General features: G+C 42.2%; 43 protein-coding genes and 1 pseudogene (1 of these 44 cut by a window edge). 33 read left to right on the forward strand and 11 right to left on the reverse strand.

The features are described 5' to 3' along the window. Positions 1–296: 296 nt before the first annotated feature. The 10 genes from serC (at position 297) to kdsB (ending at position 12395) form a co-directional block, all read left to right on the forward strand. Positions 297–1385, forward strand: coding sequence for a 3-phosphoserine/phosphohydroxythreonine transaminase (gene serC / locus Xhom_RS09235; protein ID WP_069316387.1), 1089 nt, complete (start codon positions 297–299; stop codon positions 1383–1385). Between the two features lie 176 nt (positions 1386–1561). Then, a complete protein-coding gene (gene aroA, locus Xhom_RS09240) occupies positions 1562–2848 on the forward strand; it encodes a 3-phosphoshikimate 1-carboxyvinyltransferase (RefSeq protein WP_069316386.1) in 1287 nt (428 codons plus the stop codon). Positions 2849–3052: 204 nt separating this feature from the next. After that, entirely contained in the window at positions 3053–3739 is a 687-nt protein-coding gene (cmk, locus tag Xhom_RS09245) for a (d)CMP kinase (protein WP_069316385.1), read from the forward strand. A 192-nt stretch (positions 3740–3931) separates the two neighbouring features. After that, the gene (gene rpsA, locus Xhom_RS09250) at positions 3932–5605 is read left to right on the forward strand and encodes a 30S ribosomal protein S1 (RefSeq protein ID WP_069316384.1); all 1674 of its coding nucleotides are present in this window, start codon (positions 3932–3934) and stop codon (positions 5603–5605) included. 75 nt (positions 5606–5680) lie between these two features. Further along, positions 5681–5971: an integration host factor subunit beta gene (ihfB, locus tag Xhom_RS09255; protein ID WP_038237207.1), complete on the forward strand. Its 291-nt coding sequence runs from the start codon at positions 5681–5683 to the stop codon at positions 5969–5971. 244 nt (positions 5972–6215) lie between these two features. Beyond that, positions 6216–8579 carry a ComEC family protein gene (locus tag Xhom_RS09260; protein WP_069316383.1) on the forward strand — a complete coding sequence of 788 codons (2364 nt, stop codon included), beginning with the start codon at positions 6216–6218 and terminating at the stop codon, positions 8577–8579. A gap of 35 nt (positions 8580–8614) precedes the next feature. After that, positions 8615–10363, forward strand: a complete 1749-nt coding sequence (gene msbA / locus Xhom_RS09265) for a lipid A ABC transporter ATP-binding protein/permease MsbA (RefSeq protein WP_069316382.1) — start codon at positions 8615–8617, stop codon at positions 10361–10363. Then, entirely contained in the window at positions 10360–11352 is a 993-nt protein-coding gene (gene lpxK / locus Xhom_RS09270; RefSeq protein WP_069316381.1) for a tetraacyldisaccharide 4'-kinase, read from the forward strand. The genes msbA and lpxK overlap by 4 nt, the downstream gene beginning before the upstream one ends. A 110-nt stretch (positions 11353–11462) precedes the next feature. Then, a complete protein-coding gene (locus Xhom_RS09275; RefSeq protein WP_069316380.1) occupies positions 11463–11642 on the forward strand; it encodes a Trm112 family protein in 180 nt (59 codons plus the stop codon). Positions 11643–11645: 3 nt separating this feature from the next. Then, the gene (gene kdsB / locus Xhom_RS09280) at positions 11646–12395 is read left to right on the forward strand and encodes a 3-deoxy-manno-octulosonate cytidylyltransferase (protein WP_069316379.1); all 750 of its coding nucleotides are present in this window, start codon (positions 11646–11648) and stop codon (positions 12393–12395) included. A 120-nt stretch (positions 12396–12515) separates the two neighbouring features. On the opposite strand, the gene elyC is transcribed toward kdsB, so the two are convergent. Continuing rightward, the gene (elyC, locus tag Xhom_RS09285) at positions 12516–13352 is read right to left on the reverse strand and encodes an envelope biogenesis factor ElyC (protein WP_069316378.1); all 837 of its coding nucleotides are present in this window, start codon (positions 13350–13352) and stop codon (positions 12516–12518) included. A gap of 180 nt (positions 13353–13532) precedes the next feature. Between elyC and cmoM the strand changes: the two genes are divergently transcribed. The 10 genes from cmoM to Xhom_RS09335 all read left to right on the forward strand — a co-directional run bounded on the left by cmoM (position 13533) and on the right by Xhom_RS09335 (position 26840). Then, a complete protein-coding gene (cmoM, locus tag Xhom_RS09290; protein WP_069316377.1) occupies positions 13533–14303 on the forward strand; it encodes a tRNA uridine 5-oxyacetic acid(34) methyltransferase CmoM in 771 nt (256 codons plus the stop codon). 10 nt (positions 14304–14313) lie between these two features. After that, the gene (gene mukF, locus Xhom_RS09295) at positions 14314–15636 is read left to right on the forward strand and encodes a chromosome partition protein MukF (protein ID WP_069316376.1); all 1323 of its coding nucleotides are present in this window, start codon (positions 14314–14316) and stop codon (positions 15634–15636) included. Beyond that, positions 15617–16339, forward strand: a complete 723-nt coding sequence (gene mukE, locus Xhom_RS09300) for a chromosome partition protein MukE (RefSeq protein ID WP_069316375.1) — start codon at positions 15617–15619, stop codon at positions 16337–16339. The genes mukF and mukE overlap by 20 nt, the downstream gene beginning before the upstream one ends. Then, complete coding sequence (gene mukB, locus Xhom_RS09305; RefSeq protein WP_069316374.1) at positions 16336–20799, forward strand: chromosome partition protein MukB; 4464 nt, start codon at positions 16336–16338, stop codon at positions 20797–20799. The genes mukE and mukB overlap by 4 nt, the downstream gene beginning before the upstream one ends. Before the next feature lie 189 nt (positions 20800–20988). Then, positions 20989–21579: a GrpB family protein gene (locus tag Xhom_RS09310; RefSeq protein ID WP_069316373.1), complete on the forward strand. Its 591-nt coding sequence runs from the start codon at positions 20989–20991 to the stop codon at positions 21577–21579. A gap of 54 nt (positions 21580–21633) precedes the next feature. Next, entirely contained in the window at positions 21634–22269 is a 636-nt protein-coding gene (locus Xhom_RS09315; RefSeq protein ID WP_069316372.1) for a CatB-related O-acetyltransferase, read from the forward strand. 258 nt (positions 22270–22527) lie between these two features. Next, positions 22528–23265: an acid phosphatase AphA gene (gene aphA / locus Xhom_RS09320; RefSeq protein ID WP_069316371.1), complete on the forward strand. Its 738-nt coding sequence runs from the start codon at positions 22528–22530 to the stop codon at positions 23263–23265. Between the two features lie 247 nt (positions 23266–23512). Beyond that, positions 23513–25231 (forward strand): L,D-transpeptidase, encoded by a 1719-nt coding sequence (ldtD, locus tag Xhom_RS09325; RefSeq protein ID WP_071933866.1) that lies wholly within the window; start codon positions 23513–23515, stop codon positions 25229–25231. 382 nt (positions 25232–25613) lie between these two features. Next, positions 25614–26162, forward strand: a complete 549-nt coding sequence (mepK, locus tag Xhom_RS09330; RefSeq protein ID WP_069316370.1) for a peptidoglycan L,D-endopeptidase MepK — start codon at positions 25614–25616, stop codon at positions 26160–26162. A gap of 45 nt (positions 26163–26207) precedes the next feature. Then, the gene (locus tag Xhom_RS09335) at positions 26208–26840 is read left to right on the forward strand and encodes an MBL fold metallo-hydrolase (protein ID WP_069316369.1); all 633 of its coding nucleotides are present in this window, start codon (positions 26208–26210) and stop codon (positions 26838–26840) included. Between the two features lie 149 nt (positions 26841–26989). On the opposite strand, the gene Xhom_RS09340 is transcribed toward Xhom_RS09335, so the two are convergent. The 4 genes from Xhom_RS09340 to pncB form a co-directional block, all read right to left on the reverse strand. Continuing rightward, on the reverse strand, positions 26990–28180 hold the full coding sequence (locus Xhom_RS09340) for an amino acid aminotransferase (protein WP_069316368.1): 1191 nt from the start codon (positions 28178–28180) through the stop codon (positions 26990–26992). Positions 28181–28423: 243 nt separating this feature from the next. Next, positions 28424–29524, reverse strand: coding sequence for a porin (locus Xhom_RS09345; protein WP_069316367.1), 1101 nt, complete (start codon positions 29522–29524; stop codon positions 28424–28426). A 307-nt stretch (positions 29525–29831) separates the two neighbouring features. Further along, positions 29832–31232 carry an asparagine--tRNA ligase gene (asnS, locus tag Xhom_RS09350; protein ID WP_069316366.1) on the reverse strand — a complete coding sequence of 467 codons (1401 nt, stop codon included), beginning with the start codon at positions 31230–31232 and terminating at the stop codon, positions 29832–29834. 206 nt (positions 31233–31438) lie between these two features. Continuing rightward, on the reverse strand, positions 31439–32653 hold the full coding sequence (gene pncB, locus Xhom_RS09355; RefSeq protein ID WP_069316365.1) for a nicotinate phosphoribosyltransferase: 1215 nt from the start codon (positions 32651–32653) through the stop codon (positions 31439–31441). A gap of 447 nt (positions 32654–33100) precedes the next feature. Between pncB and pepN the strand changes: the two genes are divergently transcribed. From pepN to Xhom_RS09370, 3 genes are all read left to right on the forward strand, one after another. Further along, on the forward strand, positions 33101–35719 hold the full coding sequence (gene pepN / locus Xhom_RS09360; protein ID WP_069316364.1) for an aminopeptidase N: 2619 nt from the start codon (positions 33101–33103) through the stop codon (positions 35717–35719). Positions 35720–36024: 305 nt separating this feature from the next. Continuing rightward, positions 36025–37035 (forward strand): quinone-dependent dihydroorotate dehydrogenase, encoded by a 1011-nt coding sequence (gene pyrD / locus Xhom_RS09365; RefSeq protein ID WP_069316363.1) that lies wholly within the window; start codon positions 36025–36027, stop codon positions 37033–37035. Between the two features lie 157 nt (positions 37036–37192). Further along, the gene (locus Xhom_RS09370) at positions 37193–37744 is read left to right on the forward strand and encodes a cell division protein ZapC (protein ID WP_069316362.1); all 552 of its coding nucleotides are present in this window, start codon (positions 37193–37195) and stop codon (positions 37742–37744) included. Positions 37745–37958: 214 nt separating this feature from the next. On the opposite strand, the gene Xhom_RS09375 is transcribed toward Xhom_RS09370, so the two are convergent. Further along, complete coding sequence (locus Xhom_RS09375; protein WP_069316361.1) at positions 37959–39071, reverse strand: YcbX family protein; 1113 nt, start codon at positions 39069–39071, stop codon at positions 37959–37961. 122 nt (positions 39072–39193) lie between these two features. Here Xhom_RS09375 and rlmKL point away from each other — a divergent pair, with 122 nt between their 5' ends. The 6 genes from rlmKL (at position 39194) to rmf (ending at position 47211) form a co-directional block, all read left to right on the forward strand. Then, positions 39194–41311, forward strand: coding sequence for a bifunctional 23S rRNA (guanine(2069)-N(7))-methyltransferase RlmK/23S rRNA (guanine(2445)-N(2))-methyltransferase RlmL (rlmKL, locus tag Xhom_RS09380; protein WP_069318451.1), 2118 nt, complete (start codon positions 39194–39196; stop codon positions 41309–41311). 4 nt (positions 41312–41315) lie between these two features. Next, positions 41316–43244, forward strand: coding sequence for an ABC transporter ATP-binding protein (locus Xhom_RS09385; RefSeq protein WP_069316360.1), 1929 nt, complete (start codon positions 41316–41318; stop codon positions 43242–43244). A 103-nt stretch (positions 43245–43347) separates the two neighbouring features. Beyond that, a complete protein-coding gene (gene pqiA, locus Xhom_RS09390) occupies positions 43348–44562 on the forward strand; it encodes a membrane integrity-associated transporter subunit PqiA (RefSeq protein ID WP_232326360.1) in 1215 nt (404 codons plus the stop codon). A 1-nt stretch (position 44563) separates the two neighbouring features. Further along, positions 44564–46213: an intermembrane transport protein PqiB gene (gene pqiB / locus Xhom_RS09395; protein ID WP_069316358.1), complete on the forward strand. Its 1650-nt coding sequence runs from the start codon at positions 44564–44566 to the stop codon at positions 46211–46213. Then, complete coding sequence (gene pqiC, locus Xhom_RS09400; protein WP_069316357.1) at positions 46213–46833, forward strand: membrane integrity-associated transporter subunit PqiC; 621 nt, start codon at positions 46213–46215, stop codon at positions 46831–46833. Before pqiB ends, pqiC begins: the two co-directional genes overlap by 1 nt. A 219-nt stretch (positions 46834–47052) precedes the next feature. Beyond that, complete coding sequence (gene rmf / locus Xhom_RS09405) at positions 47053–47211, forward strand: ribosome modulation factor (protein ID WP_069316356.1); 159 nt, start codon at positions 47053–47055, stop codon at positions 47209–47211. Positions 47212–47355: 144 nt separating this feature from the next. Here the strand turns inward: rmf and fabA are convergent, their stop codons facing one another. Beyond that, positions 47356–47874 carry a bifunctional 3-hydroxydecanoyl-ACP dehydratase/trans-2-decenoyl-ACP isomerase gene (gene fabA / locus Xhom_RS09410; protein ID WP_069316355.1) on the reverse strand — a complete coding sequence of 173 codons (519 nt, stop codon included), beginning with the start codon at positions 47872–47874 and terminating at the stop codon, positions 47356–47358. A gap of 85 nt (positions 47875–47959) precedes the next feature. Beyond that, positions 47960–49690, reverse strand: a complete 1731-nt coding sequence (locus Xhom_RS09415) for an AAA family ATPase (RefSeq protein ID WP_069318450.1) — start codon at positions 49688–49690, stop codon at positions 47960–47962. 205 nt (positions 49691–49895) lie between these two features. Here Xhom_RS09415 and matP point away from each other — a divergent pair, with 205 nt between their 5' ends. Then, positions 49896–50345, forward strand: coding sequence for a macrodomain Ter protein MatP (matP, locus tag Xhom_RS09420; RefSeq protein ID WP_069316354.1), 450 nt, complete (start codon positions 49896–49898; stop codon positions 50343–50345). Positions 50346–50431: 86 nt separating this feature from the next. On the opposite strand, the gene ompA is transcribed toward matP, so the two are convergent. Next, the gene (gene ompA, locus Xhom_RS09425) at positions 50432–51544 is read right to left on the reverse strand and encodes a porin OmpA (protein WP_099139728.1); all 1113 of its coding nucleotides are present in this window, start codon (positions 51542–51544) and stop codon (positions 50432–50434) included. 355 nt (positions 51545–51899) lie between these two features. Beyond that, positions 51900–52385 (reverse strand): SOS-induced cell division inhibitor SulA, encoded by a 486-nt coding sequence (gene sulA / locus Xhom_RS09430; protein WP_418384915.1) that lies wholly within the window; start codon positions 52383–52385, stop codon positions 51900–51902. Between the two features lie 329 nt (positions 52386–52714). On the opposite strand from sulA, the pseudogene Xhom_RS45815 reads away from it, so the two are divergent. Both Xhom_RS45815 and Xhom_RS45820 read left to right on the forward strand, forming a co-directional pair. Further along, positions 52715–53011, forward strand: a pseudogene (locus tag Xhom_RS45815) (TfoX/Sxy family protein); the annotation flags it as partial. 45 nt (positions 53012–53056) lie between these two features. Further along, positions 53057–53338, forward strand: a complete 282-nt coding sequence (locus Xhom_RS45820; RefSeq protein WP_420855261.1) for a TfoX/Sxy family protein — start codon at positions 53057–53059, stop codon at positions 53336–53338. 114 nt (positions 53339–53452) lie between these two features. On the opposite strand, the gene yccS is transcribed toward Xhom_RS45820, so the two are convergent. Further along, positions 53453–55606: a YccS family putative transporter gene (gene yccS, locus Xhom_RS09440; RefSeq protein ID WP_069316351.1), complete on the reverse strand. Its 2154-nt coding sequence runs from the start codon at positions 55604–55606 to the stop codon at positions 53453–53455. A 66-nt stretch (positions 55607–55672) separates the two neighbouring features. Between yccS and helD the strand changes: the two genes are divergently transcribed. Next, a protein-coding gene (gene helD, locus Xhom_RS09445) for a DNA helicase IV (protein WP_069316350.1) crosses the window boundary here: on the forward strand, positions 55673–57671 show its 5' portion. The gene runs 56 nt beyond the window's last position; only the first 1999 of its 2055 coding nucleotides appear in the window; it begins with the start codon at positions 55673–55675; its stop codon lies off the right edge, out of view.

Raw genomic sequence — 57671 nt, forward strand, 5'->3', positions numbered from 1 at the left:
GATTTGTGACAATAACGGCAATAGACGTCAGCTTTGGCCATGCTTTACCCTTAAAAGGCGGGAAGCATATCACAACAACTAACTATTTAATACATGACCTTTTTTATCCCCTATATGAATAGCAACTAATATCACTCTGACTCTCTTATTATTTTTTATGTTCAGATTTTCAGTGGTGAGAGTTGTCATTCACACCTTCGTTTACAACAATCTTTTAATAACCATTGCAGCGGTAGAGCGGGAGTGATAAAACCAATGCATCCGGTTTTATTGTATCCATTGATAGGGTGAAATTAATGAATCAGGTATATAATTTTAGCGCTGGTCCAGCTATGTTGCCAGCAGAAGTATTACGTCGTGCAGAACAGGAACTTTGCAACTGGCAGGGGCTGGGAACATCGGTGATGGAAATCAGTCATCGTAGCAAAGAGTTCATAGCGGTTGCGACTGAAGCAGAAAAAGACCTTCGAGATTTATTAGCGATACCTGAGAATTATAAAGTGCTGTTTTGTCATGGTGGTGCTCGTGGGCAATTCTCTGCATTGCCACAGAACTTACTGGGTGATAAATCGACAGCAGATTATATCGTAAGTGGTTATTGGTCTGAATGTGCAGCGAAAGAAGCAAAAAAATATTGTACCCCAAACATTATTGATATCAGGACAGAAACAAATGGTATCAAAAGTGTGAAACCAATAAGTGAATGGGGTTTGAGCAGTGATGCTGCCTATGTTCATTATTGCCCTAATGAAACCATTGAAGGCACGGCTATTTTTGAGGAACCTGATTTTGGCGATGATAAAATCGTGATTGCCGATTATTCCTCAGCGATTCTTTCCACACCTATTGATGTTAGCCGTTATGGCGTTATTTACGCCGGAGCACAAAAAAACATTGGGCCTGCGGGAATTACAGTTGTCATTATCCGTGAGGATTTACTGGGTAAAGCGCACCCGCATACACCATCGATTTTAGATTATACCGTGGAAGCTCAACACGACTCTATGTATAACACACCGCCGACTTTTGCATGGTATTTGTCAGGCATGGTATTTAAGTGGCTGAAAGAGCAGGGTGGATTACAGGAAATCAGCAAGCGGAACCATGCGAAAGCAGAATACCTCTACCGTGCCATTGATAACAGCAAGCTGTATATCAACCTTGTTGCTCCTCAAAACCGTTCTCTCATGAACATTCCATTCCAACTAGCGAATCCGAAGCTGGATAGTCAATTTCTGGAAGAAGCCTATACTCATGGACTGCATGCGTTGAAAGGGCATAAAGTTGCGGGTGGTGCCCGTGCTTCAATTTATAACGCCATGCCTTATGAGGGTGTAAAAGTATTGGTTGAGTTTATGGCGGATTTTGAGCGTCGCAACGCATAAAATAATTTTATTATTATCGGGAGGCTGAACCCTTCCGATGTCAAAATGTTCGATTTATTCTAAAAATTCAAATCAGAAACCTACCCGATCTATTCCGAGTTACAGTGTGGACAATCGTGCTGAAATTTGAGATATGAAGGGCATAAATTTGTTAAAGACCGGAGACTTCTCTGTTTATGCAATCCCTGACGTTACAACCTATTTCCCGTGTTAATGGAACAATTAATCTGCCCGGCTCCAAGAGTGTTTCCAATCGTGCTTTGCTGCTCGCTGCTTTTGCTAAAGGAACAACTCGCCTGACCAATTTGTTAGACAGTGACGATATTCGCTATATGCTGAATGCCCTGACTGCGTTAGATATTCCTTATCGCCTTTCCGCTGATCGTACCATCTGTGAAGTCGATGGCAGAGGTGGGTGTATCACGGGCAAAAGTGGACTCGAACTGTTTCTGGGGAATGCAGGCACGGCAATGCGACCATTGGCGGCAGCATTATGTTTAGGAGACAACAATCTGGTGCTGACCGGAGAGCCTCGAATGAAAGAGCGCCCAATTGGTCACTTGGTGGATGCACTGCGTCAAGGGGGAGCTAAAATTGACTATCTTGAACAGGAAAATTACCCACCACTGCATATCAACGGGGGATTTTCAGGAGGAACAATTACCGTTGATGGTAGTGTTTCCAGCCAATTTCTGACCGCCTTGCTGATGGCTGCACCATTGGCAGTCAACGATACGGAAATTCATATTCAGGGTGATTTGGTTTCTAAACCGTATATTGATATTACATTGGCACTGCTGAAGAGTTTTGGCGTAACGGTAAGTCATCAGCAATATCAGGTTTTTTACATTAAAGGTCAGCAACAATATGTGTCTCCGGGGCAATATTTAGTAGAGGGCGATGCTTCATCGGCATCTTATTTTCTGGCTGCAGCAGCGATTAAAGGCGGAACGGTTCGTGTTACGGGTATTGGCAGAAATAGCCTGCAAGGGGATACCAAATTCGCCAATGTCTTGGAACAGATGGGAGCAACAATTCGTTGGGGTGATAATTTTGTCGAGTGCGAGCGGGGAACATTAACGGGCATTGATATGGACATGAATGCTATTCCTGATGCGGCAATGACTATTGCGACAACCGCGTTGTTTGCTCAGGGAGAAACCGTTATTCGCAATATTTACAATTGGCGGGTCAAGGAAACAGATCGGCTCCATGCAATGGCGACTGAATTACGCAAAATAGGTGCTGAGGTAGAAGAAGGGGATGATTATATTCGTGTGATTCCGCACGAAAAACTTAATCATGCTGAAATAGAAACTTATAATGATCATCGAATTGCGATGTGTTTTTCGCTGGTGGCATTGTCCAATATACCTGTAACGATTCTTGATCCAGGTTGTACAGCAAAAACATTTCCAGATTACTTCAACCAACTTGAAACGCTCAGTCAATATATAAAGTAAAACGGGAATAAAATGAGGTTTTTAAGAATCATTCATGGTAGAAACTATTCCGGCATGAAAATTTAGGATATTTATTCCAAGCCTGTTTCACTCATCCGCTAAGCGCGTATAATAAGGCAAACTTTTATTGCTTGTTAATTGAGCGGTTTTTGCATTCGGTCGATGACCCGTCTGTTATGCGAATATGCGAAAAGGAGGAAAACAATGGTGGTGATAGCCCCGGTAATAACCGTTGATGGACCAAGTGGTGCTGGCAAGGGAACATTATGTCAGGCATTGGCTGAAGCGTTAGATTGGCAATTACTTGATTCAGGTGCCATTTATCGTGTATTGGCACTGGCTGCCATCCACCATCAAGTGGGTATCCAGTCTGAAGATGCACTGGTTCCTCTAGCTGCAAATCTGGATGTTCGTTTTGTGCCTGCAAATGGTAAACTTCGGGTCATTCTGGAAGGCGAAGATGTCAGTAATCAAATTCGTACTGAAACCGTAGGGAATACGGCTTCACAGGCAGCGACATTCCCGCGTGTCAGGGAAGCACTTCTGCGTCGGCAACGGGCTTTTCGCATAGCACCTGGATTGATTGCTGATGGCCGTGACATGGGTACTGTGGTGTTTCCTGACGCACCAGTGAAAATATTTCTTGATGCGAGTGCAGAAGAACGCGCCCACAGACGTATGTTACAGTTGCAGGAGAAGGGTTTTAGTGTTAACTTTGACGCCCTTTTGTCCGAAATACAAGAGCGGGATTTCCGTGACCGTAATCGGACTGTTGCGCCATTAGTGCCCGCACAAGATGCATTGATCTTAGATTCGACCAGCATGTCTATTGAAGAAGTGGTTGATAAAGCACTAATTTACGCAAAAAACGCGCTGGAAATACCTGCATAATTGTTAATTTTATCAAATATGCTATTGCAGTAGCGTATCAAGAAGATGTACATAGAATTCGGTTTTGTTAGCAGTGAAATATGCTGGCATACCAAAACACCTTGTAACAGGGAAAGTTGCGAGGTATGTAAAACAACCCCATTCGGCTGGAAGCTAGATGGACGTTAATTTAAAACCTTGAAGATCATTAAAATGACAGAATCTTTTGCTCAACTCTTTGAAGAATCCCTACAGGTTATCGAAACTCGTCCAGGTGCAATCGTACGTGGTGTTGTAGTTGCTATCGATAAAGACGTTGTATTGGTAGATGCGGGTCTGAAATCAGAATCTGCAATTCCTGTAGAACAATTCAAAAATGCTCAAGGCGAGCTGGAAATCCAAGTTGGCGATGAAATCGACGTAGCTCTGGATGCGGTAGAAGATGGTTTCGGTGAAACTATCCTGTCCCGTGAAAAAGCAAAACGTCACGAAGCATGGCTGATGCTGGAAAAAGCATACGAAGAAGCTGAAACTGTCACTGGTATTATCAATGGCAAAGTAAAAGGCGGCTTCACTGTAGAACTGAACGGTATCCGTGCGTTCCTGCCTGGTTCACTGGTTGACGTTCGTCCAGTTCGTGACACAGCTCACCTTGAAGGCAAAGAGCTTGAGTTCAAAGTCATCAAGCTGGATCAGAAACGTAACAACGTAGTTGTTTCCCGTCGTGCTGTTATCGAATCTGAAAACAGTGCAGAGCGTGATCAGCTGCTGGAAAACCTGCAAGAAGGCATGGAAGTTAAAGGTATCGTTAAGAACCTGACTGACTACGGTGCATTCGTTGATCTGGGCGGCGTCGATGGCCTGCTGCACATTACTGATATGGCTTGGAAACGTGTTAAACACCCAAGCGAAATCGTCAATGTGGGCGATGAAATCACAGTTAAAGTACTGAAATTCGACCGTGAGCGTACTCGCGTATCTCTGGGTCTGAAACAATTGGGTGAAGATCCATGGGTAGCAATCGCTAAACGTTATCCAGAAAGTACTAAACTGACTGGTCGCGTGACTAACCTGACTGACTACGGCTGTTTCGTTGAAATCGAAGAAGGCGTTGAAGGTCTGGTACACGTTTCAGAAATGGATTGGACCAACAAAAACATCCACCCATCCAAAGTTGTTAACGTTGGTGATGTTGTGGAAGTTATGGTTCTGGATATCGACGAAGAACGTCGTCGTATCTCCCTGGGTCTGAAGCAGTGTAAAGCTAACCCTTGGCAGCAATTTGCTGAGACTCACAACAAAAACGACCGCGTTGAAGGTAAGATCAAGTCTATCACTGACTTTGGTATCTTCATCGGTCTGGACGGCGGCATCGATGGTCTGGTTCATCTGTCTGACATCTCCTGGAACGTTACAGGCGAAGAAGCAGTTCGTGAATACAAGAAAGGCGACGAAATTGCTGCTGTAGTTCTGCAAGTTGATGCAGAACGTGAGCGTATCTCTCTGGGCATCAAACAACTGGCAGAAGATCCATTTAACAACTACCTGTCTGTAAACAAGAAAGGTGTAATTGTTACTGGTAAAGTCACTGCAGTTGACACAAAAGGTGCTACAGTTGAATTAGCTGACGGCGTTGAAGGTTACCTGCGTGCATCAGAAGCTTCTCGTGACCGCGTTGAAGATGCAACTCAAGTTCTGAACGTTGGCGATGAAGTTGAAGCTAAATATGTTGGCGTTGACCGCAAAAACCGCGTAATCAACCTGTCTGTTCGCGCGAAAGACGAAGCTGATGAAAAAGACGCTATCGCTTCTGTGAACAAACAAGAAGACGTGAACTTCGCTAACAACGCAATGGCTGAAGCTTTCAAAGCAGCTAAAGGCGAATAATCTAAGTCAATAACGGCGGGTAATATTCTCAGAACATGAAAATATTACCCGAAAACGGTAGTTTAGGGAGGTACCATGACCAAGTCTGAATTAATCGAAAGGCTTGCAGAGCAACAATCTCACATGCCGGCTAAAGCCGTTGAAGATGCAGTGAAAGAAATGCTTGATCATATGGCAGAAACATTAGCCGCAGGTGAACGCATTGAAGTTCGCGGATTCGGCAGTTTTTCTCTTCACTACCGCGCTCCGCGTGTGGGCCGTAACCCTAAAACGGGTGATAAAGTGGAATTGGACGGTAAATACGTACCTCACTTTAAACCAGGTAAAGAGTTACGTGACCGCGTGAATATCTATGGCGAGAGCTAACAGATATAAGTTATTACTTAATTAAACTAACGGCACCTCAGGGTGCCGTTTTTTGTATTTGTTTAAGTAATGTTTGAGTACTCGTTTTTGTGATAATTACCGAAAGATCTTGTGAATCGTTTCTTCTACTTGAAGATTAATTTGTGAGGTTATTCCACAATAGTATTTATTTGACTGGTAGCGATGTTGATGATGTAATAGGCTCCTCTATGTGAATGGAATATCAGCATAGAGGCATAAATGGATGCAGCTTATAATCTTCTCCCCCTTTATTTACTTATTTACTCTGTGGCAAAGGCCACCACCTCTTATTAGTTTAAATTTGGCTGCATTAGCTATTGTGTTGGGAGTTTTTCCTTTATTGTTCCTTGCAGAATTGCCACAACAAAAAGTAATTAATTCACTGATTTTAATTTCATTTTCATTATTATATTTTCCGTTTAAATTCATTCGGATAATATCATTGGGATTGTGGGCATTTATTTTCGGGTGCTGGCATGGCCATCAAATATTGGAGCAAATAACTTATTTCAGTGAATTCTCTCGTTCTGCAATTGTCGTGATTGATAGCGCATTATTAGAAGATAAAACGAAAGAAAATGAGCAAAAACCACGCTATCGTATTCAATTGATTGAAAGTGAGGGGAAATACATTTTTCCCCGTTTATACGCATCGGTGTTATGGAATTCTAAAGCATTGTTGTGTGCGGGGCAGAAATGGCACGTCACAATGAAATTAAGACCCGTTCATGCACAATTAAATCAGGGTAGCTATGACAACCAGCGATATTCACTTTCTATTCGTCAGCCGTTGAGTGGAAAAATCCTTCAGGCAAAATTACTCAATGAAACTTGCAGTGTCAGGCAAGATTTCATTAGTAAATTGGCACCAGAAATTCAGACACTAAAACATGCTGGTGTTGCGTTGGCACTCACGTTTGGTGAAAGAAAATGGCTGGATAAACAGACTCGTTTGCTCTTGCAGCAGACAGGTATCGCGCATTTGATGGCAATCTCAGGGCTGCATATCGCAATGGCCAGCTTATTTGGCTGGAGTCTTGCGAGAATAGCGCAATTCTTTTTTCCTACAAGATGGATTGGATTTCGTTTCCCATTAATCATGGGCTGGCTAACTGCAATGCTTTATGGATGGTTATCGGGTTGGGGAATTCCTGCCGTTCGGGCAATATTGGGATTGACATTGTGGATATATCTGCGATGTAAAAGCCGGTTTTGTTTTTCATGGCACTGGGCGTTATGGAGTGCTGCGCTGATTTTACTTTTTGACCCTTTAGCGATACTTTCTGACAGTTTTTGGCTTTCATTTACTGCGGTAATGGCACTGTTATTCTGGTTTCACTGGATGCCTTTACCAGAGAAAATTCGTCATGGCTGGCAGTGGGTTTTATTGCGTGGATTACATATGCAATTGGGAATGATGTTAATGTTATTGCCGTTGCAAATTTTGTTATTTCAGGGAATTAATATTGCATCATTGGTTGCGAACCTCTGGGCTGTGCCGATAGTTTCTTTTTTATCTGTGCCATTAGTAATGTTGGGATTGGTTTGTCTCTTATTTCCTTCTATTCAGTTCTTTCTCACTATTCAATCATGGTTATGGCAACTCGTTGATTATAGCGTTTCGCTTGCTTTAGCGCCTTTATCTGTCTTAACGCATTCATGGATTGAAATCGGATATTATCCTATTGTTATTACACTTGCTGGCTGGTTTGGGGTTGTAGTTTGGCGTTTAGGTTGGTGGAAATCGCATAAGTGGCTGTTGAGTGTCTCAATTGCCATTATCGCTTGTTATTCGAAATGCTCTAATGAGCACCAATGGCGCTTTTCAATGCTGGATGTTGGTCATGGGTTGGCTGTGGTGATTGATAAGGGCGGGCAGGCGATCATTTTTGATACGGGAAATCGTTGGGAAACGGGCAGTATGGCAGAAAAAGTCATTGTGCCTTATTTGCGTTGGCATCGATTAACGCCAGAACAGATAATCCTTAGCCATGATCATTTAGATCATACAGGAGGAGTTGCATATCTTAATGACAAATATCCTGATATCCAAATTAGAAGCTCTTTCATTAATCAGGCTCATTTACCTTGTATTCGTGGTGAAAAATGGATATGGCAAGGGTTGAATTTTGAAATTTTATGGCCGCCAGAGAAAACAGCTATTGTTGGCAATAATCAATCTTGTGTGGTTCGCATTGATGATGGAAAACACAGTCTATTATTAACGGGTGATTTGGAAAAACAGGGTGAATACCGCTTATTGGAACTCGAAAAGAAACATTTGAATACAACAATATTGCAAGTTCCTCATCATGGTAGTAATACTTCGTCTACGGCGCTACTGATACGTAACATCATGCCTAAATATGCTTTGACTTCGGTGGCACGCTATAGCCCGTGGAGGCTGCCTTCAGTAAAAGTAAAACAGCGTTATAAAAATGCCGGGATTCAATGGAGTAGCACGGCAGTTTCTGGACAGATCACGGGTTATTTTTATCGGGACAACATTAAATTAAAGGGCTATAGGCAACAAATAATGTCACGTTGGTATCATCAGTGGTTTGGTATTCGTGGCGATCATGAGTAGAATAAGCCGCTATTTCTTTTGGTTTTGGTAACTCAATAATGAATGATAAAGACCTTTCTACCTGGCAGACCTTTCGCCGCTTGTGGCCGACCATCACACCATTTAGGGTTGGGCTGTTAGTTGCGGCGGTTGCACTAATTATTAACGCTGCCGGTGATACATTGATGCTTTCCTTGTTGAAGCCTTTGCTGGATGAGGGTTTTGGCAAGGCAGACATTAGTGTATTGAAGTGGATGCCATTGGTTGTTATTGGATTGATGTTGTTGCGTGGCATATCTGGTTTTATATCAAGTTATTGTATTTCTTGGGTATCAGGCAAAGTGGTCATGCAGATGCGCCGTCGTCTGTTCAACCATATGATGGGTATGCCAGTTTCCTTTTTCGACCAGCAATCCACGGGAACATTACTTTCCCGCATCACATACGATTCTGAACAGGTTGCTTCCTCCTCTTCCGGCGCACTCGTGACGGTTGTCAGGGAAGGAGCCTCGATTATTGGCCTGTTTATACTGATGTTCTATTACAGTTGGGAACTTTCTTTGATCCTGATTGTAATTGCACCGATTGTTGCCGGCGTCATCCGCCTTGTTTCTGTACGTTTTCGCAATATCAGCAAGAGCATGCAAAACAGTATGGGAATGGTGACAACCAGTGCAGAACAGATGTTGAAAGGGCATAAAGAAGTTTTAATTTTTGGGGGACAACAGGTTGAAACCAAACGTTTCAACAAAGTCAGCAACCATATGCGTCAGCAAGGGATGAAAATGGTTTCTGCTGATTCTATTTCAGACCCCATTATCCAGCTTATTGCTTCATTTGCGTTGGCGTTTATCCTGTATGCTGCCAGTTTTCCCGAGATTATGGGTGCTCTGACGGCAGGGAAAATTACCGTTGTGTTCTCATCCATGATTGCGTTGATGCGTCCATTAAAGTCACTGACGAACGTCAATGCCCAATTTCAGCGTGGTATGGCTGCTTGTCAGACTTTATTTTCTATTCTGGATATGGAGCAGGAAAAAGATGACGGTAAACTGGAAGTCAAAAAAGCGAAAGGGAATATCGAATTCCGCGATGTGACTTTCTGCTATCCGACTAAAGATCACCCTGCATTGAAGAAGATTTCAATGACGATCCCCGCTGGAAAAACAGTGGCATTGGTTGGGCGTTCAGGTTCCGGTAAATCGACGATAGCCAATCTTCTCACTCGTTTTTACGATGTCAGTGAAGGAGGCATTTTACTGGACGGTCATGATCTGCGTGAATATACGTTGGCTTCCTTACGTAATCAAATTGCACTGGTATCGCAAAATGTGCATCTGTTCAATGATACAGTTGCCAATAATATTGCCTACGCCAGCGAAGGAAAGTTCAGTCGTGAAGAAATAGAACGAGCGGCGGAAATGGCTTACGCTATGGATTTTATCAAGAGGATGGATAACGGCCTAGATACGATGATTGGTGAAAATGGTGTTTTACTTTCCGGTGGGCAGCGTCAACGTATTGCCATTGCCCGTGCTTTATTGCGTGATTCACCGATTTTGATTCTGGATGAGGCAACCTCTGCATTGGATACCGAATCTGAGCGCGCTATTCAGGCTGCATTGGATGAATTGCAGAAAAACAGAACTTCACTGGTGATTGCTCATCGTCTGTCTACTATTGAGAAAGCTGATGAGATTATTGTTATTGAAGACGGCAATATTATCGAAAGAGGCGACCATGAAATTTTGTTGGAAAAAAACGGCGCATACTCACAATTACATCGGATGCAGTTTGGCCAATGATTGAACGCATATGGTCAGGCCGTTCATGGCTCTACGTTTTGTTATTACCTTTATCAGCTCTTTATGGGCTGATAAGCGGCCTACGCAAGTTGAGCTATAAACTCGGCTTACAGCGCTCTTGGAAAGCACCTGTGCCTGTTGTCGTAGTCGGTAACTTAACTGCGGGGGGGAATGGCAAAACGCCGGTGGTTATTTGGCTGGTTGAACAATTACAGCAAAAAGGTTATCGAGTTGGAGTTGTTTCGCGTGGTTATGGTGGAAAGTCGGAATATTATCCACTATTGGTGGCAGACGAAGTGACAACGGCACAAGCGGGAGATGAACCAGTATTAATTCGTCGCCGCACTGGTGTCCCCGTTGCAGTCGCTCCAAAACGTGCGGACGCTATCAAAGCATTATTGGCGCATACTCCTATTGACATCGTGATTACGGATGATGGTCTTCAGCATTATGCCTTACAGCGTGATTATGAGATTGTAGTGATTGATGGTACCCGTCGTTTTGGTAATGGCTGCTGGCTACCAGCAGGGCCAATGCGGGAGCTGGCTGGGCGCTTGAATACCGTCAATGCCATTATCGTTAATGGAGGAACACCGGAAGCCAGTGAATTGCCTATGACCTTGAAAGGGGAGTTGGCCGTTAATTTACTGACAGGTGAAACGCGAACAGTCAGTGATATTCCTAATGGCGTTGCGATGGCGGGAATAGGCCATCCGCCGCGTTTTTTTGCGACATTGCAGCAATTGGGCGCAACCCTACAGGAAACCCATGCTTTTGCTGATCACCAATCTTATGAAAAATCTCAACTATTGGCTTTAGCAAATAGTCAGCAAAATTTACTGATGACAGAAAAAGATGCGGTCAAATGTTTCCAGTTCGCACAGCCTAACTGGTGGTATTTACCTGTATCTGCTCAGTTACCAGAGGGAAAAGGGCAAAAAATGCTGAGTGATATTCGGGCATTGCTCCCTTCGCAGAGTACTCTTTAATAACACTGAGAGAGCATCACAATATTAAACAAAACAACAGAGTTAACGGTGGAACTTTGCTTGTGGTATTCTGAGCCGCATTAAATTTATGGCCGTCATTTGGGGGATATATGGATCACCGTTTACTCGAAATCATTGCTTGCCCGGTATGTCATGGCAAGCTCAGTTACGATAAAGAAAATTTTGAACTGATTTGCAAATTTGACCGCCTCGCTTTTCCTGTCCGTGATGGCATTCCTGTGTTGTTAGAAAATGAAGCACGTGCCTTGCCTACAGAGGAAAACAAATAACCCATGTTTACCGTTATCATTCCAGCCCGTTTTGCTTCCACTCGCCTGCCGGGAAAACCATTGGCCGATATTCACGGAAAGCCAATGATTGTACGTGTTATGGAACGAGCGGTTCGTTCTGGCGCCAAACGGGTTATTGTCGCGACAGACAATCAAGATGTTTTTAATGCCGTGATTGCCTCAGGTGGTGAAGCTTGCATGACAAGCGAAAACCATCATTCAGGTACAGAACGCTTGGCTGAAGTTATCGATAAATATCAATTTGCTGATGATGAAATCATCGTGAATGTTCAGGGTGATGAACCCCTTATTCCAGAGAAAATCATTAAGCAAGTGGCTGATAACCTGGCTGGCAGTGATGCAGGAATGGCAACACTTGCTGTGCAAATCAAAGATGCTGAAGAAGCATTTAATCCTAACGCCGTAAAAGTCGTGATGGATGCGAAAGGCTATGCGCTCTATTTTTCTCGCGCTACGATCCCATGGGAGCGTGATCGCTTTATACAGTCACAAGGAACGATCGGAGATAATTTCCTACGCCATATCGGGATTTATGCATATCGGGCTGGTTTTATCCGGCGCTATGTCCAGTGGGCGCCAAGCCCATTGGAAAATATAGAGATGCTCGAACAATTAAGAGTGCTTTGGTATGGTGAAAAAATCCATGTGGCAAAAGCACTGCAAGCTCCCGGTGCTGGCGTTGATACACCGGAAGATTTGGAAGCTGTCAGAAACGTCTTTGTAGAATTCTAAGCTTCATGACTGGTTTAATGATCAATTAAGTATGAGTTAAAAGAGAATGCTGCCTTGTAGCATTCTCTTTTTTTCAACGCTATTGCTTCAATCCTATGACCTTAATATTAGGTTGTTTTTTTAACTGCTTTTTTGCTGGGATTCTTCTGGTTTTTCACCTTTGATATCCGTGCTTGTAGGCTTAATTGCTTGCCAGATAAGCCCTAATGTTTCATACCAGGCACGTTCCGTGTGTGAAAAATAATAGGAAGAGGGAATATATTTTTCCCAAGGATATAATGGTGTTGTGATGGCCAATTGGTTGGCAGGGGCTGCGATGGGGTGCATGCCACGTTGCTCAAAAAACTTTACTGACCTTGCCATATGGTTGGCAGAAGTAACAAGGATAAAAGGTTGTTGACCGACCACTTTTTCAACTGCAGAAGCTTCCTCTTCTGTATCCAAAGGTTTTTTTAATGCTATCGTGTCTTCTACAGGAATTCCCATAGATTGTGCTACCATAGCAGCAACTTCGGCACTGCTAATTGAATTAACGCCTTTACCGCCGGTGAAAATCATTTTAGCGCCAGGATTAAGGTGATATAACCGAATTCCTTCAGTCACTCTGGGTAAGCTATTGCTGATAAGATTGGCACTGGGAGCCCATTGAGGGTTATAGGTGAAGCCGCCACCGAGAACCACAATGTATTTTACGGGATCATATTTTATGGTATCGCTATGTGCGGTGTCAGGCTCATAACGTTGAACATATTTTCCCTCAACAGGGAGTAAGAGCTTGTCCGCAACAGGCTGTAAGCTCAATAAAAGCAATATAAGCCAACTTAGAGATAAAATGGCTTTACCTGTTTTTTGCCAGCGGGTGAACCACAGTAATAGCAGTGCGGCGAAAGAGACAAGAATAATCAATGGTAAAGGCATTAATAGCGAGCCGATAGATTTTTTTAGCAGGAATAGCATTGACAGGCCTTGATTTGGTTGAATTGTAATCGCATAGGGGCAAGTTTAAGGCTAAAAGTAGTTAATTAAATGATTACTGTGCCAAAATAACAATAGTAAAAACAGCAGTAGATAATATAACTACTCAATAGATAAATTAAACGTATAAACGTAGCTAGCTTATAAGTGAGGCAGTTTTTCATGCGGGATCGCAATTTCGATGATATTGCAGACAAATTTTCGCGTAATATTTATGGCACAACTAAAGGTAAAATCAGGCAGGCCGTTGTCTGGCAGGATATTAACGAATTGCTGAATCATTTGCCTCAACGTCCTTTACGCATTTTGGATGCAGGGGGTGGTGAAGGGAATATGGCTTGCCAATTGGCTGAATTAGGTCATCAGGTCATACTTTGTGATCTCTCCGAAGAGATGATCCAGCGGGCGAAATATAATGCAGAAGAGCGCTGTGTTCTCCATCAGATGCAATTTATTCAAAGCTCAGTACAAGAAATTCACCAACATATTAATCAACCCGTAGATCTGATTCTGTTTCATGCCGTATTGGAGTGGATCACAGACCAAAAAGATGCGATAGAAACACTGGGAAATATCATTGTACCCGGTGGAGCACTCTCATTAATGTTTTATAATGCTAATGGCTTGGTCATGCGTAACGCCATCTTGGGTAATTTCCATTTGGCAACACCTAATATTCAGCGTCGCCGAAAACGTTCTTTATCGCCACAGAATCCACTAGTACCGGAACAGGTATACCAATGGCTGAACGAACTCAAGATGGAAATAACAGGTAAAACAGGTGTGAGGGTTTTTCACGACTACTTGCAAAGCCGCCAGTTACAAAATGCAGATTTTCCGGCGTTGCTTGAACTTGAACAACGTTATTGCAGACAGGAGCCCTATATCAGCCTGGGGCGTTATATTCATGTGATGGCGCGCAAACTATCTTAAAGAGTGAATTATGAGTGAATATTCCCAGACTGTTCCTGAACTTGTGTCCTGGGCCAGAAAAAATGACTTTTCAATCTCATTACCACCAGAGCGGTTGGCTTTCTTGCTGGCAATTTCTGTCCTGAACAGTGAACGGCTTGATGGTGAAATGAGTGAAGGGGAGCTGGTGGATGCTTTCCGTGAAGTGTGTAAGGGTTTTGAACAGACTTCTGAAACGGTATCTGTCAGGGCGAATAACGCCATTAACGATATGGTTCGTCAGAAACTACTTAACCGTTTTACCAGCGAATTGGCGGATGGCAACGCTATCTACCGTTTGACGCCATTGGGAATTGGCATTAGCGATTATTATATTCGTCAGCGTGAGTTTTCCACGTTGCGTCTCTCCATGCAGTTATCCATTGTCGCTAACGAACTGCATCGAGCGGCAGAAGCTGCTGAAGAAGGTGGTGATGAATTTCATTGGCATCGCAATGTTTTTGCACCACTTAAATATTCTGTCGCTGAAATTTTTGACAGTATCGATATGTCTCAGCGCTTGATGGATGAACAGCAAGACAGTGTAAAAACCGATATCGCTGCGCTGCTCAATCAGGATTGGAAAGCCGCTATTGCCAATTGTGAACAGTTATTGTCTGAAACGTCAGGCACTCTGCGGGAACTTCAGGATACCCTGGAAGCGGCAGGTGACAAATTGCAGGCCAATCTCTTGCGCATTCAGGCTGCCAATATGGATAGCGGTGGTTCTGAACAGGTCGATAAATTGGTCTTTGATCTACAAGGCAAATTGGATCGGATTATCAATTGGGGCCAACAAGCCATTGACCTCTGGATAGGTTATGACCGTCACGTTCACAAATTTATCCGAACCGCCATCGATATGGATAAAAACCGTATTTTTGCCCAGCGTCTTCGTCAATCCATCCAACATTATTTGGACAACCCTTGGGCATTGACAATAGCCAACGCAGAGCGTTTGCTGGATGTGCGTGATGAAGAGCTGACTCTGCGTAATGAAGAGGTAATGGGAGAATTACCGCCAGAAATGGAATACGAAGAGTTCAGTGAAATCAACGAACAATTGGCTGACATGGTGGAGCAGGCGCTGGCGGTTTACCAACAAGCAAAACTTCCTCTGGATTTGGGAGCTGTACTGCGCGACTACCTTGCTCAGCATCCACGTAAGCGTCATTTTGATGTGGCGCGTATCCTGGTGGATCAGGCAGTACGATTGGGCGTTGCGGAAGCGGATTTCTCTGGGTTGCCAGCGGAATGGTTAGCGATTAATGATTACGGAGCCAAGGTGCAGGCACATGTCATCGATACATATTGAACAATTTATGCCAGTTAAACTGGCTCAGGCATTATCCAACACACTTTTCCCTGAATTAGACAGCCAGCTTCGTTCCGGGCGTCATATCAGCATGGATGATCTGGATAACCATGCTTTTCTGATGGATTTTCAGGAAGAGTTGGAAATGTTTTATGCGCGTTATAACGTCGAGTTAATCCGTGCACCCGAAGGTTTTTTCTACCTGCGTCCCCGTTCCACGGCGTTGATCCCGCGTTCTGTCCTGTCCGAATTGGATATGATGGTAGGTAAAATTTTGTGCTACCTCTACCTCAGCCCTGAGCGTCTGTCCAATCACGGGATATTTACCTCTCAGGAACTGTATGAAGAACTGCTGTCATTGGCGGATGAAAATAAGCTGATGAAATTAGTGAACCAACGTTCTACCGGTTCCGATCTGGACAAACAGAAATTACAGGAAAAAGTACGAACGTCACTAAACCGCTTGCGCCGTTTGGGCATGGTTTATTTCCTGCAAAACGATAGCAGCAAATTTACGATCACCGAATCTGTATTCCGTTTCGGTGCAGATGTACGCAGCGGTGACGACCCACGCGAGGCACAATTGCGGATGATCCGTTATGGAGAGGCTATGGCGATAGAAGGGGACGCATCGCAGAAAGATAATGAATATGAAGAAGTATCAGAACATTCAGCAGAAGGTGCGGAGGATGAGCAGTCATGATTGAACGCGGTAAATTTCGCTCACTGACGTTAGTTAACTGGAATGGCTTTTTTGCCAGAACCTTTGATCTTGACGAGCTTGTAACGACCTTATCAGGCGGTAACGGCGCAGGTAAATCTACTACGATGGCCGCATTTGTGACCGCGTTAATTCCTGATTTAACATTGCTTCATTTCCGCAATACGACAGAGGCGGGTGCAACCAGTGGTTCCCGCGATAAAGGTTTGCACGGTAAATTACGTTCAGGCGTCTGTTATTCCACGCTGGATGTGGTCAATTCCCGTCATCAACGCATCATTGCGGGTGTGCGTTTGCAACAGATTGCCGGGCGTGACCGCAAGGTGGATATCAAACCATTTATGATTCAGGGTGTCCCTGCATCAATCCAGCCGACGCAGTTACTGACTGAAAACATTAACGAACGTCAGGCGCGGGTTCTGCCATTAAATGAATTGAAAGAACGCCTTGATGAGATGGAAGGCGTTCAGTTTAAACAATTCAACTCGATTACGGATTATCATGCCCTGATGTTTGATTTGGGAGTGATTCCGAAACGTTTGCGTTCATCAAGTGATCGCAGTAAGTTTTATCGTCTGATAGAAGCATCGTTATATGGCGGGATTTCCAGCGCCATTACCCGCTCACTGCGTGATTACTTACTGCCGGAAAACAGCGGTGTCAGGAAAGCATTTCAGGATATGGAAGCCGCATTGCGTGAAAACCGTATCACACTGGAAGCGATCCGTGTAACCCAATCTGACCGTGATCTTTTCAAACATCTTATCACTGAAGCGACGGCCTATGTTTCTGCTGACTATATGCGTCATGCCAACGAACGTCGAGTCCATCTGGACGAAGCCTTGGGCTTACGCAGTGAACTATTTGGCAGTCGCCGCCAATTGGTGTCTGAACAGTATCGCCATGTTGAAATGGCGAGGGAGCTGGCCGAACAAAGTGGTGTATCTTCTGATTTAGAAATGGATTATCAGGCGGCCAGTGACCACCTGAATCTGGTTCAGACTGCGATGCGCCAGCAGGAAAAAATTGATCGTTATCAATCCGATGTTGAAGAACTGACTTATCGACTGGAAGAACAGACCGAGGTCGTTGAAGAGGCGAAAGAGCTACAGGCGGAATATGAAGCCATATCTGAAGCGGCTGAACAGGAAGTGGATGAATTAAAAAGCCAACTCGCTGATTATCAGCAGGCCTTGGATGTTCAGCAAACTCGCGCTATTCAATATCAGCAGGCTCTGCAAGCATTAGAGCGTGCCCGTGAACTTTGTCAGCTTCCTGATCTGTCGATAGATAATGCAGATGAATGGCAGGAAACCTATCAAGCCAAAGCACAGCAAGCGACTGAAACTTTGTTGGCGTTAGAGCAAAAATTAAGTGTCGCTGATGCTGCTCATAGTCAGTTCGAACAGGCTTATCAACTGGTGAAAAACATCGTTGGTGAAGTAAGCCGCAGTGAAGCGTGGCAAGCTGCTCGTGAAGTCTTGCGTAATTGGCCTTCCCAACGTCATTTAGCGGATCGGGTTCAACCTCTGCGTATTCAATTGGCTGAATTGGAACAACGTTTGAACAGCCAAAAAAATGCAGAGCGTCTTCTGGGGGAATTTTGTAAACGCCATAACCAGCAATATCAGGCGGAAGATTTAGAGGCGTTACAGAGCGAATTGGAAGCCCAGTTGGAAGAACTAAGCCTGAGTGCCAATGAAAGCGGCGAACGCCGTATGCTGATGCGTCAGGAGCTTGAACAACTTAAGCAGAAAATTCAGAGGCTGACAGCGAGAGCGCCAGAGTGGTTGGCGGCACAGGAAACGTTGAACCAGCTTTGTGAACAAAGTAATGAGGTGTTCGAAAGCGGTCATGGTGTCACTGAATACATGCAGCAATTGCTGGAGCAAGAGCGTGAAATTACGGTTGAACGTGATGATGTTGCAGCGCAGAAACGCGAACTGGAAAAGCAGATTGAGCGTTTAAGTCAGCCAAGTGGTGCCGAAGATGCCCGATTACTGGCACTGGCGGAACGTTTCGGTGGCGTCTTGCTCTCAGAGATTTATGATGACATCACTCTTGATGATGCCCCTTACTTCTCTGCGCTTTATGGTCCGGCACGCCATGGTATCGTTGTGCCTGATCTCTCGTTGGTACGTCCGCACCTTGAAGCATTAGAAGATTGCCCGGAAGATCTCTATCTGATAGAGGGAGATCCGCAATCGTTCGATGACAGCGTATTCCATTCCGAAGAGCAGAAAAATGCGGTTCTGGTGAAATCATCTGATCGTCAGTGGCGTTATTCCCGTTATCCTGACGTTCCGCTGTTTGGACGCGCAGCGAGGGAAAATCGCCTGGAAGCTCTCAGCCTTGAGCGTGATACTTTAGCTGAACGTTACGCAACACTTTCGTTTGATGTTCAGAAAATCCAGCGAGCACATCAGGCTTTCAGTCGTTTTGTCGGTAAACACTTGTCTGTTGCATTTGATGACGATCCAGAAGCAGAAATCCGCAACCTTAATCAGCGTCGAACTGAACTGGAGCGAGAATTATCTCAATTTGAAGCCCAGGCTCAACAGCATCAGCAAAAACTCGCTCACATAAAAGAGAGTTTGTCAGCATTGAACCGCTTGATCCCTCAAATCACAATTTTGTTGGATGAAACGCTGATTGACCGGGTAGAAACCGTTCGTGAAGAAATGGGTGAAGCTCAGGATGCGGCGAAATTCCTGCAACAACACAGTCATGTACTGATTAAACTTGAACCGCTGGTTGCTGTTTTACAAAGCGATCCACAGCAACATGAGCAGTTGCAAAAAGATTATGAAACAGCGAAACATAGCCAGAATAAATCTAAGCAACAAGCTTTCTTCCTGACGGAAGTTGTACAGCGTCGTGCTCATTTCAGTTACAGTGATTCTGCGGGTATGCTCAATGAAAATGCTGATTTGAACGATAAACTACGTCAGCGTCTGGAGCATGCGGAATCTGATCGCAGCCGTGCACGCGAACAATTGCGCCAACAGCAGTCACAATATGCGCAGTTCAATCAAGTATTGGCATCACTGAAAAGTTCTTATGACACCAAACAGGATATGTTGAAAGAACTTGAACAAGAGTTGAAAGACATTGGTGTTCAGGCCGATGCTAATGCTGAAAGCTGTGCTCGTGAACGTCGTGACCAGCTACATGCGGCTGTAAGTACTAACCGATCCCGTATTAACCAGCTTGAGAAACAGATCGCATTCTGTGAAGCTGAAATGGAAAACCTCCAGAAGAAACTACGTAAATCTGAGCGTGATTATTACCAGAAGCGTGAGCAGGTTGTTTCTTCGAAAGCGGGTTGGTGCAGTGTGATGCGTATGGTGAAAGACAATGGCGTTGAGCGCCGCTTGCATCGCCGTGAACTGGCCTATATGGAAGGCGATGATTTACGTTCAATGTCGGATAAAGCGTTGGGGGCATTGCGTCTGGCGGTAGCCGACAATGAACATCTGCGTGATGCTTTGCGTTTGTCTGAAGATCCAAAACGCCCTGAACGTAAAATTCAATTCTTCGTGGCAGTGTACCAACACCTGCGTGAACGTATTCGTCAGGATATTATCCGTACAGATGATCCGGTTGATGCCATTGAGCAGATGGAAATTGAACTGGCTCGCCTGACAGAAGAATTGACGGCACGAGAGCAGAAATTGGCGATCAGTTCCAAAAGCGTCGCGAATATCATTCGCAAAACTATTCAGCGTGAACAGAACCGCATCCGTATGCTTAATCAGGGATTGCAGGCTGTTTCTTTCGGACAGGTGGGTGGTGTACGTCTGAATGTCAATGTACGTGAAAGTCACTCTATATTGCTGGATGTACTTTCTGAACAGCAGGAACAACACCAAGACTTGTTTAATAGCCAGCGTTTGACCTTCTCAGAAGCAATGGCGAAACTTTACCAGCGCCTGAACCCACAAATGGATATGGGACAGCGTTTACCTCAGACCATTGGTGAGGAATTGTTGGATTACCGTAATTACCTAGAACTGGAAGTTGAAGTCAACCGTGGTTCAGATGGTTGGCTCAAAGCGGAAAGTGGAGCACTTTCTACAGGGGAAGCCATTGGTACGGGGATGTCAATTCTGGTTATGGTTGTACAGAGCTGGGAAGAGGAATCATGCCGTCTACGCGGTAAAGATATCTCGCCATGTCGTTTGTTGTTCCTTGATGAAGCTGCGCGTTTGGATGCGAAATCAATTGCAACACTGTTTGAATTGTGTGAACGTTTACATATGCAGTTAATTATCGCGGCACCAGAGAATATCAGCCCAGAGAAAGGAACAACTTATAAACTGGTGCGTAAGATCTTTAATAATCAAGAACATGTGCATGTTGTTGGATTGCGTGGTTTTGGGCAAGACATTCCGTCCACAGAACAACCTCAAACACAGGCTCAACCAATATTGGAAGAATAACTCCATCGTTGGATGATGTCTCTATTGTTACAAAGGAGGCCATATATACTATGACCTCCTTAATTTATTGACCTCTTTAATTTATGGCCTCCTCAATTGAGGTAAATTTTTCTGGGTAGTTGTTTAATATGTCCTTATCCATCCTGATTTAATGTACGAAATACAAGTAGAAAAATAAGGAATGAGTTAATGATAAATCCTAAAGACATTATCTTTTTTCCTGAATCAGATCCTAATGAAAACCCTTGGGTGCATGGGAAACCTACTGATGAGGTGATAGACGTTGTGGAATATAACTCTGAATGGGTGACCACATGGCTGCAACTCTCTCCTTCCTTGAAAAAAGCCCTTGGAAACATTGCCCTAAATATTGAGCACGTTGGTTCAACGGCAGTTCCTGGGCTTGCTGCTAAGCCAATTATCGATATTGATTTGATTGTGGAAGATCCAACTCAGGAAGAAAAGTATGTCCCTGCATTGGAACGGCTTGGTTATGATTTAACGGTGCGTGAACCGAGTTTTTATCAGCATCGGTGCTTTCGTTTGATAAAACCACGCGTCAACCTTCATGTTTTTGGCCCTGATTGCCCTGAACACATTCGCCATATTTTGTTTCGTGATTGGCTCCGAGAACATCCTGAAGATTGTCTGCGATATATGGATGCAAAGGTCAATGCCAAAGATAATGTCAATCAGGTAATGCAATATAATCAGCGGAAAGAGCAGGTGATACGTGATATTTATCAGCGTATATTCGAAAACAAGGGATTATTGTCGTAATTCTGATTGCGTTCGGATACTGTCGTAAATTTTACTATTTTCGGGTAATTATTTATGGATGAAAATCAAAAACATTGGTCGAAAGTTGAATATTTACATTCAACAGTAACTAACCCCAACATAAAAATTAAAGGTACACACAGTTATTACAGTCATTGTTGGAGTGATAGTTTTGAAAAAAGCGTTGTTCGTTATCTTCATGGTGATGAAATCAGTCTTGGGTGGGAACCTTTAGGCGTAGTTGATCAGCTTTATATAGGAAATTACGTCTGTATCGCATCAGAAGCTGTCATTCTTATGGGAGGCAATCATACTCATCGAATGGATTGGTTTTCTTTCTATCCTTTTTTGGAAGGAATAAAAGAGTCCTATCAGCATTCTGGTGATACGATTTTATCTGATGGATGTTGGATTGGTATGCGTTCAATGATTATGCCTGGTGTCACCATTGGTGAAGGCGCGGTTGTTGCTGCGGGTAGTATTGTGACGAAAGATGTGGCTCCCTATACTGTAGTGGGTGGAAACCCTGCGCGATTCATCAAACATCGTTTTGAACTATCGATTATATCAAAGTTATTGGCACTAAGAATTTATGATTTGGATGAGGATAGGGTGAAGAAATTACTCCCTTATTTGAAAAGCAATGACATAGACTCTCTTGAGTCAGCGTATCATTCTCTTAATCAGTAATGAAAAAAATCTGTTACTCATCATGTTATAATCAATATGACGAATAAAATAATTTGGATAGTATAATTTACCACAAGCAATTTGGATGATTTTTATTAGATTGTTTATAAGATAAGCTTATGCTTTATATGTAAATATTATGAATATATTGATGTGAAAATAATAACATCAAGTTATTGTGCGATATATCCCATTTTAATATGATGAGAACGTTTACTATTCCACGCTTTTGTGATCAACTTGAATCAAGGAATAACAATGCGGAAAATGACGTCAACATCAAGTGCAATTGTACTGGTTTTTGGCTTAACTTTTGGCTTAACTTTTGGCTTAAATAGTATGGCTCAGGCAAAAATGACTATGCCTGAGCAAGTGAGTTCTGGTGTAACGGCTGTAGATTTAGCTCAGCGTCAGGCAATACATTGGGTCTCGGTAGAACAGATTGAAAAAAGTTTACAAAGCCAGCCACCAATGGCCGTCGGATTTGATATCGATGATACTGTATTGTTTTCCAGCCCGGGTTTTTATCGTGGGAAATTAGAATATTCACCAGATGACAATAGCTACCTGAAAAACCCAGAATTTTGGGAAAAAATGAATAATGAATGGGACAAATTCAGTATGCCAAAACAGATCGGCATTGAACTGGTTCAGATGCATCTGAAACGTGGAGATGATGTCTATTTCATTACGGGACGAACAAAAACTAAAACAGAAACAGTAACTAAATATTTGCAGGAAGATTTAAATATTCCCGAGAATAAAATGAACCCTGTTATTTTTGCAGGTGATGAGCCTGGGAAAAATAATAAAATTAGTTGGATGAATGATCATAAATTGAAGATCTACTATGGTGACGCAGATGCCGATATTGCTGCAGCCCGCGAGTTGAATATCCGTGGTATTCGTATATTGAGAGCATCAAATTCTTCTTATCAGCCACTGCCAAAAGCAGGTCGATTTGGGGAAGAAGTTGTCATTAAATCCGAGTATTAATCTGAAAATTTAATAAAATTCATTCTGTTAAAAGGCACTAAGAGTGCCTTTTTCTTTTTTAAACCATTATAAGCTAATTTATTATAGTGAACATTTTTTTTATAGTTAGTATGATTGGATAAGCAACCTATCCTAAGGGATAATTATGTATATAATTATTACTATTCTTTGCTGATAAAAAAGGTCTGCTAATAATTAAAATAGGACACTGGATAGCTGCATAAATAATAAAGTGAGGTGAACTCTTATGTCGAAGAACACGGTCAGGTTACTGAAAGTTTCTTTTATCTGTAGTACATTGGCAGTATCAGAGGGCACCTTTGCAAGTCAACAAAATGAGTTGATAGCAAATGATGGGCAACAATTGTCAGGGGAACAAAAAAAGGAAGATATAGTTGTTTCATCTGATAAGACTATTCTTATATCTCCGGCGATTTCTATTAATGAAAATCGAAAACAGTTACAAAATTGGTTGCCTCAACAAGTAAAACCGATATTTCTTGAACGCTTGGTAACATTGTATTCTGACAATCATATGAAGCCGTTATGGCCGGATAAAAAAACAATTCAACTGTTTGAAAATCAATTAATTGAGATATCGTTGGCTGGTTTTCAGCCTCAATTTGAAAAATGGGTGGTACAACTTCATTCTCCTGAATTAAGTGATATGGGGCGTGATATAATCTTATCTGATGCCATGTTGGGTTATCTTCATTTTATAAGCGGAGTTAATAAAAAAGGGGATTCTTGGTTATATAGCCAAGCCGCTTATAAGGTTGATTTGCCACCTACTCATTTAATTGATGAATGGCGAAAACATATCAATAATGGTAATGCATTTAGCTATATTACAGATTTATTACCCCGTCATCCTATGTATGAAAATATGCGTAGAGAAATGCTGGAGCAATTGGCTGATAAGCAGCCCTGGGCTGAATTTTCATTGAAAGGTACGTTAAGGCCTGGACAAAGCAGTGAGAGTGTGGTTGCATTGAGGGAAATATTAGTTCGTTCCGGTTCGTTAGATTCATCTGAAGCTAAATTAGGTGATAAAGTTTACAGCAAAGAATTAGTAGCTGCTGTAAAACGTTTTCAAGCTTTGCATGGATTGATGTCTGATGGCGTTATTGGTCAATCTACGAAGGCTTGGTTAAATACGACACCAGAAACTCGTGCTCGTATTATGGCTTTAAATATACAGAGGCTACGGATTATTCCTAATGATATTTCTACAAGTATTTTGGTTAATATTCCTAATTATTCATTATTTTATTATGTGGATGGCCAAGAAGTATTGAATTCTAAAGTTGTTGTAGGTCGGCCGAGTCGTAAAACGCCTATTATGAGTAGTGAACTGAATAATGTCGTGATTAATCCACCGTGGAATGTACCAACGAGTATGACTCGGAAGGATATTGCACCAAGAGCAATGCGTGATCCAAGCTATTTTCGCACTCGTGGTTATACTGTTTTTTCCAGTTGGGCTAATGATGCTAAGGTTATTGAACCTTCGGAAATTAATTGGAACGCAGTAACACCAAGTAATTTCCCTTACCGTATACGGCAGGCTCCGGGGCCTACAAACTCATTGGGGCGTTTTAAATTTAATATGCCAAATTCGGAAGCGATTTATTTACATGATACACCGAATAAGGCTTCTTTCGGTCGTGAAATGAGGGCGGTCAGTTCGGGTTGTGTACGTGTAAATAAAGCACCTGAACTAGCTGATATGTTGTTGGGTAATGCGGGTTGGAATAAAAATAAGGTCGGCGATTCGTTGAAAACGTGGACAACAAAATATGTAAATATTCCCAAAAAAATCCCAGTTTTTCTTTATTATCAAACAGCTTGGGTTGATGAAAAAGGTGTGCCTCAATATCGTGCTGATATCTATGGTTATGATATCGCAGCCAGACAACAGTCAGATCTTTTAACCAAGGTCTTGGCAGTTAGGAATGATTTATAATTTTCACAGTTAGTAGTTAGTTAGGAAGGAATAAGTTTGACTTCAGTATCTATATCATAAACGGTGAAGAAAATAATTTTATCTTCACCGTTATTTTTTCAGTGTTTTTTACCACTGTAATGTTTTATTTATAATCGATTCCTTTCTGATACTGAGGAGTTTTTTAGGATTCAGATAAAAAATATTTATCATCAATATGCCGTCAATAAAATTGTGTCTATATTTAATATTTTTTTCATTATGCTAAGTTGGTCACAATAATAATTGGAAGTATTTACAGTAATATACAAAAATAGTTGAAACTACTTTTTGTTTATTGATGTCTTATTGATTTGATAAGCTACATGATTAACATACTATAAAATAGCAGGGCATATTATCCATGAATGATATTGACCATAACCGCCGAAAGTGGCTTGGCGTAAGTGTGGCTACGTTGGGATTAAGTTTATTACCTCAACACGCTTTGGCTGCATTGGCAACACCACGTCCCCGAATTTTGCGCTTTGATAATTTGCACACGGGAGAAACACTCAAAGCTGAATTCTTTGATGGTCGCCGTTATAACAAATCAGAATTAGCTCGTCTGAATTATTTATTTCGCGATTATCGTCAAAATAAAATCAAAACGATTGATCTGAAATTGTTTGATCAACTTTATTTATTGCAAATGATGATGGGAATAAATAAATCTGTTCAATTAATCTCAGGTTATCGATCCTTGATGACAAACAATATGCTGCGTCAAGCCAGTAATGGAGTGGCAAAACACAGTTATCATACGCGTGGGCAAGCGATGGATTTTCATATTGATGGTATTCAGCTTTCACATATTCGCAAGGCTGCGCTTAAAATGCGGGCGGGTGGCGTAGGGTTTTATCCAAAAAGTAATTTTGTTCATATAGATACAGGCCCAGTCAGGACGTGGTAATCTTATTACCAACAATTAGTCTTGATTGTGGAGTTAAATAATATAATGAAATATCACATTATCCCCGTCACGATGGCGATGCAGAATTGTACATTGATTTGGTGTGAAGAAACTCAGGAAGCGGCGATTGTTGATCCCGGAGGTAATGCCGAACAACTTATTGCCGAAATAGAACGCCGTGAGCTGAAACTAACGCAAATTTTGCTGACCCACGGTCATTACGATCATGTTGGTGCTACCGTTGAAATTTCTAAGCATTTTGGCGTGCCTGTCTATGGGCCACATAAGGCAGATGCTTTTTGGATAGAAGGGTTGGAGATTCAATGTCAAATGTTCGGTGTTGAGCCATGCCCCTCTTTCACACCCGATCGTTGGTTAGATGACGGAGATACGTTGCAAATTGGTCATGTTGAATTATCTGTTCTGCATTGCCCAGGTCACACTCCGGGGCATATTGTCTTGGCTAATCATATTGATAAATTAATCTCAATGGGGGATGTACTGTTTAAAGGCAGTATTGGCCGTACTGATTTCCCTGGTGGGAATTATGATGAACTGATCCAATCCATTAAGAAAAAAGTACTGCAGTTGGGTGATGATTATCAATTCATTCCTGGTCATGGACCGATGTCAACGTTAGGTTATGAACGAAAAACCAATCCTTTTCTGCAAGAGTAATCAGGGTATTTTTTCTTGTGTCCGGATAATAAAAGCCGCTAAAAAAGCGGCTTTTTGGAAAGAAATATCAGGTACCCAGATATATCCAATCAGTTTCAAATTACATCGTGGTTAATCAAGATGTAACTTGTAAGATGAAGAGGATAAAACTAAAGCACTGCAACGATGGCTTCACACAGAGGAACCATGTTCTCCAGTGTTAAACCTGCTACGTTGATACGGCCAGAGCTGACTGCATAAATACCATATTCTTCACGCAGACGTTCTACTTGCTCTTTAGTCAAGCCACTGAATGAGAACATGCCATTTTGAGCGATAATAAAGCTGAAGTCTTGCTTCGCGCCTTTTTCTTGTAGTGTGTTGACAAACAATTGACGCATACGCTGAATGCGTTCACGCATTGTTGCCAATTCCTGAACCCATTCTGCTTTCAGATCGTCATTGGACAGAATTGTTGTAACAACGGAAGCACCGTGTGCCGGTGGGTTAGAGTAGTTAGTACGAACAATGGATTTTGCCTGACTGAATGCTTTTTCAGCGGTATCGCTATCTGTCGCAACAATGGTACAAGCACCAACACGCTCATTGTAAAGACCAAAGTTTTTGGAGTAAGAGCTGGCAACAATCAGTTCATTGTGGTTTTTAGCAAAAATGCGCAGACCTTCGGCATCTTCGTCCAAACCTTTGGCAAAGCCTTGGTAGGCAAAGTCAAATACAGGCAACCAACCTTTTTCTGCAGATAAATCTGCCAGCTTCTGCCACTGTTCAGTCGTTGGGTCAATACCCGTTGGGTTATGGCAGCAACCGTGCAGCAGAACGATATCCCCCGCTTGTGTTTCAGATAAGCTTGCCAACATACCATCAAAATCCAAGGCATGTTTTTCTGCGTTGTAATAGTTGTATTCGCAGATTTCTAAACCAGCACTGGAGAAAACTCCTTTATGGTTTGGCCATGTTGGGTTGCTGATCCAAACACGTTTTGCATTAGTCTGTTTAGCTATAAAGTCAGCGGCAGTGCGCAGTGCGCCGGTTCCGCCTGGGCTTTGCACAGTACGGGCGCGTTTGTCAGTCACGATAGGGCTGGTTTTGCCGAAAAGCAGTTCCTGAGTGACATGACCAAATTCAGGTAATCCACTGATCGCCAGATAGTTTTTAGTCGTTTCGTTTTCCAGCAGGAATTTTTCTGCTTTTTTAACGGTGGTCAGGACAGGGGTTTTACCGGTTTCATCTTTGTAAACTCCGATACCCAAGTTGATTTTATTTTCACGTGGATCAGCCTTAAAGCTATCCGCTAAACCAAGAATGGGGTCGGCAGGCGCTGCTGTGATTTTTTCAAACATTTTTTTGATTCCAAGACTCGGAGAGTTAAGCCCAAAATAAGTTATACGTCGCTCAGGGTAACCTTAAGGAACTCATTTGCCAACCACTTGTAGCAAAAAGAATAAAATCTTGTGAAGTAGTTTACGGAGTGAAGAAAAAAGATAATGAAAACAGGAGAATAAAACGTAAAAAGCAGCGCCTAAGCGCTGCTTTTTCTGCGATAAATATGTTTAACGTTGGGCTAAACAGTTTATCAACAGTGATTAGAACTGATAAGTCAGACCAACACCGAATACGTTGCGAGCGTTTGCATCGCCGCCTTCGTTTTTGTCCAGCAGGTTGATTTTGTAATCAACATAGGTAGACAGGTTTTTGTTAAAGTAGTAGTAAGAACCTACAGAAACATATTTAACCAGATCTGCGCTATATTGGCTTCTTGGCTCGCCTAAGTTTTTACCTTTAGATTGAACGTAAGCCAAAGATGGTTTCAGACCGTAGTCAGCGAACAGGTATTGTGCAACCAATTCGAAATTCTGAGTTTTGTTAACAATCCCAGTATATTTTGCGCTATCAACTTTTGTTGAACCCGGAGTCATATTACGGGTTTCGCCGTACATAGCTGCCAAGTAGACATTGTTAGCATCGTATTTAGCACCGATGTTCCATGCTTCAGCACGTTTACCGTAAGCAGTAGAAGTCCACTGATCACCTGCACGAGTAGAGCTAGCGTAAGAGCCACCAACAGTGATACCGTAGCCTATGTCATAAGTGGTAGATAAACCGTAGCCATCACCATTTGCTGTAGCGCCAGTACGACCATTCTTAGTGCGCTCGCTGTTTTGGCCTTGGTATTGCAGGGCAATGTTCAGGCCATCAACCAGACCGAAGAAGTCAGTGTTGCGGTAAGTCAACAGACCGGTAGCACGACCAGTCATATAGTTGTCTTTCTTAGACATAGAATCACCACCAAAGATTGGCAGTACATCAGTCCATGCGTTGACATCATAGTTTACGCCGTAGTTACGGCCGTAATCCAGTGAACCGTAGTTAGCGAATTTCAAACCCGCGAAAGCCAGACGAGTATCCGCTTTTTGATCACCCTCTGCTTTATTAGCTTTCAGGTTGTATTCCCAACGACCGAAACCAGTCAGTTGGTCAGAGATTTGAGTTTCACCTTTGATGCCGATACGTGCGTAAGAGTTATCACCATCTTCACCGCTTCTTTGGTCTGCGATTTGATGACGAACGTCTACTTTACCGTACAGATCCAGTTTGTTGCCGTCTTTGTTAAAAATTTCAGCCGCGTTTGCTGTACCAGCAACCAGCAGAGCTGGGATTACCACTGCAAGAATATTGCGTTTCATTATTATTACCCTCATTGTTGTTATTCAAACACTTGCCACTGCCAAAAATAGAACACTAAAAAATTTTGGAACTATCTTGGGGTATCCAGTGTCTTATTAATTGGCGACCAGTTTTCCATTGGTAATGAATTTTATCTACTCTCAAAATGCTACAAAAGTGCATAATCAGTAATAAAGTGAAAATATGTGTTTCAAAATGTAAATAACGGGGAACTTTTTTCGTCCCGTTTTGGCTATAAAATAAAAAAAGCCAGTTTTCACCGGCTTTTTTATGGATTGATTTTAGCTCGTTTGTTGAGCTGATTCATTAGAAACTTGCGTTTCTTGGAGTCCGTGGGAATGGGATAACATCACGAACGTTCGATACACCGGTAACATAAGCCACCAGACGTTCGAAACCTAAACCGAAACCAGCATGGGGAACGGTGCCATAACGACGCAGATCACGATACCACCAATAATCTTCTTTATTTAGCCCCATTTCTTCCATACGCTGATCCAGTACATCCAGACGTTCTTCACGCTGAGAACCACCGATGATTTCACCAATGCCCGGCGCCAAAACATCCATTGCCGCGACGGTTTTACCGTCTTCATTCATACGCATATAGAATGCTTTGATGTCTTTTGGATAGTTTTTCATGATCACTGGCGCTTCGAAATGTTTTTCTGCCAGATAACGCTCATGCTCGGATGACAAATCTACACCCCAGAACACAGGGTTCTCAAATTGTTGACCACAGTTTTCCAGAATTTCTATTGCATCTGTGTAGTCCAACTGGATGAAATCAGAATTAACAAATTTTTCCAGACGGGTAATGACGTCATGATCAACGCGTTCTGCGAAGAATGCAAGATCGTCAGCACGTTCTTCCAATGCCGCTTTGAAGACATATTTCAGCATATCTTCAGAAAGTTTGGCGATATCGTTCAGATCAGCAAAAGCTACTTCTGGCTCGACCATCCAGAACTCCGCCAAATGGCGGCTGGTATTGGAGTTTTCTGCACGGAAAGTTGGGCCGAAAGTATAGACTTTGCTCAATGCACAGGCATAGGCTTCGCCATTCAACTGACCTGATACGGTCAGGAAAGCTTCGCGTCCGAAGAAATCTTTACTGAAATCGACATCGCCTTTGTCTGTCAGCGGCAGGTTTTGCATATCCAAAGTAGAAACGCGGAACATCTCGCCCGCACCTTCGGTATCTGATGCCGTGATCAGCGGGGAAGATACCCAGAAGTAACCGTTCTCGTGAAAGAAGCGATGCAGGGCTTGTGACAAAGTATGACGAACACGGGCTACAGCACCGATCAGGTTGGTACGTGGACGCAAATGTGCGACTTCCCGCAGATATTCGATGCTGTGACGTTTGGCTGCCATTGGGTAAGTATCAGGATCGTCTACCATACCAACAACAACAACTTTGCAGGCCTGCAGTTCGAAGCTTTGGCCTTTGCCTTGTGATTCCACCACTGTACCAGTCACTTCTACGGAGCAGCCAGTGGTTAAATTCAGAATTTCATCCTGATAATTCGGTAAATCATTATTAACGACAGCCTGTAATGGATTAAAGCAGGAACCGTCATAAACGGCGAGGAACGAGATACCAGCTTTAGAATCTCTCCTTGTACGTACCCAACCGCGAACGGTGACTTCACTGTCAACCGGAACACGGCCTTGCAGCACATCGACTACAGGCGCTACGCTCATAAATTTCTCTCTTCTATATAGTGAGTTAGGATAATTAGATAGATTTACCGTAAACCCCCTTCATTAGGGGTAGATCCTCTATCTTACTTGTCATCTCTCAGGAAACAAGAAGAAATTGCGTGTCTTAGCGGGGAAATAAAGGGAAAAGTTGTTTTTTACTGGCGTAACCAGCATAAAGCGAGTTACGCCAGAGGTGATCAACGGTGTTATACCGCTTTTTCTATATAGGGAATGTCAAACGCCCGACGTAACCTATCGACAAACTCATCATCTTCACAGATGGTCTTTCCGGGACTGTCCGAAAGTTTGGCCACTGGCTTGCCGTTACATTCGACGAGCTTGATCACAATATTCAGAGGCTTGACTCCCGGAATATTACAGGTCAGCCGTGTACCAATACCGAAAATCACATTGACTCTCTGATGGAAATGTTTATACAGCACTAACGCTTTCTGAAAATCCAGACTGTCGGAGAACACTAATGTTTTTGTCATTGGATCGATATTCAGTGACTGGTAGTGTGCGATGGCTTTTTCACCCCATTCGATAGGATCACCGGAGTCATGACGCAGACCTTGGTAAGCGGTAGCAAATGATTTGTCAAAATCTCGCAGGAAAGCATCCATAGTAATGCAGTCTGTCAGCGCAATTCCCAGTTGATCCGGATATTCATCCAGCCATGTTTGCAATGCTGCCCGTTGGCTATTTGCAAGTTCCGGGCTAATTTGCTGATGAGCCTGGAACCATTCATGAGCTTGTGTTCCGAGTGGAGGAAGGCCAAGCTGCTCTGCCAATTGGTAGTTACTGGTTCCAATCAGATAAGGGAAGTTATTTTTCAGCTCATTGACAATGGCGTACTGTACTTCGTGTGAAAAACGACGTCGGGTACCAAAGTCCATGAGTTTGAAACCGGAGAGATCGATATTTTCTTCCGCTGCATCTTTATGAAACAATTCGATGAGCTTTCTAAGCTGGATAACAGCATTTTCCGGCGTTATTTTAGGTGAGCGATGGCGATGAACCAATTCGCTGATCAGGGCAAGTAAAGGGACTTCCCACAGGATAACTTCGTGCCATAAACCGGAAATGCGGATGGCTAATTGCCCTTCAGGGGTCACAGAGACATCTACTTGCTCAGGGTTAAAACGGAATGTTTTGCACCAGTTCAGGTAATCCTCTTTAAAGAATGGAAGGCGAGAGAAATAATCGGCTTCACGTTCTGTCAGTGCTAAATCAGCCATCATGTTAATTTGATGACGTAAAGCCTCGGCATATTCACCGAGCAGCTCATCACCACGGCAACGGAATTCCGCAACGACAGGGATATTGTTGTAGTGGTGGTACACTGCTTGCTGCATGTGAAACTTATAGGCATCAGTATCAAGCAGTGATGTGATAATCGGGGTAGCGTCTAAAATCATGGCGCGTCAGGCATCCTCGCGGAGCGTATTCGTATCTGCTAAATCGATAAAGTCGGAAGAGTATACCGTGATTATTGGGTTATTGAAGCCACATAGTGGTATATATTTTTCCGAATCTAAAGATTAAGGTTAATCCATTTACAGATAATATCATGTTAAATGAGATATGAGATGATAATTAGCACGAAAGCACTAATATTCTATTCACATTGCTTATACCTTTATTTAATAAATGATTTACATCTTAAAAAAGAGATATCCTGATTGAAAGGATGGGCGCTCTATGGCAGCGTTGGCGATTGGAAAGTTTCAATGGAAACGAAGTATGCTAGGTGCCTTGTAGTTAAAAATACAGTAGTTAAGGTAATACAGTAGTTAAAGTTATACAGATGTTATCAACTATACCTGTTAAAACATGTCTGTCAAAAGTAATGGAAAAGGTTCCCTATGACACAACAGCGACTCGTTAAACACCGTCTGGATTATAAAGCACCAGATTACACAATTACCGATATTGATCTCGATTTTGATTTGTATGCGGAAAAAACGACGGTGACAGCAATCAGTCAGGTAAAACGTCTGGCTAATGACATTACCCCACTCATTCTGGATGGGCAAAATCTCACACTCAAAAGTATCTATATAGATGATAAACCGTGGGAACATTATCAGGAGCAAGATGACAAGCTACTGATTGAGCAATTGCCTACCCAGTTTACGTTAAAAATTGTGAATGAAATTCATCCATCAGCCAATACAGCGCTTGAGGGGCTGTATGTATCTGGAGATGCTCTGTGCTCTCAGTGTGAAGCTGAAGGGTTCCGTCACATTACTTATTATTTGGATCGTCCAGACGTTCTGGCTTGCTTTACGACCCGCATTACAGCGGATAAATCCAAATACCCATTCTTATTATCCAATGGTAACCGTATTGAACAAGGGGAATTGAGTGATGGTCGCCATTGGGTGAAATGGCAAGATCCGTTCCCAAAGCCTGCTTATTTGTTCGCGTTAGTTGCGGGTGATTTTGATGTTCTTTGTGACACGTTTGTGACTCGTAGCGGACGTGAGGTTGCACTGGAGCTGTTTGTTGACCGTGGCAACTTAGATCGTGCTGATTGGGCTATGACATCTCTGAAAAATTCGATGAAATGGGATGAAACACGCTTTGGTCTGGAGTATGACCTTGATATTTTCATGATTGTTGCTGTTGATTTCTTCAATATGGGCGCGATGGAAAACAAAGGACTGAATATCTTTAATTCCAAATATGTATTGGCAAAAACTGAAACGGCAACAGATAAAGACTATCTTGCTATTGAAGCCGTGATTGGCCATGAATATTTCCATAACTGGACAGGAAACCGTATCACATGTCGTGATTGGTTCCAGTTAAGCCTGAAAGAAGGGCTGACCGTATTCCGTGATCAAGAATTTAGCTCTGATTTAGGTTCACGTTCCGTTAATCGTATCAATAGTGTGCGTATCATGCGTTCAGCCCAGTTTGCTGAAGATGCCAGTCCGATGGCTCATCCTATCCGACCTGATCAGGTGATGGAGATGAATAACTTCTATACAATGACTGTTTATGAGAAAGGTTCAGAAGTTATTCGTATGATCCACACTTTATTGGGTGAAGAGCAATTTCAGGCGGGTATGCAGCTTTACATTCATCGTCATGATGGAACTGCGGCAACATGTGATGATTTTGTTCAGGCGATGGAAGATGCATCAAACGTTGATTTGACACTATTCCGCCGCTGGTATAGCCAATCAGGAACACCTGTGCTGACTGTTCGTGACGAATATGATGCAGAAAAACAGCAATATACTTTGCACATCAGCCAAATGACACCGCCAACGGCAGATCAGAAAGAGAAACAGCCGCTGCATATTCCTCTGGATATTGAACTTTATGATGAGAATGGGCGTATCATTCCGCTGCGTCGTAATGGTCAGCCTGTGCATCATGTCTTGAATGTTATCAATGCAGAACAAACATTTGTGTTTGATGATGTGCCATCACAGCCAGTACCTTCTTTACTGCGTGAATTTTCCGCGCCAATAAAACTGGATTATCCATTCAGAGATGAGCAGCTTTCATTCTTGATGAAACATGCGCGTAATGAATTCTCTCGTTGGGATGCGGCGCAAACATTGTTGGTCAACTATGTGAAACTGAATGTTGCCCGCCAGCCAAAATCCCTGCCATTTGAATTGCCAATGCATGTCGTTGATGCCTTCCGTGCTGTTTTGTTGGATAAAGACATCGATCCGGCACTGACTGCATTGATTCTGACCCTGCCGTCTGAAAATGAATTGGCAGAATTGTTTGAGGTTGTTGATCCTCGGGCCATTCAAGATGTCGTTCACGCCGTGACGCAGACACTGGCCAACGAAATGGTTGATGAATTTGCTGCGGTTTATCACAGTATTCATACAGGTGCATACCGCGTAGAACATCAGGATATAGCGAAACGTGCCTTGCGCAATATTTGTCTCAGCTATCTGGCTTTTATTGATGATAAGGAACTGGCTGATAAATTAGTGGCAGCACAATATTATCAGGCTGATAACATGACGGATACTATCGCTGCGCTATCTGCGGCAGTATTTGCTGAGTTGCCTTGCTGTTATCAATTAATGGATGAATTTGATCAGCGTTGGCATCAGAATGGGTTGGTCATGGATAAATGGTTTATTCTTCAGGCAATCAGCCCAGCTTTCGATGTACTTGATAAAGTCCGCACTTTAATAAGCCATCGTTCTTTCAGCTTGAATAACCCAAACCGAGTTTATTCGTTACTGAGAACGTTTTTTGCTAATAATCCAGTGGCCTTCCATGCTGAAGATGGCAGTGGTTATCAATTCTTGGTAGAAATTCTGACTGATTTGAACACTCGAAACCCACAGGTTGCATCACGTTTAATCGATCCATTAATTCGCCTGAAACGTTATGATGAAAAGCGTCAGTTCTTGATGCGTTCTACATTGGAGCAATTGAAAGGGTTGGAAAACTTGTCTGGTGATCTGTTCGAAAAAATTACCAAAGCGCTCGAAAGCTAATAGGTAATATTTCCTCCGGTTACTGCCGGAGGAAATTCAATAATATTTATTTAAGATTTGCTGTGCCTCTCTATTCTCAGATAAAAAAGCCAGATAAAAAATATTGAATGATAGGCTCTCGGCCCATAAAGAGGGCTTTTTTGTTGATTCATATAATGATAAATTAGCCATCTTTTCCAGCCACAATAAAGCAGCAATTTTATATGTACAGGATTATATGTACGGGATTGTGCATAACTCAAAATGTATAACAGACAACTCTTACATAAAAACAATTCTCGCATAAAAACAATAGGTTAATCTAAATGTATTATTCTCTAGTACGGAAGGCATTGTTCCAGCTTGATCCAGAACAGGCACACGAACTTACTTTCCGCCAGCTCAAGCGCATTACTGATACACCTTTCGAGTTTCTCATCCGTCAGTCAGTTGCTACAAAACCTGTTACTTGCATGGGATTATCCTTTAAGAATCCGCTTGGATTAGCTGCTGGCCTTGATAAAAACGGCGATTGCATTGATGCATTTGGTGCGATGGGATTTGGTTTTGTTGAAATTGGTACAGTAACACCACGCCCACAAGAGGGAAATGATAAGCCAAGATTATTCCGTGTCGTTGAAGCAGAAGGAATTATCAATCGGATGGGGTTTAATAATCTTGGGGTGGATAATCTGGTTGAGAATGTCAAACGAGCTAAATACGATGGGATTATCGGGATCAATATTGGCAAAAATAAAGATACTCCAGTCGAGAATGGAAAAGACGATTATTTAATTTGCATGGATAAGGTTTATCCACATGCAGGTTATATCACCATTAATATTTCTTCTCCGAATACCCCAGGTTTGAGAACATTGCAATACGGTGATGCATTGGATGATCTCTTATCTGCGATTAAAAATAAGCAAAGTGAACTGCAACAGAAGTTCCAAAAATATATTCCTGTTGCTGTAAAAATTTCTCCTGACCTTTCAGAGGAAGAATTAATAAAAATTGCTGATAGTTTAATGCGCCATCATATTGATGGCGTTATTGCAACCAATACGACATTGGATAGAAAGATCATCGAGGGGTTGAACCATTGCCAACAGTCAGGGGGACTAAGTGGTCGTCCTGTTCAGTTACGTAGTACTGAAATCATTCGTCGTCTTTCCCAAGAGTTAAAGGGTGAAGTACCGATTATTGGTGTTGGTGGAATTGATTCACTTGTTGCTGCCAGAGAAAAAATGGAAGCAGGTGCTTCGTTGATTCAGATATATTCTGGTTTTATCTATAAAGGCCCAAAATTAATCAAAGATATTATTAATCATCTTTGATTATTTGTCGCGATTTAAGGTTGGGGGTTTATTTCTGCCCTCAACTCGTCTATATTTTATCTGATAGACTAAATTTTATCATTTCTTTTGGTTTTCCATTTCTGTAGTGATGTTTATTTTTAGTCAAAAAGCTATTTTGACCATAAAAGGATAATCAATGAAAATTAAACCTGATGATCAGTGGCGCTGGTATTTTGATCCCGAGCATAATCGTGTCATGCTCGATCTTGCTAATGGTATGGTTTTTCGTTCCCGTTTTCCTGCCAAGATGTTGACCGACTATGCAATTACAATGCAAGGAATGTCTTTTTCTGTCGATGATGCTGCTCTTTATTATGCTTTTGAAGAACATTCCCGCCATGTTAATATGGCACCGGCACTCAGTGCAGAGTTAGCACTGAATGGGGTGGTCGCATTTCGTTTTATGAAACCACAAATGCCAAAAAGCTGGTATTTCTCCAATTTTGCTTTAGTGCAAAAACCAGAACAGGGAGAAATAGTGCAGCTGCGTTTACAGGATAATAGTACTGGGGCGCTATTTATGGTGACTGAAGTCGGTGACAATGCCAGCCAATGTCTATTGGCTCAACAAAAATTAGAGCTAAGTGATCGAGTGATGACTTTCTGTGACCCGATTAAGGTGATGAATGATCGCATAGCGCCTTATATCCAGCGCACTCAAACATCGATATTTGACAGGGCAATGTAATATTATTAACTCACTGAATTTATGATGTCAGTTATCACACTTCGTTAAAAAATATTTAGTACCTCAAATATTTGATGACCTTTCTTTTATAATATTTACTCCTCTAAAAATTTACGAAAATCAACAATAGGTATGGATATAGAAAATCAGACAGATGATTTTATCTATACTGCCTGATATAAATTCAAATATTATTGTTATGTATTATTAAGTATTAATTTAATTCAAGGACTAAATCATTTTGAGGAATACAACTACAGGCCAGAATTTTTCCATTGTCTTTGATAGATGTCGATTTTAGTGGTAATACGCTGCCTTCAATCAGGGATATCTTACAGGAGCCACAGATACCAGCACGGCATGAATAGGGGATTTTAATGCCTTGATTTTCTAGCTGTTCTAAAATAATGTGCTGATTATTCCCGATAAAACGTTGACCATTAAATTCAATAGAAACAGACTGTTCAGCGGCTTCTTTTATATTTAAATCTTTTGCTTGTTCACCGCTACCATATTTGCGCGGTGTTTTCTTTTCTAAAATGGTGATGCAATCCCCAACACGAATAATACCACTATTACGGGCAATGGCATTTTGCCCAAAGTCGACATCACCATTCTCCTTGGCTGTTCTGAACGACTGCAATGTTGCCAGTGGTTCGCTTTTCGGATTTTTACGGCCTTTTTCTGGACTGACGGTTGTCAAAATACAGCGGCTGCATGGTTTGGGCAGATCGAAAACAATATCGCCGATCTGGATAACTTGCCAGCTATCTTCCTCAAAAGGCACTGCACCAGTGACAATTATATTGGCACGAAATTGCTCTATTTTAAGACTGGCCGGACAACGTTGCTGTAGTGCATGAAAAGAGGCTTCATTAATAATTAAATAGGGAAAGCCATCCGCAAATGATAAAGAAATATCGGGAAATTTCTTGACCCGTCGGGTTAATTCTTCACTGAGCCAGCGAAGTTGTACAGGCATATCAAAAAAGCCACTTAGCCAAGTATTCACCAGATCAGGGGCAACGAGGGCGGTAAAATGATTACCCCAAACTTCGGTAGGGAAACGTTCTTCTTTAAAATCAGCATAAAGTATGGTTGCACTTTCTCTATTTGGCGCTTGTAGATACAGGCCGTTATTGAGCATTGTGGGAGTGAATAGCAACATTTGTGGGTATTGGCGGGCCGTAATAAATGTACCATCTAATGTCGTTATCATAAAATTGCGATCGAACGTCAGGCCACTTTCATTAACGAGGGAATGCGAGAGTTGCAATCCGCGCATAGATTTGACGGGGTAGGTATAGAGGCGGGATAAAGCCAACATTCATTATCTCCAAAATATTTTTATTTTTTTATTCATGCCAGCAACTTTATGACATGTTGCTCGGATTGGCTATAATGTGCCACAATTTTTTTGGTGGTGAACTTTCTGTGATGATTAATAAAATGAACTCTTTCTTTGCCAGCACGGCACGTGGACTGGAAGAACTGTTAAAGAACGAACTGGAAATGCTGGGAGCGCAGTCCTGCAAGATTGCCCAAGGTGGGGTTCATTTTCGTGGTGATGAGCGGGTTATGTATAAAAGTCTGCTGTGGAGCAGGCTGGCATCCCGTATTATGATGCCTCTTAATGAATTCAATGTTTATAGCGACTTAGATCTGTATCTGGGTGTCCAGTCCATTGACTGGAGCGAAATTTTCTCAGTTGATAGCACGTTTTCAGTGCATTTCAGCGGCATGAATGAAGAGATCAGAAACACACAGTATGGCGCATTGAAAGTCAAAGACGCCATCGTTGATAGCTTTGTACGTGAAATAAAGCAACGTCCTGATGTTGCGAAACAGCAACCCGATATCCGTATCAATGTCTTCCTTAATAAAGAAAAAGCCACTGTTTCACTCGATTTGAGTGGAGATAGTCTGCATATCCGTGGTTACCGCGATTTAGCAGGTCAGGCTCCACTGAAAGAAAGCCTTGCAGCAGCGATTATTTTGCGCTCTGGTTGGAGTGCAGGAACACCAATGGTTGATCCAATGTGTGGTTCAGGAACGTTGTTAATAGAAGCAGCCATGATGGCAGCAGATTGTGCACCTGGCTTGCACCGCACATATTGGGGATTTATGTCATGGTTGCAATTCAATGAAACTCTCTGGCGTGAAGTTACCACAGAAGCTCAGGTACGCTTTCGTAAAGGCTTGCAGGAAACAACGTCTCGTTTTTTTGGTATAGATATTGACCGCCGTGTCATGGATATGGCACGTTCAAATGCCCGCAGAGCGGGAGTAGCTCAACTGATCCAATTCCAGCAGGGCGATGCCAGTAAGCTGGAAAATCCACTGCCAGAAGGTACGTTAGGAACGGTATTAAGCAATCCGCCTTATGGTGAGCGCCTTGAAAGTGAACCGGCTTTGATTGCTCTACACAGTATTTTTGGGCGTGTGATGAAAAGCCGTTTTCCCGGCTGGCGTTTATCACTGTTCAGTGCATCACCAGAACTCTTGAGCTGTCTGCAATTGCGTGCGGAACGCGAGTTTAAGGCAAAAAATGGCCCATTGGACTGTATCCAGAAAAACTACCAATTATCGGATAAACCTCAATCCTTGGATATTGGTATTGCTGAGGATTATGCGAACCGCCTGCGTAAGAATGAGAAGAAACTCAGTAAATGGGCTAAAGAGCAAGGTGTAGATTGCTATCGTTTATATGATGCGGATTTACCAGAATACAATGTTGCCGTTGACCGTTATGCGGATAAAGTCATTGTTCAAGAATACGCACCACCAAAATCCGTGGATGCTAATAAAGCCCGCCAACGCTTGTTTGATGTCATCAGTGCAACAATGAATGTGCTCGGTTTATCATCCAGCCAATTGGTTTTGAAAACTCGTCAACGCCAGAAAGGTAAAAGCCAATATGAAAAAATGGCCGAAAAGAAAGAATTCTTTTTGGTAAACGAATATGGGGCGAAATTTTGGGTTAACCTGACCGACTATTTGGATACAGGGCTATTCCTTGATCACCGTATTGCCCGCAGAAAATTAGGTGAAATGAGCCAAGGGAAGGATTTCCTCAACTTATTTGCTTATACAGGCTCGGCGACAGTTCATGCTGGATTGGGCGGTGCACGCTCGACAACTACGGTGGATATGTCCCATACTTATCTTGAATGGGCAGAGAAAAACCTACAGGTGAATGGGTTAACGGGACGTCAGCACCGTTTAATTCAGGCGGATTGTTTGGGATGGTTGTCTCAGAGCCGTGAACAATTCGATGTGATCTTTATTGATCCTCCAACATTTTCCAATTCCAAGCGCATGGAAGACACTTTCGATGTTCAGCGTGACCATATTGAATTAATGAAACAGCTGAAACGTTTGTTACGTCGAGGCGGAACGCTGATGTTTTCCAACAATAAGCGCGGATTCAAAATGGATTTAGCCGAATTGGAAAAAGTAGGCTTGGTTGCCGAAGAAATAACAGAAAAAACCTTATCTCAGGATTTTGCCCGTAACCGTCAGATCCATAACTGCTGGTTGCTGCGTCACGCTGGCGAGGAAAAATAATATTATGTCATTGATTAATTTATCCGGTGCTTATTTATCGTTCAGCGATGCGCCGTTATTGGATAACACTGAACTACATATCGAAGAAAATGAAAGGGTGTGTTTGGTAGGACGCAATGGTGCAGGGAAATCAACATTATTGCGTGTGCTGGCAAAAGAACAACCTTTGGATGATGGGGTGATTATTTATGAGCAGGATCTGATTGTTGCGCGTTTACAACAAGATCCTCCCCGTGATGTAGAAGGCACGGTATTTGATTTTGTTGCGGAAGGGGTAAAAGAGCAGGCTGAATACCTCAAAGCATACCACCATGCTTCACATTTGGTGGAAACAGATCCCAGCGAAAAGAATCTGAACCGTCTTGCAGAGTTGCAGGAAATACTGGATATCCGTGGCCTGTGGTCATTGGATAGTCGGATTAGTGATGTATTGAAACAATTGTCCTTGCCAGCAGAAGCGAAATTATCTTCGCTGTCTGGTGGCTGGTTGCGTAAAGCAGCATTGGGCAGAGCACTGGTTTGTGCACCAAAAGTTCTATTTCTGGATGAGCCGACCAACCATCTTGATATCGATACTATTGAATGGCTGGAACATTTCCTGAAAGATTTCAACGGAAGCCTTGTTTTTATCTCCCATGACCGCTCATTCATTCGTACTATGGCGACCCGTATCATCGATCTGGATCGTGGCAAGCTGACCTCATGGCCGGGAAATTACGATAAATATCTTGAAGGTAAAGAAGAGGCATTGCGGGTTGAAGAACTGCAAAATGCCGAATTTGACAAAAAGCTGGCTCAGGAAGAAGTCTGGATCCGTCAGGGCATTAAAGCTCGACGTACTCGTAACGAAGGTCGGGTAAGAGCATTGAAAGCGTTGCGCGTAGAACATTCTGAACGCCGTAATGTCATGGGTACAGCGCGAATGCAGGTTGAAGAAGCAACGCGTTCCGGTAAGATCGTATTTGAAATGGAAAATGTGAATTACCAGATTGGTGATAAAACATTGGTCAAAAATTTCTCAGCTCAGGTTCAACGTGGTGACAAGATTGCTTTAGTCGGACCAAATGGCTGTGGAAAAACCACATTATTGAAGCTGATGTTGGGCGATCTGTCGGCAGATAGTGGCCGTATTCATTGCGGCACAAAACTTGAAGTTGCTTACTTTGATCAGCATCGTGCGGCATTAGATCCTGACAAAACTGTTATAGATAACCTTGCAGAAGGTAAACAGGAAATCATGGTCAACGGGCGTTCCCGTCATGTATTGGGTTATTTGCAGGATTTCCTTTTTCATCCCAAACGTGCGATGACTCCTGTGCGGGCACTTTCTGGTGGTGAGCGTAATCGTCTGTTACTGGCGCGTCTTTTCCTGAAGCCAAGCAATTTGCTTATTCTCGATGAACCTACCAATGACCTTGATGTTGAAACTTTAGAATTACTCGAAGAATTGGTTGACGGTTATACTGGAACAGTGATTTTAGTGAGTCATGATCGTCAATTTGTTGATAATTCAGTCACTGAATGCTGGATTTTTGAAGGCAATGGTGAAATCAACAATTATGTAGGAGGCTATTACGATGCTCAACAGCAACGGGCTCAAACCATTTCCCTGCGCCATACCTCAGAAAAACACCATGCCTCAGAAAAAAAGGTAAGTGTTGAAAGTAATACAGTAAAACAGAAAGAAGCTCCTAAACGGACAAATAATAAGATAAGTTACCGTTTACTGCGCGAGTTAGAGCAACTACCATCATTATTGGAAACGTTAGAAGAAAAGATAGAAGAATTACAATCTCAGGTTAGTGACTCTGAATTCTTTAACCAACCACATGAAATTACACAAAATATTCTGAGTGAATTAGCAAATAAAGAGCAAGAACTGGAAACAGCTTTTGATCGTTGGCAAGAGCTAGAAATGATGAAAAATGGATGATAGCGCCCGCATAAAAGAAATTTGTGGATTTTGCTAAAGGAGAAACACTTTGTGTTCCAATAACCATCAGCATGACAAGTTGGTTCTATGTCCCCAGTGTGACATGCTGGTGGCTGTGCCTGACTTGGAACAAGGGAAAAAGGCGGTTTGCCCTCGGTGCGACACTTTGCTGACCGCAAAGTGGAAAGCCCCCCGCAATCAACCAGCAGGCTATGCAGCAAGTGCATTAGTGATGTTATTTCTCGCTTGCCTGTTTCCTTTTGTCAGCATGAGTGTCGCGGGGATTATCAGTGAAATTAAGCTGACTCAAATTCCCAAAGTGATGTTCAGTGAAGACTATTCCAGTATGGCCGTGTTTTTCCTGATCTTTGTTCAGCTTGTGCCCACATTTTGCATGATTGCCATTATTCTATTATGTCAGAACGTCAAGATAGCACGTCGCTTGAAAATAGAGTTGGCGCGCATCCTGTTCCAGATGAAAACGTGGTGCATGGCAGAGATCTTTCTGGCTGGAGTGTTAGTCAGCTTTGTTAAGCTTATGGCGTATGGTGAAATTAGCATCGGCTTGAGCTTCTTGCCTTATTGTCTGTTCTGTTTGTTTCAGATCAGGGCGTTCCAATGCCTTGACAGACATTGGTTTTGGAATGAAGTAGAACCCGCCCCTGAAGTTTGCCACACGCTACAGGCAGGAAAGCCGGGTTTGGTGCAAGGTGTCAGGCTGTGTCAGTGTTGTACAGCCATTTTGCCTGCCCGGCAACTCTACTGCTCCCGTTGCCATACAAAGGGGTATGCCCGCCGCCATCATAGTCTCCAGTACACAATGGCACTACTGATAACATCAGTCATACTTTATATTCCGGCGAATATTTTACCAATAATGGTGACTCAAGCATTAGGGAGCCACATTAATTCCACCATTCTGGAAGGCGTTATTTTGCTTTGGAGCTCTGGCTCTTATCCTGTTGCAATGGTCATTTTTATCGCCAGTATCATGGTGCCTTTACTGAAAATGCTGGCCATTAGTTGGCTGTGCTGGGATGCAAAAAGTCAAGGTAAGCATGATTCTGAAACGATGCATTTTATTTATGAAATAGTGGAATTTGTTGGTCGTTGGTCAATGATTGATGTATTTGTTATTGCTGTACTATCGTCTCTGGTTCGTATGGGGCAATTCATGAGTATCTATCCTGCTGTCGGAGCCATATTGTTTGCTCTGGTTGTTATTTTGACGATGTTTGCGTCAATGACATTTGATCCGCGTTTAACTTGGGATAAATCCAATAATAAATTTGCGTTACATAAAAGTGAGGAATCGTAAGGTGACGGATAAAGAAGAAGATCTGACTCAAGCCAGAATCAGTAAACTGAAGAGTTGGTCACCTGTGTGGATTGTGCCAATTATCACTGTGCTTATTGGGGCTTGGATACTGTTCTATCACTTCAGTCATCAGGGGCCTGAAGTCACTCTGATAACGTCTGGCGCAGAAGGTATTGAGGCAGGAAAAACGAAAATAAAAAGCCGCAGTGTTGGCGTCGGTGTCGTCGAAAAAGTATCACTGAGCGATAATTTGGGCCAAGTTATCATTAAAGCTCGTCTGAATGATGGTATGGAGAGGCTGTTACACAAAGATACCGCATTTTGGGTTGTAAAACCTCAGATTGGGCGTGAAGGCGTTTCTGGTTTGAGTACATTGCTATCAGGCGTATTTATCGAATTACAGCCTGGTACACAAGGTGGAGAAGAAAGATCATTTTCATTACTTGATTCACCGCCACTGGCTTCTCCTGATGCAAAAGGGGTTCGGATAGTCCTGACCAGTGAAAAAGCAGGGCGATTAACACCCGGTGATCCAGTGTTATTTCGAGGCTATCGAGTGGGATCGGTTGAAACGAGTCTCTTTGATCCAAAATCTCGTCATGTTCGCTACCAAATTTTCATCAATGCTCCTTACGACGCTTTATTGACGACAAATGTCAGATTTTGGAAAGACAGTGGTGTATCTTTTGATATGTCTTCGCAAGGTTTACGGGTTGAAATTGCTTCATTATCAACTTTGTTTGGTGGTGGCGTTAGTTTTGATGTACCAAAAGGTTGGGTTTTGGGTAATCCCATCAAAGAAAAAGAAACTTTTAAACTTTATGATAGTGAGAAAAGTATCCAAAACTCACTTTATACTGAACATAAAGACTTTTTATTATTTTTCTCTGATTCAGTACGTGGTTTGCAGCCGGGAGCACCCGTTGAATTCCGCGGTATCCGGTTGGGCACTGTAGCAGAAGTACCTTTTTATGCTAAAGGGGTTAGGCAGCGTCTCGACAATGAATTTCGTATTCCAGTCATGATCCATATAGAGCCTGAACGCTTTGAAAAAGAGTTGGGAAGTAAATTCGATACAGATAAGGAACTGAAAGACATTATTACCCGGGGTCTTAGGGCTACTCTGAAATCGGGTAATTTACTAACAGGGGCATTATTTATTGATTTGGATTTTTACCCAAATGAAAAAGAATGGAAAGGTCCATCTGAAATTGCTGATTATGGCATTTTGCCAACAGTGAGTGGTGGCTTGGCGCAAATTCAACAAAAAATTATAACAGCGTTGGATAAAATCAATAACATGCCGATTGAGCCGCTATTTGTTCAGGTAAGGCAGACGCTCGAAGAAAGTGAGAAAACGATCAAGTCAGCACATAAAACAATGAATGAACTAAATCGTATTCTTGCGAGCAAAGAGGCACAGGAATTGCCTAAAGATATACAAAATACATTGCAGGAGTTAAACCGCAGTATGCAAGGTATCCAGCCAGGATCACCGGCTTATAACAAGTTGGTTGACAATATGCAGCGGTTAGATCAGGTATTGCGTGAATTGCAGCCTGTCCTGAAAACTCTTAACAACAAGAGCAATGCGTTGGTATTCGAAGCGGAAGCGACAAACGATCCTGAACCCAAAAAGGCGCCTAAATAATGAAAAAGTTGATTGCGAGGTTGGCATTTTTTATTTCTGCTAGTGTATTTGTTGTTGGGAGTGTGTCTACTGCGGGATGTAGTAGTAGTCAGTCACAAAAAACGTATTACCAACTACCCGTTTTAGCGAATGTGCCAGCAGAAAATTTAGCATCACAAGAGAGTAAACTGGGAGCCAGACATGAAAGGCAGTTGTGGATAAAGGGGGTTAACCTTTCTGACTATCTTGCTGCATCCGGAATTGTTTATCAAACAGGAAATGTCAGCTATATCAGTGCCTCGAATCATTTGTGGGCCAGTCCATTGCAGCAGCAGTTACAGCAAATTTTGATTTCCGAACTAAGTGCTGCATTTCCACATCGTTTGGTTTCTGGTCAAGAACTAGAAAAAGACGCAGATGCTTTAGATATCACAATAACTGCTTTTCACGGCCGGTATGATGGGCGGGTATTGATTGCGGGATACTGGATATTATCTAATCCGGATAATGTGATTAAGCAGCCATTCCAGATTGAATTGAAGCAGAAAAAAGATGGCTATGCTGAATTAGTACATACTTTGGCACAAGGCTACAATCAGTTAGCTCAATCCATTGCTAAACAAATATCCTTTCAACGTTAATACATGGTTGGTGCTCGCTATTTGAGCATCTATGGGCATGTTTTCAAATGCCCATCATAAATTAATTTATTATAACTTTTTGTTTTCTTATGTCAAGTATATGACAATTTTATGAATTTCTTTGCTTGATCTTCATTTCATATAAGGGTATCACTAGAACAAACTGAATAAAAAACGATCGCCGTTTCATCTTCATGGTAATAAATGAGGAAGTAAAGCATGAAAAGACAGAAAAGAGACCGCTTAGCAAGAGCACTTTCCAGAGGCTATCAAGCAGGTATTTTGGGTCGACCTCGGGAGAATTGTCCTTATCATTCATTGGATGCTCGTTCATATTGGTTGGGAGGATGGCGTCAGGCGATGGAAGATCGTGTTTGATGTCAGTTGACTGATTAAGCGGAAAGAACACCTCCGCTTTGCGGAGGTGTTCAATATCGGAGGTCTGAGTTGATAAGCTTGTTAATCACTAATGTCAGATCATCAAAATTTAAGCAAATTAAAGCAATATATTAAAATAAGACATTAAAAATTGCTGGTATCTTTGAATAATCCTACCTTTAAATCAGTCGCAGTATAAATCAGTTTACCATCTACCAAGACTTCGCCATCCGCCAGTCCCATAATCAGTTTACGGTTAATAACACGTTTAAAATTAATGCGATAGGTCACTTTTTTTGCTGAGGGTAATATTTGCCCGGTGAACTTAACTCCTCCAACACCGAGTGCTCGGCCTTTACCTTCTCCACCAACCCAGCCGAGAAAGAAGCCAACAAGCTGCCACATTGCGTCAAGGCCGAGGCAGCCGGGCATTACAGGGTCATTGACAAAATGACAATCGAAAAACCATAACTCTGGGTTAATATCGAATTCCGCTTCGACATACCCTTTATCGTAGGTACCGCCAGCTTCTGTCATTTTAATGATGCGATCCATCATCAACATATTGCCAGAAGGGAGAGGTGGGCCGTTCTCACCAAACAATTTGCCTTGTCCAGAGGCTTGAAGTTCTTCTTTCGTGTAGGATTCTTGTTTTTTAAACATGTTCTCAGATTGCCTTATCATCGTGTAAGGCTAGAGAATAGCGTACACTTGTACGCCGAACAACTCCGATCAGATAGTGATTAAATTAGCCTAACCAGCGGAGAAACCAAGGAAGCCTAGGTCTTTCATGATTATTAGCCTGAGTAATACGTTCATATATCATAGCTAACAAGTGTTCTTTTTGTGGATCGTAATAAGGAATACCAGTTAGTAGTGAGGCGGCTTCAGAGACATGCTCGACAGACCAGATATGAAATTGTCCACTTTTTACTGCATCAACAACATCTTGATTCAGGCACAAGTGTTGAACATTGGATGCAGGAATAATGACACCTTGATGTCCGGTCAAACTCCGGTAATTACATATGCGGAAGAATCCCTCAATTTTTTCATTAACGCCCCCAATTGGTTGCACATAACCAAATTGGTCTACAGCACCTGTGACAGCAATTTGTTGATCAATAGGTTGTTGTGATAAGGCACTGATGAGGACACACAATTCAGCCAGTGAAGCACTGTCACCATCTACTTCACCATAGGATTGCTCAAATACAATGGAAGCAGAGAAGGGTTGTGGCTGATCCAACTTTAATTCAGAAATCAAGTAAGCCTGCATGATCATCATGCCTTTTGCATGGATATTGCCGCCTAGCTCAACCTTGCGTTCGACATCAATAAATTCACCATCCCCTAAATGTGCAACACAGCTAATGCGGGAAGGTTCTCCCATTGGGTCAGGATGTCCGGGATATTCAAGTACGGATAATCCATTGATTTGACCAATAACTGAACCTTGTGTACGGATCAGTACCTGACCTTGCAAAATTTCATCTATGCTGCGTTCGGCCAAATAACCGTGCCGCCACATACGACTATCTTCTGCTTGTTGGAGGGAATCCTCGGTGATTTGCTTGTTTTGTTGATAATTAGCCGCCATCTCCAACTTCTGTTGTAACCATTGGATATCCAGAGGAAGACGGAATTGATCATCTGTATAGCGAACTGCTTGTTTGAGCAGCTCAGGCCAAGCATCAGAATTTAAAGGTGGCAGGTTCTGTTGCTGAGTGATGTTTTTAACATAACGGCACCATACTGTCAGATCATCTTCTTCATGGAAGGGCATATCCAATTCAAACTCACCGTACAATGCACTGTTTGCCAGTTCAGGTTCAATAGCCTGGAATTCTTCAAGACTTAGTCGATCTCCGACTAAAACCAGACGCAGGTTCAATTCCATTGACGGTACAGGCAGGGGGAGCGGGCGATTTTCATCGTGTGATAGCCAGTCAAAACGGCGCTGGATAATCATCTGCTTGAGGCGAACCCACATTAATGGTTGAGAGAGCAGAGTGCGTAGGGATAAAACCAGAATACCACCATTAGCTTGATGGATAAGCCCTGGTTGTAGTTGCAGTACGTTTTGGTGCGAGTAGATGTTGCCGAATAATTGTTCTGGTTCAATCCAATCACGATAAGCAACACGTTCAGTTGGAGCAAAAAGTCCTTCTCCTGAAGGATGCCAAGTAATGGTTTGGTGCTCTATCTGGTAGTAGCCACCAATATTTGGATGATTCTCCGGTAATAAAGGGGCGATTGCTTCAGATAAAAGAGACAGATAAGTATCACTCTCTTCTGCCTTTAGCAGCATAAAAGATTGACGCAGTTCGGCCTGACAAAAAAGGGATAATCCACCGTATAGCCTAGGTTGAACCTCATCCATTGTGATGTGGGATAATTCTGCAACAGAATTAAAGAGTGCTTGATAAGGCGTATTGTTTGGCTGTAATGCCTGCCAGTCTAGTTTTATATTCGTCAAAGTGATAGCTACATATAGTAAAAAGGAAAACATTTATTATACAAGATTAAACAATGAACCAACATGGCAGAATCTTGAAAGTCACGACATTTGAGCCAATGCGTCCATTGCCTGTAAAATATTCCAATATTCTGTGTTGTTATGGGCAATTTAAAAAAATAATTGCTATGCTTAATTTAAGGTTACGGTGTCACTGAGAGATGAAATGAAATATCAACAATTGGAAAATCTGGAATGTGGCTGGAAATGGACATATTTGGCTAAAAAACACCGTGAGGGTGAGCCGATTACTAAATACATTGAAAAAAGTACTGCTCAGGATGCGGTCAATGAATTGATGAAGCTAGAATGTGAGCCGATCAAGGTACTGAAATGGATTTCAATGCATATGAACCCAGATTTATCCAACCGAATGAAGCAAACAATTCGGGCACGGCGTAAACGCCATTTTAATGCAGAGCACCAACACTCGCGCAAGAAATCCATCGATTTAGATTTCCATGTTTGGCAACGGCTTTCAGCGCTGTCTCGGCGTCGAGATAATACTTTATCAGAAACAATAGTGCAATTATTAGAAGATGCTGAATATAAAGAAAAATATACTCATCAGATGTCGAGTTTAAAACAGGATTTAGAATCCATTTTGGGAAAATAAATTCCAGCTATAAATAAAAAAATGAGTTGAAAAAATAAAACCCCATTTTGAAAATGGGGTTTTATAATCAATCTGTTAGACCGATATTAGTGTGCTACTTTTGGCTGAGTAACAACTTCTTTAGTGCCTTCGATATTGATGTCTACACGGCGATCTGGTGCTAAACATTCAATAAGTTTAGTGCGAATTTTAATGTTGTCACAGGTAGAGCCAGTGACAGGATTTTCTCTACCGCGACCTTCCGCCTGAATACTATTTGCTGGAATACCTTTAGCAACCAGATAGTTTACAACGGTTTGAGCGCGCTTTTGAGACAATGGCAGATTATATTTCTGGCTACCAATGCGGTCGGTATGACCGATTACCAGAACTTTACCTTGATTTGGATCGATTTTGGCCAGCTGGTTGTAAAGGCCATCCAGTGCTTGTTGACCTTCTGCTTTCAGCGTTGATTGGTTGAAATTAAACAGGACATCAGAACGCAGAGTGAAGCTCTTTTTCTCAATAACTGGAGCCAGAGCCGGAGCCGGAATAACTGGAGCTGGTGGAGCGACAACTGGAGCTGGTTCATCTTGACCAAAACGATAAGAAACACCAACACTCAGCAAGCCGTTATCTGGTCGAGCACCAACACTGGTTGCATCACCGATGTTGTTAACCCATTGGTAGTCGAGGCGGGTTGCCAGATTTTTGGTCAGTGCGTATTCAACACCGACTGCAGCCAGAGGAGAAACACCAGTGTCGTTGTTTTTCTTTCTGATTTGGCCAGTTGTTTCGTTAGCACCATAAGTTGCGGAGGAATCCGCACGCCATACCATACCACCTAGACGAGTATAGACATCAAGATCATTCAATACCGGATAGCTCAGTTTAGTTGTCAGTTGGATGCCTTGGGCACGGAAAGCACCATTGTCGACACTGCCTTTATAAGCCATGCGACCCAACCAGTCATAACCCAGTTCAAAGCCTAAATATGGGTTTGCCTGATAACCGACATATGCACCTGCACCTAATTGGTTTTTGCGAGTAGGGCCATTACCAATTCGGTTATCATAACCATTACCGTAGAAGTTTACGTCATGGTATTGAGACCAACCTAGTTTAGCACCAGTATACCAAGTGTTATCCTTTGGAGCTGCTTGAGCAGTAGTTGCGAAAGCTGCCACTGCCACGGCTACTGCGATAGCTGTTTTTTTCATTTTACGCCTCGTTATCATCCAAATAGGCAATTGGCCTTGAAAGCCTTATTATTAGCCATTGGTTAAAATTTCTAGTCAGGTAATTGCACTTTGAATGGAACATTCGGCCTAAAATATTAAGGCCGACGAGCACAAATCCAAACTGAGTAAAGTCTACAACGAACTTAAAAAGTTACAAGTACACTGTGACTCGATGCACAAATTTTTTAATTATCGCTCTACAAATTTTGTGTTTTTTTGACAAAAATTTACATTATTTACCGTATCAATAGATTGATTTTCATTGGAAACAAGCACTTTAATCAATTGCTAGTTTATTTTTTATAAAAAATATTGGGATAAGTCCTAATTTTAGTCAATGATAGTAAACAGAGTAGATCTGTAATCTATTTAATTGTGACATAAATTGATGTGTTAAATTTTGTGGGCGCATAATAAAACCCAAAGCAGTACCTTTTTGTGCGGCCAATTGTAGTTTGTTTGCTTCATATTCAGACAATTCAGGCAACCAACCTAACACCACACTGTAGTTACCACTTGCTAACGCTTTTTCCATGGCCTCAATTGATGCCATGGGGAGAATTTGATTCAGTTGGACAACTTTATTTAAGGGAAGCCCAGAGTTTATCAACCAGTTCCGGCTTAACTTTTTATTGGGAGTTACCCAGAGCAACCATCGTTTTTCATTTCCTGACTGACGCAATAAAGGAAGCAGGATGTGATTAATAACAGATTGATGTTCATTGTAAATCAACTCACTGACCAACCCTTTTGCTGTTTGTGAAATCGTGCTTTGGGGGGGCTCAATAAAAGACCGTTTTTTAACAGTTATTCCGACCATTTCTTTGTCTTTTTTAAATTCATTCATTGTTGTGTCAGAAGTTGCCGTCTTCATTTCAGTGAGATATTCCCATGATGATTGAGTGCTCATAATGTTCCTCGTCACGATAGCTGTATATTTATACAGTATAACGATATTTGATTAAAAGCAAGTCCCTTTTTTTCAAAGCGCTTCGCAAAAATTTACAGAAATTCGGATTTTTCTGACTTAACGATTGGCAGTTGGAAATAGATTGCGTATGGTTTTAATTAATTGTTCTTGTTATCTATTTTATTAATAACAGGCATGATTAAAGATGATTTTGGAATGTGATTCATGGAGTGATAAAAATGTTTTTATCCGGGTCTCGCTTTACCCAATTGCAACACGGTGTATCTTCACTGGGAAAACTGAAGAAAAAGTCTCAATTTGGTGGCATTGGGTTGTTAATTGATGGTGTTTTATTTGCTATCAGTTCTGATGGAGAACTTTATTTACGAGGAAGTAGTCACGCTTAGGTATTATTTAAGGCTAGAGGAATGGGGAAGCTTATTTATTCAAAAAGGGGAATACCTGTTACCCTACGGTATTATCATGTTGGTGAGTCACTTTGGCGGGATCAAAAACAATTACTTGAATATGTGCATTTAGCTTATCAATATACTATGGAAGAAATTACCAATAGGCAAAATATGCCTCTCAGACTTAAAGATCTTCCTAATTTAGGGGTCGCTTTAGAAAGGCAATTATGGAAAGTTGGTGTTTCCAAAGTAGAAGAGTTGCGAATGTTAGGGGCGAAAGCAACTTATTTGAAATTACAACAGCATAGGAAAAAAGAGAATGTCAACTTGCTGCTTGCATTGGCAGGTGCGATAGAAGGTTGCCATGTCGCCGTGTTACCAGAACAATTACGAAATGAATTAATTATCTGGCACAGCGAATTGGTTCACCAGGACTCGGATTATCATTCATAATGAGTAAAATCTGTTAAATAGGGGCATTGGCCCCTATTGTCAGTATTCATATGTTTTGTAACCTAGAGCCTAATAGAATAGGCTCTTATCATAAGGTATAACCTTATTATTCTTTTATTCACTGATTTTCTTCGTTAAGCCAATAATTTCAGGCAATAGTTCAATGAGTAATCCTATTTGCTGTAATACAAGCTGGATTTTATCATTACTCTCCGAAGACACTAGGTTAATTCTTTCTAGCAAATGGTTTGTAATGATTTGCGGTGTATCACCATTAAACCAACCTTGCTTTAATACAAATTCAACGTAGCAAATTGCATCATTGAGAAGAACCAATATTGCAGGGTCATTGAGCTTATCCCGATGGGCACCCAATGCAGAAATATAACTCAGCATCGTATGGTTAAGGCATAGTAATCGAAAGGCTGTCTCATGAGATATACGGTAATTTTTAGGCTCTGATGCCATATTTGAGGTCACTGAAGCTAGCTCAGCATCACAATTATGAGCATCACGGCGAGCGATACGATAATCTAAACTGTTGCTCTTGCCTTGGTGATATTGTACTAAAATCGCATTAAGATAGCGGCAATTAGCTCCCATTGTTCGGTTAATGACCTGAGACAATTGACGGAATTTCCAGTCTGGCCAGATAAAACTGACGGCCAGAAAAGCAATGCCACAGCCTATCAATGTATCGATAATTCTTGGTAAAGCGACTTCAAACCCTTCACCTAATAAATTGAAACTCAGCAATATCAGTAGAGTAATAAATAGCGTTGCATGTGCATATTGGCTATTACGAAAGGCGAAGAACAGTACTCCTGAAATGACAATGAGCACGAGTTCTCCTTCAGTCGAAGGTACAAAATAGAGGATTGGCAGACCAATTAAAATACCTGCCAATGTGCCAATGACACGGAGTGCCAGACGGCGTCGAGTAGCACTATAGTTAGGTTGGCAGACAAATAGGCTCGTTAGTAAGATCCAATAACCGCGTTGTAAATCAAATAACTGAATAATGGCATAACCAGTACATAACAGAGCGGACATCCGAATAGCATGGCGAAATAAGGCAGATTTTGGGGTTAAATTACTGCTGATCCTAAACCAGACATCACGCCAACCCGTTAAGGCTTCATCGGATAACCGTGTTTCTTCTTGTTTGTCGTTTTCGGACATACTTTGAAAAAGTACGTATTGATCAGAACTAAGTCCTGCTAACTGAGCATCAATCGCCCGTAAATTTTTTAGCAGATTATCAAATGCCATAATCGTAGCATCAGCACCTTGCTGATTTTTAAGGCGCTCAAGGGAATTTTCAACGTAGTTAAATGCGTTTTCAAAACGTGGATTATGCTGATATTGCTTATGCAGAATAATAGATTGTGAAATTTGCTCACACGCCCGTGCTTGCATGGAAAGCAACCGTTGGACACGAAACAGAATGTCGCTGTGACGAAAAGTTTCCCTTATTTTTTGATACTGAATATGGGATGAACTGGCACGTTCATGAATATCTTGTGCAACGAAATAATAGTGTAACATATGGCGAGTCCCCCGTTGTCCTCGATCTCCTTTTAGACGGCTTAATAAAGAGATCTTAGCTTGATTGAGCGTTGTGACAAGTGAACTGTTCGCCATAGCAATATCAAACACCGACTGCTTATATTCTTCGGCTTCTGAGTCGGGATCAAACAGACTGGTTTTGGCATAGAGATAAGCAGAAAGTTGTTGGTAACAGCGCGCCAGATTTTCTTGCAGGGGGCGGATAGGGAAGAATAAATGGCCGGTTAATGTCAGCAAGTTATACCAAATCGCACCAATGAGCAGTAATACAGGTTGTTGATACCACTCAGGAAATATTGATGATCCGAGCATGGTATAAATGGCTATCAGCAAAGCACCAAAGGCGATGGTGGCGTAGCGTTGCCCCAAGGCACCAAGCAGAATAAAGCTGCAGGTAGATACTGCCAACCCAAGCATGAAAAGCCACGGGTAAGGAAACAACAGCGTGATAGAAGCGGAAGCTATAAAAAAAGAGATCAAGGTAATGACAAGGTTGCGAAGACGGCCAACTAAACGATCATCCAAGTCTGTTAATGCCGCAGCAACGACGCCTAGCAGTAATGGAATTGTTATTTTGAGTTCTGCCTCTAATAACCAGGGAACAAGGGTAGTCCCTGTCAGTGCAATGAATATACGGATATAATAGAGAACGTGACTGTTATATAGAAAATGGCGGGAGCTGGATAAAACCGTTAGCACAAAATACCTCTAACAATATTTACGTGATGAAGTAGTCCAATAATTTTCAGGTACGGTGCCACGACAATGGAACTAAAATCAACGCAAATCGGTCAATGTCTCGCTCAGCATCCTTATAATCGGGTGCGTCTACTCAATGCTGGCATTGAAGTCAGCGGTGATAAACACCAATACCTTATTCCATTTAATCAATTACTAGGTATTCAGTGTAAGCGAGGGATTGTCTGGGGGGAACTGGAATTTGAATTACTTGAAGGAAAAGTGGTTCGTCTGCATGGAACTGAATGGCAGCAAACACAGCATTTTTACCATCATCTGTTAAAAGAATGGCAAAAATGGAGCCTTGATATGAGTGATGTCAGTGCTGATGCGCTGGCAGCACAAATGAATGAAATTGATAAAGTTAAACAACAAAAACGTTGGATTAACGCTGCCGATTTAGCATCTTTACAGCAACAAATTCAAGAAACGTTTCAGTCATTACCCTTGCCCTTACAGCGAATTACACAATTTGAGAACTGTCGTGACGATTACCAAATTTGTCTAAATTGGTTAGATGAGGGTGAGAAAACAGTTCAAACTACGAACCAGCAATGGATTGATCATATGTTGGTACAGTATGAGGAGTTTTTCCGAACCGTAGAAATCTCGCCACTGAATCGTACTCAGTGTCGGGCTGTCATTAATGGCGAAAAGAATATTCTGGTTTTGGCTGGAGCAGGTAGCGGAAAAACCTCTGTTTTAGTTGCACGTGCAGGATGGCTATTATTACGTCAGCAAGCACTTCCTGAACAGGTTTTGTTGCTGGCTTTTGGTCGTCAGGCTGCTGATGAAATGAATGAACGTATTCAGGCACGTCTGGGAACAAAAGCAATAAAGGCAAAAACATTCCATGCATTGGCACTGCATATCATTCAGCAAGGGAGTAATAAAGAACCTAAAATCAGCGAGCTGGAAACTGATGTACAAAAGCGTAGGGATTTTCTCATTCAGGAATGGCAAAAACAGTGTGGTGAAAAAAAAGCACAAGCGAAAGGTTGGCGAGAATGGTTGACCGAAGAATTAGATTGGCAATTATCAGAAGGTGAATATTGGCACGATAAACAACTCGCGCTTCGCTTATCAGTCCGTCTAGAACGCTGGTTAGAATTAATGCGCATGAATGGTAGTAGTCAAAAAGAGATGATTGAACAGGCACCTTCTGCTTATACCTCTGTATTTCAGAAGCGTGTTCGGCTTATGGCTCCTTTGCTGAAAGCTTGGAGAGCGGCGTTGAAAGCGGAGGGCGCAGTCGATTTTTCTGGTTTAATCCATCAAGCGGTGAATATCTTAGAAAAAGGACGATTTATCAGTCCCTGGAAACATATTCTGGTGGATGAATTTCAGGATATTTCACCATTGAGAGCCAAATTATTGACGGCGCTGAAAATGCAAAACAAGCAAAGCCATCTATTTGCTGCAGGGGATGATTGGCAGGCGATTTACCGCTTTAGTGGTGCTGAATTAACTTTAACGACAGCATTCTCCGACTATTTTGGGAAAGGGGCAGAATGTACACTGGATACGACTTATCGTTTCAGTGAACGTATTGCTGAAATCGCTAACCTATTTATTCAACAAAATCCGAGTCAATTGAGTAAGCCACTTAATAGCTTAGTAAAAGGGAATAAAAAATCGGTTGTGATTTTACCGGAAGAACAATTGGAAACATTACTTAATAAAATGAGTGGCTATGTTACCAAACAGGAAACTATCTTATTATTGGCACGTTACCACTATCTTAAGCCAAAATTATTAAAAAAAGCCTCGACACGTTGGCCTAATTTAAATATTGAATTTATGACAATTCATGCGTCTAAAGGACAGCAAGCGGATTATGTCATTATTTTGGGATTGCATCATGGGCAAGATGGTTTCCCAGCACCAATTCGGGAATCTGTGATAGAACAGGCTTTATTGCCAAAACCTGAGGATTTCCCCGACGCAGAAGAACGTCGTCTTTTATATGTTGCATTGACTCGGGCGAAAAAACAGCTCTGGTTGATGCAGGAACCAAAAAATCCGT

The organism is Xenorhabdus hominickii (assembly GCF_002632725.1).
Taxonomy (GTDB): domain Bacteria; phylum Pseudomonadota; class Gammaproteobacteria; order Enterobacterales; family Enterobacteriaceae; genus Xenorhabdus; species Xenorhabdus hominickii.

What these genes read in the sequence shown, in the direction of transcription:
- pqiA (WP_232326360.1), top strand. Translation starts at nt 43,348, where the DNA reads ATGCTGGTGGCTGTGCCTGACTTGGAACAAGGGAAAAAGGCGGTTTGC.
- asnS (WP_069316366.1), bottom strand. Translation starts at nt 31,232, where the DNA reads ATGAGCGTAGCGCCTGTAGTCGATGTGCTGCAAGGCCGTGTTCCGGTT.
- mukB (WP_069316374.1), top strand. Translation starts at nt 16,336, where the DNA reads ATGATTGAACGCGGTAAATTTCGCTCACTGACGTTAGTTAACTGGAAT.
- Xhom_RS09340 (WP_069316368.1), bottom strand. Translation starts at nt 28,180, where the DNA reads ATGTTTGAAAAAATCACAGCAGCGCCTGCCGACCCCATTCTTGGTTTA.
- Xhom_RS45820 (WP_420855261.1), top strand. Translation starts at nt 53,057, where the DNA reads ATGCCTCTCAGACTTAAAGATCTTCCTAATTTAGGGGTCGCTTTAGAA.
- pncB (WP_069316365.1), bottom strand. Translation starts at nt 32,653, where the DNA reads ATGATTTTAGACGCTACCCCGATTATCACATCACTGCTTGATACTGAT.
- serC (WP_069316387.1), top strand. Translation starts at nt 297, where the DNA reads ATGAATCAGGTATATAATTTTAGCGCTGGTCCAGCTATGTTGCCAGCA.
- mukF (WP_069316376.1), top strand. Translation starts at nt 14,314, where the DNA reads ATGAGTGAATATTCCCAGACTGTTCCTGAACTTGTGTCCTGGGCCAGA.
- lpxK (WP_069316381.1), top strand. Translation starts at nt 10,360, where the DNA reads ATGATTGAACGCATATGGTCAGGCCGTTCATGGCTCTACGTTTTGTTA.
- pyrD (WP_069316363.1), top strand. Translation starts at nt 36,025, where the DNA reads ATGTATTATTCTCTAGTACGGAAGGCATTGTTCCAGCTTGATCCAGAA.
- mukE (WP_069316375.1), top strand. Translation starts at nt 15,617, where the DNA reads ATGTCATCGATACATATTGAACAATTTATGCCAGTTAAACTGGCTCAG.
- matP (WP_069316354.1), top strand. Translation starts at nt 49,896, where the DNA reads ATGAAATATCAACAATTGGAAAATCTGGAATGTGGCTGGAAATGGACA.
- mepK (WP_069316370.1), top strand. Translation starts at nt 25,614, where the DNA reads ATGAATGATATTGACCATAACCGCCGAAAGTGGCTTGGCGTAAGTGTG.
- rlmKL (WP_069318451.1), top strand. Translation starts at nt 39,194, where the DNA reads ATGAACTCTTTCTTTGCCAGCACGGCACGTGGACTGGAAGAACTGTTA.
- pqiC (WP_069316357.1), top strand. Translation starts at nt 46,213, where the DNA reads ATGAAAAAGTTGATTGCGAGGTTGGCATTTTTTATTTCTGCTAGTGTA.
- ihfB (WP_038237207.1), top strand. Translation starts at nt 5,681, where the DNA reads ATGACCAAGTCTGAATTAATCGAAAGGCTTGCAGAGCAACAATCTCAC.
- Xhom_RS09275 (WP_069316380.1), top strand. Translation starts at nt 11,463, where the DNA reads ATGGATCACCGTTTACTCGAAATCATTGCTTGCCCGGTATGTCATGGC.
- Xhom_RS09385 (WP_069316360.1), top strand. Translation starts at nt 41,316, where the DNA reads ATGTCATTGATTAATTTATCCGGTGCTTATTTATCGTTCAGCGATGCG.
- rmf (WP_069316356.1), top strand. Translation starts at nt 47,053, where the DNA reads ATGAAAAGACAGAAAAGAGACCGCTTAGCAAGAGCACTTTCCAGAGGC.
- fabA (WP_069316355.1), bottom strand. Translation starts at nt 47,874, where the DNA reads ATGTTTAAAAAACAAGAATCCTACACGAAAGAAGAACTTCAAGCCTCT.
- cmoM (WP_069316377.1), top strand. Translation starts at nt 13,533, where the DNA reads ATGCGGGATCGCAATTTCGATGATATTGCAGACAAATTTTCGCGTAAT.
- Xhom_RS09315 (WP_069316372.1), top strand. Translation starts at nt 21,634, where the DNA reads ATGGATGAAAATCAAAAACATTGGTCGAAAGTTGAATATTTACATTCA.
- cmk (WP_069316385.1), top strand. Translation starts at nt 3,053, where the DNA reads ATGGTGGTGATAGCCCCGGTAATAACCGTTGATGGACCAAGTGGTGCT.
- Xhom_RS09345 (WP_069316367.1), bottom strand. Translation starts at nt 29,524, where the DNA reads ATGAAACGCAATATTCTTGCAGTGGTAATCCCAGCTCTGCTGGTTGCT.
- rpsA (WP_069316384.1), top strand. Translation starts at nt 3,932, where the DNA reads ATGACAGAATCTTTTGCTCAACTCTTTGAAGAATCCCTACAGGTTATC.
- aroA (WP_069316386.1), top strand. Translation starts at nt 1,562, where the DNA reads ATGCAATCCCTGACGTTACAACCTATTTCCCGTGTTAATGGAACAATT.
- kdsB (WP_069316379.1), top strand. Translation starts at nt 11,646, where the DNA reads ATGTTTACCGTTATCATTCCAGCCCGTTTTGCTTCCACTCGCCTGCCG.
- elyC (WP_069316378.1), bottom strand. Translation starts at nt 13,352, where the DNA reads ATGCTATTCCTGCTAAAAAAATCTATCGGCTCGCTATTAATGCCTTTA.
- Xhom_RS09260 (WP_069316383.1), top strand. Translation starts at nt 6,216, where the DNA reads ATGCAGCTTATAATCTTCTCCCCCTTTATTTACTTATTTACTCTGTGG.
- ldtD (WP_071933866.1), top strand. Translation starts at nt 23,513, where the DNA reads ATGTCGAAGAACACGGTCAGGTTACTGAAAGTTTCTTTTATCTGTAGT.
- sulA (WP_418384915.1), bottom strand. Translation starts at nt 52,385, where the DNA reads ATGGTCGGAATAACTGTTAAAAAACGGTCTTTTATTGAGCCCCCCCAA.
- pepN (WP_069316364.1), top strand. Translation starts at nt 33,101, where the DNA reads ATGACACAACAGCGACTCGTTAAACACCGTCTGGATTATAAAGCACCA.
- Xhom_RS09335 (WP_069316369.1), top strand. Translation starts at nt 26,208, where the DNA reads ATGAAATATCACATTATCCCCGTCACGATGGCGATGCAGAATTGTACA.
- Xhom_RS09370 (WP_069316362.1), top strand. Translation starts at nt 37,193, where the DNA reads ATGAAAATTAAACCTGATGATCAGTGGCGCTGGTATTTTGATCCCGAG.
- Xhom_RS09375 (WP_069316361.1), bottom strand. Translation starts at nt 39,071, where the DNA reads ATGTTGGCTTTATCCCGCCTCTATACCTACCCCGTCAAATCTATGCGC.
- Xhom_RS09310 (WP_069316373.1), top strand. Translation starts at nt 20,989, where the DNA reads ATGATAAATCCTAAAGACATTATCTTTTTTCCTGAATCAGATCCTAAT.
- ompA (WP_099139728.1), bottom strand. Translation starts at nt 51,544, where the DNA reads ATGAAAAAAACAGCTATCGCAGTAGCCGTGGCAGTGGCAGCTTTCGCA.
- aphA (WP_069316371.1), top strand. Translation starts at nt 22,528, where the DNA reads ATGCGGAAAATGACGTCAACATCAAGTGCAATTGTACTGGTTTTTGGC.